Source organism: Deinococcus arcticus (assembly GCF_003028415.1).
Taxonomy (GTDB): domain Bacteria; phylum Deinococcota; class Deinococci; order Deinococcales; family Deinococcaceae; genus Deinococcus; species Deinococcus arcticus.
The window spans coordinates 1-57,671 of record NZ_PYSV01000019.1 but is presented as its reverse complement, the minus strand read 5'-3'; the positions used below and the strand labels follow the sequence as shown (position 1 = coordinate 57,671).

46 protein-coding genes are annotated in these 57,671 nt (G+C 68.7%); 21 read left to right on the top strand and 25 right to left on the bottom strand.

Going from position 1 to position 57,671, the window contains the following annotated elements:
* The first annotated feature begins 128 nt into the window (after positions 1-128).
* Together C8263_RS16010 and mobA are read left to right on the top strand one after the other, a co-directional pair.
* Positions 129-1,580, top strand: coding sequence for an aldehyde dehydrogenase family protein (locus C8263_RS16010; protein WP_107139139.1), 1,452 nt, complete (start codon positions 129-131; stop codon positions 1,578-1,580).
* Between the two features lie 3 nt (positions 1,581-1,583).
* On the top strand, positions 1,584-2,126 hold the full coding sequence (gene mobA / locus C8263_RS16005; protein ID WP_107139138.1) for a molybdenum cofactor guanylyltransferase: 543 nt from the start codon (positions 1,584-1,586) through the stop codon (positions 2,124-2,126).
* A gap of 294 nt (positions 2,127-2,420) precedes the next feature.
* On the opposite strand, the gene C8263_RS16000 is transcribed toward mobA, so the two are convergent.
* The 3 genes from C8263_RS16000 to C8263_RS15990 all read right to left on the bottom strand — a co-directional run bounded on the left by C8263_RS16000 (position 2,421) and on the right by C8263_RS15990 (position 4,623).
* A complete protein-coding gene (locus C8263_RS16000; protein WP_107139137.1) occupies positions 2,421-2,912 on the bottom strand; it encodes a DUF4385 domain-containing protein in 492 nt (163 codons plus the stop codon).
* A gap of 73 nt (positions 2,913-2,985) precedes the next feature.
* Positions 2,986-3,678 (bottom strand): Dps family protein, encoded by a 693-nt coding sequence (locus C8263_RS15995; protein WP_107139136.1) that lies wholly within the window; start codon positions 3,676-3,678, stop codon positions 2,986-2,988.
* Between the two features lie 48 nt (positions 3,679-3,726).
* The gene (locus C8263_RS15990) at positions 3,727-4,623 is read right to left on the bottom strand and encodes an MBL fold metallo-hydrolase (RefSeq protein ID WP_107139135.1); all 897 of its coding nucleotides are present in this window, start codon (positions 4,621-4,623) and stop codon (positions 3,727-3,729) included.
* A gap of 520 nt (positions 4,624-5,143) precedes the next feature.
* On the opposite strand from C8263_RS15990, the gene C8263_RS15980 reads away from it, so the two are divergent.
* Both C8263_RS15980 and C8263_RS15975 read left to right on the top strand, forming a co-directional pair.
* Positions 5,144-7,321, top strand: coding sequence for an APC family permease (locus C8263_RS15980; protein ID WP_107139133.1), 2,178 nt, complete (start codon positions 5,144-5,146; stop codon positions 7,319-7,321).
* Positions 7,322-7,580: 259 nt separating this feature from the next.
* On the top strand, positions 7,581-8,786 hold the full coding sequence (locus C8263_RS15975) for an MDR family MFS transporter (protein ID WP_503487468.1): 1,206 nt from the start codon (positions 7,581-7,583) through the stop codon (positions 8,784-8,786).
* A 518-nt stretch (positions 8,787-9,304) separates the two neighbouring features.
* On the opposite strand, the gene C8263_RS15970 is transcribed toward C8263_RS15975, so the two are convergent.
* The 3 genes from C8263_RS15970 to C8263_RS15960 all read right to left on the bottom strand — a co-directional run bounded on the left by C8263_RS15970 (position 9,305) and on the right by C8263_RS15960 (position 12,381).
* Positions 9,305-10,654, bottom strand: a complete 1,350-nt coding sequence (locus tag C8263_RS15970) for a S41 family peptidase (RefSeq protein WP_233218859.1) — start codon at positions 10,652-10,654, stop codon at positions 9,305-9,307.
* 98 nt (positions 10,655-10,752) lie between these two features.
* Complete coding sequence (locus C8263_RS15965; RefSeq protein ID WP_107139132.1) at positions 10,753-11,838, bottom strand: M20/M25/M40 family metallo-hydrolase; 1,086 nt, start codon at positions 11,836-11,838, stop codon at positions 10,753-10,755.
* Positions 11,839-11,955: 117 nt separating this feature from the next.
* Entirely contained in the window at positions 11,956-12,381 is a 426-nt protein-coding gene (locus C8263_RS15960; protein ID WP_107139131.1) for a hypothetical protein, read from the bottom strand.
* A gap of 292 nt (positions 12,382-12,673) precedes the next feature.
* On the opposite strand from C8263_RS15960, the gene C8263_RS15955 reads away from it, so the two are divergent.
* The gene (locus C8263_RS15955; RefSeq protein WP_107139130.1) at positions 12,674-14,089 is read left to right on the top strand and encodes a CbiX/SirB N-terminal domain-containing protein; all 1,416 of its coding nucleotides are present in this window, start codon (positions 12,674-12,676) and stop codon (positions 14,087-14,089) included.
* 319 nt (positions 14,090-14,408) lie between these two features.
* On the opposite strand, the gene aceF is transcribed toward C8263_RS15955, so the two are convergent.
* Together aceF and aceE are read right to left on the bottom strand one after the other, a co-directional pair.
* On the bottom strand, positions 14,409-16,193 hold the full coding sequence (gene aceF, locus C8263_RS15950) for a dihydrolipoyllysine-residue acetyltransferase (protein ID WP_107139129.1): 1,785 nt from the start codon (positions 16,191-16,193) through the stop codon (positions 14,409-14,411).
* An 85-nt stretch (positions 16,194-16,278) separates the two neighbouring features.
* Positions 16,279-19,008 carry a pyruvate dehydrogenase (acetyl-transferring), homodimeric type gene (aceE, locus tag C8263_RS15945; protein ID WP_107139128.1) on the bottom strand — a complete coding sequence of 910 codons (2,730 nt, stop codon included), beginning with the start codon at positions 19,006-19,008 and terminating at the stop codon, positions 16,279-16,281.
* Between the two features lie 134 nt (positions 19,009-19,142).
* On the opposite strand from aceE, the gene C8263_RS15940 reads away from it, so the two are divergent.
* Positions 19,143-19,691 carry a hypothetical protein gene (locus tag C8263_RS15940; RefSeq protein ID WP_146160726.1) on the top strand — a complete coding sequence of 183 codons (549 nt, stop codon included), beginning with the start codon at positions 19,143-19,145 and terminating at the stop codon, positions 19,689-19,691.
* Between the two features lie 112 nt (positions 19,692-19,803).
* On the opposite strand, the gene C8263_RS15935 is transcribed toward C8263_RS15940, so the two are convergent.
* Positions 19,804-20,973, bottom strand: a complete 1,170-nt coding sequence (locus tag C8263_RS15935; protein WP_107139126.1) for an ATP-grasp domain-containing protein — start codon at positions 20,971-20,973, stop codon at positions 19,804-19,806.
* 58 nt (positions 20,974-21,031) lie between these two features.
* Between C8263_RS15935 and C8263_RS15930 the strand changes: the two genes are divergently transcribed.
* A complete protein-coding gene (locus C8263_RS15930) occupies positions 21,032-21,964 on the top strand; it encodes a LysR substrate-binding domain-containing protein (RefSeq protein ID WP_107139150.1) in 933 nt (310 codons plus the stop codon).
* Complete coding sequence (locus C8263_RS15925) at positions 21,957-22,259, top strand: hypothetical protein (RefSeq protein ID WP_146160725.1); 303 nt, start codon at positions 21,957-21,959, stop codon at positions 22,257-22,259. Before C8263_RS15930 ends, C8263_RS15925 begins: the two co-directional genes overlap by 8 nt.
* A gap of 25 nt (positions 22,260-22,284) precedes the next feature.
* On the opposite strand, the gene C8263_RS15920 is transcribed toward C8263_RS15925, so the two are convergent.
* The 3 genes from C8263_RS15920 to C8263_RS15910 form a co-directional block, all read right to left on the bottom strand.
* A complete protein-coding gene (locus C8263_RS15920) occupies positions 22,285-23,511 on the bottom strand; it encodes a TCR/Tet family MFS transporter (protein ID WP_107139124.1) in 1,227 nt (408 codons plus the stop codon).
* A 129-nt stretch (positions 23,512-23,640) separates the two neighbouring features.
* Entirely contained in the window at positions 23,641-25,032 is a 1,392-nt protein-coding gene (locus tag C8263_RS15915) for a 3' terminal RNA ribose 2'-O-methyltransferase Hen1 (RefSeq protein WP_107139123.1), read from the bottom strand.
* Positions 25,033-25,157: 125 nt separating this feature from the next.
* Positions 25,158-27,668 (bottom strand): polynucleotide kinase-phosphatase, encoded by a 2,511-nt coding sequence (locus C8263_RS15910; RefSeq protein ID WP_107139122.1) that lies wholly within the window; start codon positions 27,666-27,668, stop codon positions 25,158-25,160.
* Positions 27,669-27,864: 196 nt separating this feature from the next.
* Between C8263_RS15910 and uvrB the strand changes: the two genes are divergently transcribed.
* The gene (gene uvrB / locus C8263_RS19900) at positions 27,865-31,446 is read left to right on the top strand and encodes an excinuclease ABC subunit UvrB (RefSeq protein ID WP_408608070.1); all 3,582 of its coding nucleotides are present in this window, start codon (positions 27,865-27,867) and stop codon (positions 31,444-31,446) included.
* Between the two features lie 68 nt (positions 31,447-31,514).
* On the opposite strand, the gene C8263_RS15900 is transcribed toward uvrB, so the two are convergent.
* The 4 genes from C8263_RS15900 to ald all read right to left on the bottom strand — a co-directional run bounded on the left by C8263_RS15900 (position 31,515) and on the right by ald (position 36,877).
* Positions 31,515-32,048 (bottom strand): hypothetical protein, encoded by a 534-nt coding sequence (locus C8263_RS15900; RefSeq protein ID WP_107139121.1) that lies wholly within the window; start codon positions 32,046-32,048, stop codon positions 31,515-31,517.
* Between the two features lie 329 nt (positions 32,049-32,377).
* On the bottom strand, positions 32,378-33,271 hold the full coding sequence (locus C8263_RS15895; RefSeq protein WP_107139120.1) for an aldo/keto reductase: 894 nt from the start codon (positions 33,269-33,271) through the stop codon (positions 32,378-32,380).
* Between the two features lie 81 nt (positions 33,272-33,352).
* Positions 33,353-35,182 (bottom strand): ABC transporter ATP-binding protein, encoded by a 1,830-nt coding sequence (locus C8263_RS15890; protein WP_199188428.1) that lies wholly within the window; start codon positions 35,180-35,182, stop codon positions 33,353-33,355.
* A 588-nt stretch (positions 35,183-35,770) separates the two neighbouring features.
* Positions 35,771-36,877: an alanine dehydrogenase gene (gene ald / locus C8263_RS15885; RefSeq protein WP_107139118.1), complete on the bottom strand. Its 1,107-nt coding sequence runs from the start codon at positions 36,875-36,877 to the stop codon at positions 35,771-35,773.
* A 168-nt stretch (positions 36,878-37,045) separates the two neighbouring features.
* On the opposite strand from ald, the gene C8263_RS15880 reads away from it, so the two are divergent.
* From C8263_RS15880 to C8263_RS15865, 4 genes are all read left to right on the top strand, one after another.
* Positions 37,046-37,516: an Lrp/AsnC family transcriptional regulator gene (locus C8263_RS15880; protein ID WP_199188427.1), complete on the top strand. Its 471-nt coding sequence runs from the start codon at positions 37,046-37,048 to the stop codon at positions 37,514-37,516.
* Positions 37,517-38,180: 664 nt separating this feature from the next.
* Positions 38,181-38,903, top strand: a complete 723-nt coding sequence (locus tag C8263_RS15875; RefSeq protein WP_233218858.1) for a peptidylprolyl isomerase — start codon at positions 38,181-38,183, stop codon at positions 38,901-38,903.
* A 37-nt stretch (positions 38,904-38,940) separates the two neighbouring features.
* Entirely contained in the window at positions 38,941-39,618 is a 678-nt protein-coding gene (locus C8263_RS15870) for a phosphatidylserine decarboxylase (protein ID WP_107139116.1), read from the top strand.
* A 94-nt stretch (positions 39,619-39,712) separates the two neighbouring features.
* Positions 39,713-40,582, top strand: coding sequence for a hypothetical protein (locus C8263_RS15865; RefSeq protein ID WP_233218860.1), 870 nt, complete (start codon positions 39,713-39,715; stop codon positions 40,580-40,582).
* A 140-nt stretch (positions 40,583-40,722) separates the two neighbouring features.
* Here the strand turns inward: C8263_RS15865 and C8263_RS15860 are convergent, their stop codons facing one another.
* On the bottom strand, positions 40,723-41,169 hold the full coding sequence (locus C8263_RS15860) for an Hsp20/alpha crystallin family protein (RefSeq protein ID WP_107139114.1): 447 nt from the start codon (positions 41,167-41,169) through the stop codon (positions 40,723-40,725).
* A gap of 360 nt (positions 41,170-41,529) precedes the next feature.
* On the opposite strand from C8263_RS15860, the gene pyrR reads away from it, so the two are divergent.
* The 6 genes from pyrR (at position 41,530) to C8263_RS15830 (ending at position 46,230) form a co-directional block, all read left to right on the top strand.
* Positions 41,530-42,078: a bifunctional pyr operon transcriptional regulator/uracil phosphoribosyltransferase PyrR gene (gene pyrR / locus C8263_RS15855; protein WP_107139113.1), complete on the top strand. Its 549-nt coding sequence runs from the start codon at positions 41,530-41,532 to the stop codon at positions 42,076-42,078.
* Positions 42,075-43,019: an aspartate carbamoyltransferase catalytic subunit gene (locus C8263_RS15850; RefSeq protein WP_107139112.1), complete on the top strand. Its 945-nt coding sequence runs from the start codon at positions 42,075-42,077 to the stop codon at positions 43,017-43,019. Before pyrR ends, C8263_RS15850 begins: the two co-directional genes overlap by 4 nt.
* A gap of 2 nt (positions 43,020-43,021) precedes the next feature.
* The gene (locus C8263_RS15845; protein WP_107139111.1) at positions 43,022-43,657 is read left to right on the top strand and encodes a hypothetical protein; all 636 of its coding nucleotides are present in this window, start codon (positions 43,022-43,024) and stop codon (positions 43,655-43,657) included.
* Between the two features lie 11 nt (positions 43,658-43,668).
* Positions 43,669-44,298, top strand: a complete 630-nt coding sequence (locus C8263_RS15840) for a hypothetical protein (RefSeq protein ID WP_107139110.1) — start codon at positions 43,669-43,671, stop codon at positions 44,296-44,298.
* 229 nt (positions 44,299-44,527) lie between these two features.
* Positions 44,528-44,968 (top strand): hypothetical protein, encoded by a 441-nt coding sequence (locus tag C8263_RS15835; RefSeq protein WP_107139109.1) that lies wholly within the window; start codon positions 44,528-44,530, stop codon positions 44,966-44,968.
* Positions 44,965-46,230 (top strand): dihydroorotase, encoded by a 1,266-nt coding sequence (locus tag C8263_RS15830; RefSeq protein ID WP_107139108.1) that lies wholly within the window; start codon positions 44,965-44,967, stop codon positions 46,228-46,230. Before C8263_RS15835 ends, C8263_RS15830 begins: the two co-directional genes overlap by 4 nt.
* A gap of 69 nt (positions 46,231-46,299) precedes the next feature.
* Here C8263_RS15830 and C8263_RS15825 read toward each other — a convergent pair whose 3' ends face one another.
* The 3 genes from C8263_RS15825 to C8263_RS15810 form a co-directional block, all read right to left on the bottom strand.
* Positions 46,300-47,508, bottom strand: a complete 1,209-nt coding sequence (locus tag C8263_RS15825) for an NAD(P)/FAD-dependent oxidoreductase (RefSeq protein WP_107139107.1) — start codon at positions 47,506-47,508, stop codon at positions 46,300-46,302.
* Between the two features lie 160 nt (positions 47,509-47,668).
* Positions 47,669-47,860, bottom strand: coding sequence for a hypothetical protein (locus C8263_RS15820; protein ID WP_107139106.1), 192 nt, complete (start codon positions 47,858-47,860; stop codon positions 47,669-47,671).
* A 383-nt stretch (positions 47,861-48,243) separates the two neighbouring features.
* On the bottom strand, positions 48,244-48,447 hold the full coding sequence (locus C8263_RS15810) for a hypothetical protein (protein ID WP_107139147.1): 204 nt from the start codon (positions 48,445-48,447) through the stop codon (positions 48,244-48,246).
* Between the two features lie 202 nt (positions 48,448-48,649).
* Here C8263_RS15810 and C8263_RS15805 point away from each other — a divergent pair, with 202 nt between their 5' ends.
* A complete protein-coding gene (locus C8263_RS15805; RefSeq protein ID WP_107139104.1) occupies positions 48,650-49,828 on the top strand; it encodes an amidohydrolase in 1,179 nt (392 codons plus the stop codon).
* Between the two features lie 19 nt (positions 49,829-49,847).
* Here the strand turns inward: C8263_RS15805 and C8263_RS15800 are convergent, their stop codons facing one another.
* From C8263_RS15800 to C8263_RS15780, 5 genes are all read right to left on the bottom strand, one after another.
* Positions 49,848-52,574: an HD domain-containing phosphohydrolase gene (locus C8263_RS15800; RefSeq protein ID WP_107139103.1), complete on the bottom strand. Its 2,727-nt coding sequence runs from the start codon at positions 52,572-52,574 to the stop codon at positions 49,848-49,850.
* Positions 52,575-52,799: 225 nt separating this feature from the next.
* Positions 52,800-53,411: a GTP cyclohydrolase I FolE gene (folE, locus tag C8263_RS15795; protein WP_199188426.1), complete on the bottom strand. Its 612-nt coding sequence runs from the start codon at positions 53,409-53,411 to the stop codon at positions 52,800-52,802.
* Positions 53,412-53,548: 137 nt separating this feature from the next.
* Positions 53,549-54,766: an adenylosuccinate synthase gene (locus C8263_RS15790; protein WP_107139101.1), complete on the bottom strand. Its 1,218-nt coding sequence runs from the start codon at positions 54,764-54,766 to the stop codon at positions 53,549-53,551.
* A 265-nt stretch (positions 54,767-55,031) separates the two neighbouring features.
* Positions 55,032-55,457 (bottom strand): secondary thiamine-phosphate synthase enzyme YjbQ, encoded by a 426-nt coding sequence (locus tag C8263_RS15785; protein WP_107139100.1) that lies wholly within the window; start codon positions 55,455-55,457, stop codon positions 55,032-55,034.
* Positions 55,458-55,466: 9 nt separating this feature from the next.
* Positions 55,467-55,976 (bottom strand): P-loop nucleotide/nucleoside kinase family protein, encoded by a 510-nt coding sequence (locus tag C8263_RS15780; RefSeq protein ID WP_158263830.1) that lies wholly within the window; start codon positions 55,974-55,976, stop codon positions 55,467-55,469.
* 238 nt (positions 55,977-56,214) lie between these two features.
* On the opposite strand from C8263_RS15780, the gene C8263_RS15775 reads away from it, so the two are divergent.
* Entirely contained in the window at positions 56,215-57,540 is a 1,326-nt protein-coding gene (locus tag C8263_RS15775) for a DUF4403 family protein (RefSeq protein WP_233218857.1), read from the top strand.
* Positions 57,541-57,671: the final 131 nt, after the last annotated feature.

Below are 57,671 nucleotides of genomic sequence, written 5' to 3'. Positions count from 1 at the left end.
TGGCCCATGTGCCACGCCCTGCCCCGTCCTTTCACCATCACCCTTCCATCATCACCTTTCCCCCCAACTGGTCAGACCAGTCCTCATGCGTTATACTCGGTTCAATTCCCGCTTTCCCAGAGGTGCCCATGACGCAGTCCGCCCCACCGGCCACCACCTCCGACCTGCAGGCGCTGTTTGAGCGTCAGCGGGCCCACCGCTGGACGGCGGCGCAGACCACCCCGGCGCAGCGGCAGGCGGTATTGCGCCGCCTGCACGACGCCATTCGCCGCCGCCGGACCGAGCTGGCCGACGCCCTGCGGCTGGACCTGGGCAAGAGCCGCGCCGAGGCCGAAATTACCGAGCTGCACCCGGTGCTCGAAGAGATTCAGCACGCCATTCGCCGCCTGCCGCGCTGGATGGCCACCCGGCGGGTAGACACCCCGGCGGTGCTGATTGGCGCGCGCAGTGAGATTCAGCCGCAGGCGCGTGGGGTGACCCTGGTGCTGAGCCCCTGGAACTACCCGGTGAATCTGGCGCTGGCGCCGCTGGTGGCCAGCCTCGCGGCGGGCAACACCGCAGTGCTCAAGCCCAGCGAAAAGGCCCCGAACGTGGCCCGCGCGCTGGCCGCGCTGCTCTCAGAGGTGTTCGAGACGCAGCTGGTGGCTGTGGTGCAGGGGGACGCCGACGTGGCCCGCGCCCTGACCGAACTGCCCTTCGACCACATCTTCTTTACTGGCAGCACCGCCGTAGGGCGCCACGTGATGCGCGCGGCGGCCCAGCACCTGACCAGCGTGACCCTGGAACTGGGCGGCAAGAGCCCGGCCCTGATGGACGCCAGCGCCGACCTGTATACCAGCGCCGAGCGGCTGGCCTGGGGCAAACTGCTGAACGCCGGGCAAACCTGCGTGGCCCCCGATTACGTGCTGGTGCCCGAGGCGCAGCGGGACGCGCTGCTGCTGGCGCTGGACGAGGTAATTGCCCGGCGCTACGGCGACCGCGCGTGGCTGCGCGCCGGCCCCGATTACGGCCGCATGGTGGACGCCGCCAGTGTGGAGCGCCTGGAACGCCTGACCCGCCAGAGTGTGCAGGCCGGCGCGCGGGTGGTGCGCGGCGGCGAATTCAGCCCGGCCGAGCGCTTTATTGCCCCCACCATCGTGACTGATGTGACGCCCGACATGCCGCTGATGCAAGAAGAACTGTTTGGCCCCGTACTGCCGGTGCTGACCTACCGCACCCTGGACGAGGCGCTGGCGCTGATTCGCCGCCTGGACCCCCCGCTGGCCCTGTACCTGTTCACGGGCGACGACGCGGTGACCCGCCGCGTGCAGCGCGAAACCACCAGCGGCGGCATGGTTGTGAACGGCACGGTGGTGCACCTCAGCAACCCGCACCTGCCCTTTGGCGGCGTGGGCGCCAGCGGCATGGGCTCGTACCACGGCGAACACGGCTTTCTGGCCTTCAGTCACCAGCGCGCGGTGCTGACCGAGCCCCGGCGCAGCCCGGTGCGCTTCACCTACCCCCCATACGGCCGCCCCGGGCCGCGCTTTGTGGCCTGGGCCCTGCGCCTGCTGGAACGCCAGAGTGGCCCCCGCGACTAGGCCGTGCAGGACCTGACGGCCGCCGTGACGGCCGGGGGCCGTTCCAGCCGCTTTGGTTCGGATAAAGCGCTGGCCCAGGTGGACGGACAAACTCTGCTCCAGCGGGTGTGTGCCAGCCTGCAGGGGTGCGCCGTTCGGTTGATTGTGGCTCCGGAAGGCCGGTACGCGGTGCCGGGCTGGCAGGTGGTCCCCGACACCCGCCCCGGCCAGGGCCCGCTGGCTGGCCTGGAAGCCGCCCTGCGCGCCGCCCCGCCCGGCTGGGTGGCCTTTGCCGGCGTGGACCTGCCCGATCTGACAGAGGCCCACTGGCAGGCCCTGTGGCTGGCCTGCACCGCAGAGGCCCGGAGCGTGCAGGCGCAGGACGCACAGGGACGCCCGCAACCGCTGGCGGCGCTGTACCACACGGGCCTCCTGCCCCGGGTGACCGCGCTGCTGGACAGCGGCGAGCGTCGGTTACGGCTGGCTGCCCCTCCAGAGAACACCGTCCTGATGCCAGGGCTGCCGCCCCTGCGCAATGTCAACACGCCTGCCGACCTGGGGCCGTAGAGAACTGACAATAAAAAAGCCGCCTCTCTGGGCGGTGATGTCCAGAACTATAGCGCCGTATGCGGGGGGCGTCAAGGCCATGCAGTGGGGCTGCGACTGTCCTTGATGGTCTCCGTGACCCGACCCGGCGTCTGTGCTGGCCCCTCATACGGACTGCCGTCCATTTCCGTACCATCCGGGAAGGAGCCGGATGTTCCCCGCCTTCGGCGCTGTTCCAGCCCAATTCCTGGACATCCGCATTTGTTCCTTCTTCCTCCGGGCGGAAAAATTCCGTAACATATTCCGGAATCCGTATCAGCCGTACTTGGCCTTGTGCTCCTTTTTCAGCCGGGCGTACTCCTCATTGGCCTCGGCCTCGTCCCACTTGGCCTTGAAGATGCGGGCGGATTCGGCCTTGACCGGGTCTTCGGGGGTGCGGGGCAGTTCGGGGCGGCCGTGGGCGCCGCTCCGGCCCTTTTTATCGGCGGGCACCGGGCCGTCGTACTTTTTGCCGCCCTTGTGGTTGGCATAGCGCCGCGAGCGGGTAAAACCCATCTGCAGGAATTTACGCGCCATGTCGGCGCCCACGAAGTCCCCGGCCTTCAGGTAGGCCAGGAACAGGGTGTAGATGGTCTCGCTGCTCTCGCGGGCCAGTTCTGGCGTGGCAAAGCGCCAGTGCGGCAGCAGTTCGCCCTTGTACGGTTGCACCAGCAGCACGCCCTGTTCCCCCACGCCCACCCGGTACAGCTCGGGGTGGGCGCGCAGGTCCAGCGTGCGGTAATCAAGGGAGTAATCGAATTTCGGCATAAAGGAGTGATGGTGGATGGTGGGCAGGTGATGAAGGACCGCCTTCGTCCATCCACCATCACCTACCATCCGCTCAATTCATCCGCTCGTCGTCCATCATGGCCTGCAGCATCCAGCGGATCTTGTCCACGGTGGCGGCGTAGCCGTTGTACAGGTCGGCCGTGGCGGGGTCGTTGGCGTCGTCCACGGTTTGCGAGTCGTCGCGGTAGCCCCGGCCCACGCGCGTCAGGTCCGCCACCAGATCGCTCACCTGGGTGCGGGCGTCGCGGACCGTCTCAGTGGGCACGGTCACGGTGCTGTAGCGCTCGATGTCGGCGGGCGCCGCGATAGGACTGCCACCCAGGGCCACGAGGCGCTCGGCCTGCTCGTCAATGGCGGGGAAGATCATGGCAATGAACTCGTCGTAGGCCAGATGCAGGTCGCGGAAGAAGCGCCCTCGAATGTCCCAGTGGTACTTCTTGAACTTCAGGTACAGGCTGATGGTGGTGGCGAGGTTGCGCTGCAGGGTCTCGGCCACCGTGCCGAATTCATCCTCGGTGAGGTAGGCGTGATCCACCAGGGCGTTGTTCGTGGCGTTCAGATGTGCGGCGTCGGCATTGGCGCGGCCGGTGGGCTGCCCCGCTGCCGGCTTACCGTCGCTGGGGGCCGCGCTCCGGCTCCCGCTCTCAGCCAGGGCGCCAGCACCCCGGTTGGCCCCCCGGGCGCCGCGCTCGCCCGCCTTCTGGCCGCTCTGGGCTTTCTTGCCGTCTGCACTCTTCTTGGTCATGGGGCCACCGTACCCCCACCCTCCGCCTCCGGCCTATACGGCGTTTCTTCACGCAAGCGTGAACAGCAGGCGCTGGCCGTCCACGCTCAGGGCCACCCGGCCCCCCTCCAGCCCCTCGGTCAGGTGCGCGCTGACCACCGCGCGGTTCAGGACCACCGCGCCCGGGCCAGTCATGGTGAGCCCCAGCGCGACGCACACGCGGGCCAGCAACTCGTCCACGGTGCCGGGCGCCGCCGCGACCGCCGCCTGCACGGCCGCAGTGGTCCGGTCATAGGCGGCGAGGTTGGCCGCCGCCAGCCCCGGCAGATCAGCGGTGGGTGCGCCGTGCCCGGGCAGGGTCACCTGCACGCCCGCCAGCGCCCCCAGCGCCGCCGCACTGGCCTTCTGGGCGGCCGAATCCGCGCAGAAGGTCAGGGGATGCTTGGCCAGCGCCTCCGGGCCAAACAGGGCGTCGGCGGCGTACAGCAGCTCCCCACAGCGAACCGCCACCATCTGCAGGGCGTGGCCCGGCACATCCAGCAGCTCCAGGGGCACGCCGCCCAGAATCAGGGGCCCGGTGCCCGGCAGGGGGCGCGCCGGACTGGCCGGGGCCAGCAGGAACTTGGTCTGCAGTTCCCGGGGGGGCCGGGCCCCGAACAGCCCCAGCGGTTCCAGCATCGGGTGGGCGATGATGGCCGCTTCCAGCGGCGGCGCCCAGACCTCCAGGTCAGGCCAGCGCCGCAGGACAGTGGTGTTGCCGCCGTGGTGGTCGGCGTGGCTGTGGGTGTTCAGCACGGCGGTGGGCCGCAGCCCCGCGCCGTCCAGCGCCCGCAGCAGCTTGCGGGCGTGGCCCTCGTCCAGGCCGGTGTCCACCAGCAGGGCGCCGCCCTGGCCGTCTTCAAGCACCACACTGTTCACCGCGCCCGGCAGATACCACGCACCAGGCACCAGAGGCTGCAGGGTCATGCCTGCAGGGTAGCGCCCGGCCGCGCTGGGGGCCTCAACCTCAGCACCAGCCGGCCGGCCGCTGGGCTACGGTGAAACCTATGGCCGTTTTGCTCGTTCCTCTTCTGGCCGCACACGCCTTGGCCACCGCTGGGCTGTGGGTGTGCGGCGCGTGGCTGTGCCTGGCCCCGTGGGTGGAATGGCGCTCCCGGGCTGCCTGGCGGCCCCGTTTTCCTGGCCTGGTGCCGCTCATCTCTCCGCTGTTGCCAGCTGCGCTTCTCTGCTGCTGTGCAGGTCTGCGTCAGATCACCAGCAGTGTCTTGGCACTGCTGTCTCATCCAGGGGCTGCGGCGGCCTCGCCCACTGTCTTCTTCCTGGGCTGCGCCCTGCTTGTGGCCAGCGTGGCGCTGCACTGGTGGCAGTACCGTGAACCCTCTGTGGGCCATTGGCTGGGTCTGCGGTCCTGACTGTACAGGCAATCCCCTTCCCGGCCCCGGAGACTTGATCCACGCGCCCCCGGTCCAGGTGTAGGCTGCCGGTCATGGCCTCCGGCGAACGCAGCCCGTTCATGACATGGTTTCTGGAAACCAATCAACCTGAACCCCAGGGCTTTTACGAAGAAGAGCAGCAGGTGGCCGCCCAGCACCACACCCAGCCGTGGTGGAAGGTGATGTGCCTGACCGGCGTGGACTACTTTTCCACCCTGGGCTATCAGCCCGGAATTGCCGCGCTGGCGGCCGGGGCCCTGTCGCCCATTGCCACGCTGGTGCTGGTGCTGGTCACCCTGTTTGGCGCGCTGCCCATGTACCGCCGAGTGGCGGAGGAAAGCCCGCACGGCGACGGCAGTCTGTCCATGCTGGAGCGGCTGCTGAGCTACTGGCCCAGCAAGATTCTGGTTCTGATCCTGATTGGCTTTGTGGCCACCGGGTTCGTGATCACCATCACCCTGTCGGCTGCCGACGCCACCGCCCACCTGATTGAAAACCCGCTGCTGCACGAGGCGCTTGAAGGCCGGCAGGTGGGCGTGACGCTGGTGCTGCTGGCACTGCTGGGGGCCGTGTTCCTGAAAGGCTTCAAGGAAGCGGTGGGCATTGCCGTGGGCATCGTGGTGCTGTACCTGGGCCTGAGCGTGGTGGTGGCGGGCAGCGGCCTGCTGGAGATTCTGCGCCAGCCAGAGCTGCTGAGCGGCTGGTGGGGCGCGCTGGGGCAGGCGTACGTATCGCCGCTGGCCATCATCGGCGCGGCGCTGCTGGTCTTTCCGGCGCTGGCGCTGGGTCTGTCGGGTTTTGAAACCGGCGTGGTGGTGATGCCGCTGGTCAAGGGCGACCCGGACGACAAACCGGCCAAGCCCCTGGGCCGCATCCGCAATGCCAAGAAACTGCTGACCAGCGCCGCCCTGATCATGTCGGTGATGCTGCTGGCGTCCTCGGTGGTGACCACGCTGCTCATCCCCCGGCACGAGTTCTGGGCCGCCACCAGCGTCACCAAGGCGGTCAGCAGCGCCGATCTGGAGCGCGGGCGCGCCGTGGTGAACGTGCCGCTGGACCACCCCACCCGCCCACGCGACATCTACAGCCTGCAGGTACCCCCGGGGCGCACCGGCACCTTTACCCTGCAGGCGAACACGGTGGGCGGCCCCGTGCCCCTGACCGTGACTGTGACCCCGGCTGGCCCCACCGCCACCGTGAAGGTGGACACCCCGCCCGGCAAGGCCAACGGGCGCGCGCTGGCGTTCCTGGCCCACGACCGCTTCGGTGAGGGCTTTGGCACCCTGTACGACGTCTCGACCATCCTGATTCTGTGGTTTGCCGGGGCCTCGGCCATGGCGGGGCTGCTGAACATCGTGCCGCGCTACCTGCCCCGCTACGGCATGGCCCCGGACTGGGCGCGCGCCACCCGGCCCCTGGTGCTGCTGTTTATTGGCATCAGCGCGCTGGTGACCATTCTGTTCAGGGCCAACGTGGACGCCCAGGCTGGGGCCTACGCCACGGGCGTGCTGGCCCTGATGACCTCGGCGGCCGTGGCAGTGTTCCTGACCGAACTGCGCCGGGGCCACCGCGCCGCTGCGGCGGCCTTTGCGCTGGTGAGCGCCGTGTTCATCTACACCAGTGTGGTCACGGTGCGCGAGCGCCCAGAAGGCCTGTACATCGCCCTGCTGTTTATCGGGGCCATTCTGGCCGTCAGCGTGGCCTCGCGCATCGGGCGCAGCACCGAGCTGCGGGTGCAGCGCGTGAAGCTGGACGACACTGCCCTGGCCATGCTGCAGGAGGTGGGCGCCCGGGGCCTGCCGGTGCGCTTTATCGCCAACCATCTGGACGAGGGCAACGATCTGGAGTACCGCGAAAAGGCCCTGGACGTTCGTCTGGGCAATCACCTGAGCCCCGGCGAGGCCGCGCTGTTTCTGGAGGTGGCCATCCGGGACGCCAGCGACTTCAGCACGGCCGTAAACGTCACGGGCGTGCGGGTGGGCAGCCACCTGATTCTGCGCGCCACCGGCTCCAGCGTGCCCAATACCCTGGCCGCCGTGCTGCTGCATGTGCGCGACCTGACCGGCGTGCCGCCCCACGTGTATTTCGAATGGAGCACCAAGGGCCCGGCCGTCAACGCCCTGCGCTTCCTGCTGGCGGGCGAGGGCGACATTCCGCCCCTCACCCACGAGATTCTGCGGGTGGCCGAGCGCGAAGAGGCCCGCCGCCCCCGCGTGCATGTGGGAGAGTAAGACGGCTTCCGAACAATGCCGCCACGTGTTCCGGCATTGTTCCGGCCGGAGGGACTCGCAGAGCTGCGCAGCAGAGCAGGAAAGAATCCGGATGTCCGGGAACTGGACTGGAACAGCGCCGGAGGCGGGGAACATCCCCCTTCTCCCCGGATGTGACGCACATGGACGGCCGTCCGTCTAAGTCCCGGCTGCTCCGCGCCGTCCCGTCAGGGGAAACGGTGCGGGGTCTGCGGCCCCCCCAGGGTGTAGCCTGCCCGGCGTGAGCGCCGCTCCTGTTCCCTTTCGCCCCTCCAGTGCCCAGCTGGGCCTGATTGGGGCGAATTTTCTGATGTGGGGCGGCTTCTTTGCGGTGATTCCCCTGGTCACGGTGCACTTCAGCGGGCCCGGGGGGCTGGGCTGGTCGGCGGCCAGCGTGGGGCTGGTGCTGGGCCTGCGCCAGCTGACCCAGCAGGGCCTGACCGTGTTTGGCGGCGCGTGGTCTGACCGCCTGGGGCCCAGGCCCCTGATTCTGTGGGGCTGCGCGCTGCGCACGCTGGGCTTTGCCTGGATGGGCTTTGCTGAGACGCTGCCCGAACTGCTGGCCGCCGCGCTGCTGGCCGGCGTGGGCGGCGGGCTGTTCGACGCCCCCAAGAGCGCCGCCATCACCCAGGTCACCCGGCCCGAGCACCACACCCGCATGTTCAGCCTGACCAGCCTCTCGGGCAACGCGGGCATGGTCACCGGGCCCCTGCTGGGCGCGCTGCTGCTGGGGCTGGGCTTCCGCACCGCCGCCCTGGTGGCGGCCAGCGTGTATGTGCTGGCCGGGGCCGTGCTGGCCCTCACCCTGCCCGGGCTGCGGCCTGCCGCGCAACCCGGCAGCCGCCTGGGGGGGCTGCGGGAAGCCGCCCAGGACGTGCCCTTCCGGCGCTTTACCCTGGTCCTGATCGGCTATTTCATCCTCAGCACGCAGATCAACGTGGCCGTGACCCTCAAGGCGGTCTCGCTGGCCGGGCCCGGGGCCACCGGCCCGCTGTATGGCCTGTCGGCGGGGCTGGCCGTGCTGCTGCAGTACCCGCTGCTGCGCCTGACCGAACGCCACCTGTCCACCCGCACCGCCCTGGTGGGCGCCGTGAGCCTGGTGGGCCTGAGCCTGGGCCTGATGAGCCTGGCCCACACCTTCGGGGCCCTGCTGGCCTGCGTGGCCCTGTACAGCCTGGGCACCATGATCGTGTATCCCACCCAGCAGACCCTGACCGCACGCTTTGCGCCGCCCGAGCGGGTGGGCAGTTACTTTGGGTTTGCGGCCATTTCCCTGGGCGCCGGCGGCGCCGTGGGCAGCGTGCTGGGCGGCGCCCTGGTGGACGCGGGCGCCGCTGCTGGCCTGCCGGCCCTGCCCTGGCTGGTGCTGGCCGCCATCGGCGCGCTGAGTGCCCTGGGCCTGCGCTGGGCGCTGCGCGGCCTGGAGACGCTGCCGGAGCGGGGCTGAAGACAGACGCCAGCCCCACGCGGTGCGAAAGCGGTTCTATGCGGGCTGGCACAGCGGCGCAAATATATAGGGGAGCAAAGAAGTGGACGGCCCGGCGTGAAGTTGATCAGCCGGACCACCCGCAGTGCGTCATACGGACTGCCGTCCATTTCCGTAACATCCAGGAAAGAGCCGGATGTTCCCCGCCTTCGGCGCTGTTCCAGCCCAATTCCCGGAAATCCGCACCTTTCCTGCTCTGCTGCGCAGCTCTTCGAGTCCCTCCGGTCGAAAAAATTCCGTAACACATTACGGAATTTTTCGGAAGCCGTATCATACGGTCTGCCGTCTGTTCCGCCGACCCATCGGAACAGAGCCGATGTGCCGACGCCCCGCCCGGAGAGACGGGTTTCTCCTGCTCGCCCTGCGAAGCCGCTCTCCGAGGCCACTCGGATGGAATCGCTGACAAAAGCGATGGAGTCGGAGTTTGTGTCACACGCCAAACCGCCCCCGCTGAGGTGCGGGGGCGGCCAGAAAGCGGCTCAGGGCCTGGAACGGAAGGGGTCCAGGCTCAGGGTGGGCGCGCGTTGCAGGGCCTGCACCCCGGCCTGCAGCAGGGCGTCGGTGCCCTGGGTCAGCAGGCGCAGTTCGGCCTCGCCCTGCGCCCGCGCCTCATCTGGCTGGATGCTCTGGGGGTAAGGCGTGCCGTCGGGCTTGGCGTAGTTCAGGATGGTCAGCTGCACGGCGCCCTCGCCGGCCTGCCACACGCGGGTGGCGGTGTTGCCCACCCCGGCCGTTTCCTCACCGATCACCGGGCCACGCCGGGCGTACTGCATCTCGAAGGCAAAGAATTCGCTGCACGAGGCGCTGCCGCTGTCCACCAGCACCGCCACCGGGCCGGCCCACAGGTTGGGGTTGCGCACGCTGCCCAGCAGCTGCCCGCCCTCCACGCGCGTGCCCCGGCTGACCACGGTGCGCGCGTTGCCGTCCGGGCTGCGCGCCACCCGGGTCAGGCTGGGCACAAAGGCGCTCACGGCGCTGTCGCACTCGCTCAGGCTGCCCCCACCGTTGCCGCGCAGGTCCACGATCAGGCCACTGGCGCCCCGGGCCTGGGCCTGCCCCACCAGATCGTGCACGCCCTGGGCCACGCCCCCGCCCGACAGAAAGGTGGGAATGCGCAGCACTGCCACCTCGCTGCTGCCGGCCCCCGGCACAAAGCTCAGGCGCGGCAGGTCACGGGTGCTGCTCTCGCGGGCGGTGACCGTCACCGTCAGCGGCTGGCCCTGACGCTCGGCGCCCAGGGTGATGGTGCGGCCTTCTTCACGGGCGCGGCGCAGGTCCTCATACACATACGGCTGGCCGTTGAGGGTCAGCAGCACGTCGCCCCGGCGCAGCCCCGCCTCGGCGGCCACGCTGCCGGGCACCACCTCGGTCACCACCCGGTTCTGGCCGTCCAGGCGCGCCAGTTTCACGCCAAACTGCAGGCGGTTGCCCCCTGTGACGCTGGCCACGAATTCCTGGTAATCCTCGGGGGTCTGGAAAAAGGAGTGGTCGTCGCCCAGGGCCGTCAGCTCGGCTTCCAGGACCGGGTAGGCCTTGGCTTCGTCGCAGGTGGTGGGACTGGGCGCACACACGGCGTCCAGTCGCGCCTGATACTCGCGCGTCAGGGCCTCGCGGTCCACGGTGGACAGGCCGCCGTATTCGGTCTGAATCAGCAGGTTCACCCGGTTAAAAACGGCCTGCGCGGGCGACACCACGCCCTGCGCCGCTGCCCCAGGCAACAGAGACGCCCCCAGCAGCAGCGCGGCCAGACCCGGCGCACGCGCGGCGCGAAGGAGCAGGGAAGCAGGCCGGACCGGGCGGGGCGGCATCTGGGAGGCAGGGGCACTCATTGGTCCCCCTATTCTGCGCCGGGCAGATGGGAATTTGGTGGGGCACAATTGCAACGTTCATCACAGGAAGCGCGCACCCACACGCGCTTTTTCCAGGCCTAGCCCAGGGGCGAGCGCTGGTACAGCTCTACCAGGCGCCGCAGAAACTGCAGGCCCGGTTTCAGGCTGCTGGCCTGCACCCATTCGTCGGTGCGGTGGGCGTTGCCGCCCCGGTACACGCCCACGGCCACGGCGGGCAGGCCGTGGGGCACCGCCGCGTTGGCATCGGTGCTGCTGGAAGCCACGCGGATGTCCAGGCGGCCTTCGCGGGCGGCCTCGCGCACCAGGGGCAGCAGGGGCTCGCTGCGCAGGTCGCCGCCGGGGCGGTCGCCCACCCGTTCCAGGTGCACCCGCACGCCAGCTTCCCGCGCCGCCGCGTGCAGCGCCGAGACGGCCCGGCTGTCCAGGTCCGAGAGCACCCCGGCGTCCAGCGAGCGCAGGTCCAGCAGCAGTTCGGCCGTGCCCGCAATGGAGTTGACGCTGGTGCCGCCCCCGGCCACCCCCACATTCAGCGTGGTGCGCGGGCTGAGCGGCAGGTGCAGGGCGTACAGCGCGCTGATAGCGCGGCCCAGGGCATGCAGCGCGCTGGGGCCCTGGTCGCCCCAGGAGTGTCCGCCGGGGCCGGTGAACACCGCGCGGTAGCGCCGCACCCCCACCGCGCGGGTGACCGCAATGCCCAGGTAACCGTCCACCGCCACAAACGCCCCCAGCGCCGCGCGGTGCCCGGCCAGCAGGTGCTTGGCGCCGCGCAGGTCGCCCAGCCCTTCCTCGCCCACGTTGGCGGCCACCCACAGCGGGCGGCGCAGCACCCCTGCGCCCCCGCGCAGATCGCGCAGCAAGGCAGTCACCACCGCGAGGCTGGCGCTGTTGTCGCCCACCCCGGGGCCAATCAGGCGCCCGCCTTCCTCGCGCACCGTCACGTCGGTGCCGGCCTCGAACACCGTGTCCAGGTGCGCGGCCAGCAGCAGGGCCGGGCGGCCCTCGGTGCCCGCAGGGGTCAGGCGGGTGAGCACGTTGCCGGCCTCGTCACGCTCGGTGGCGTACCCCAGCTCGGCCCACAACCCCGAGATCAGGTCCGCCCGCGTTCCTTCGGCAAAGGTGGGCGCGGGCGTCTGGGCAATGCGGGTGAGGTACGACAGAGGCATTGCGGGCCATTGTAGTGGGCTGTGCGGGGCGGTGCGCGCAGGCCACCGGGGTGCATGGGCAGCACAACAAGGGGCGGCGCGCGGCTTTCTCACCGCGCACCGCCTCCCGGGCCCTGCTTACCGTCTGAGCATGCGGCTGCCAATCATGCCGGCCAGCCCCACCAATCCGGCCTTGACCAGCGGGCTGCTGAGCATGCCACCCGAGGCAAAGGCCGCTTCCAGGGGGCTTTTGCCGTTCTGCGCCGGGGCCTGGGCGGTGCGGGTGTAGGCGTCAATCAGGTCGTTGTCGTCGTCATAGCGCACGTTCTGCACCGGGTTGGCGGGGCTGCGCACAATGGCGTCGCCCATCTGCTGGCGCTCCTGCGGGCTCATCTGCCCGAAGTACTCGCGCATGATCTGGTCGCGCTCCTGCGGCGAGGCGTTGTCCAGGTAGTCGCGGATGTACGCGGCGGCTTCCTGGGGGCTCACCTGCCCGTCGGCGTTGGTGTCGCGGGGGTCCAGGCGGGCCATCTGTTCGTGCCGGTCACGTTGCTGAAAAAACATGGAAAACCTCCTGTCAATAAGGGGGACGCGGCGCGCCCAGGCCCAGTGCCCGGGGCCGCCACAGTCCTGTCAAGGAACGGCCCCACCCTACGAAGCCCGGCACCCGCGCGCGTGAGGGGGGCCTTCAGCAGAGTTGAGGAAGGGAGCCGGGTGGCCGGGTGGCTGCCTCATGCGGCCCAGTGGCCCTGTCAAGCCCCGCCCTTCCCGCGCACCGCCTCCTGCGCCCCGCTTTCCCCACTTCCAAGCTTTTGGGACAATCCCCCGCCCCGCGCTCCGCTACAGTCGGCGCCATATGCGCTCACTGGTGCTGATTGGTCACGGCTCTCACCTGAACGGGGAATCGGCAGTGGCGGTCTACCGCTACGCGGAACTGCTGCGGGCCCGGGGCCTGTTTGACGAGGTGATCGAGGGCTACTGGAAAGAGGAACCGTCCTTGCGGCAGGTGCTGAAAACCACAGCCAGCACGGATGTCACGGTAATTCCCATGTTCATCTCGGAGGGGTATTTCACCGAAACGGTGATTCCGCGCGAGATGGGGCTGGGCCACCAGGGGCCGGTGCCCCAGGGCGGCATTGCCCGCGTGATCGGCGGGCGCACGGTGCGCTACACGCTGCCCTACGGCGTGCACCCCGGCATGCGCGAGGTGATTCTGGCCCGCGCCCGCGAGGTCCTGCCCGACGCCAGCCCCCAGGACACCGCGCTGATTGTGCTGGGCCACGGCACCACGCGCAACGAGAACAGCAACAAGGTGATCTACCAGAATGCCGAGGTGCTGCGCGCCAGCGGCCACTTTGCCGAGGTCCACGCCCTGTTTCTGGACGAGGACCCCAAGGTGGGCACGTGGCCGGACGTGGTGCGCGCCCCGCGCGTGGTGGTGGTGCCCTTTTTTGCCAGTGAAGGCTGGCACACCCTGGAAACCATTCCCGAGGACATGGGCCTGAGCGGCACCGTGACCGAGTTCCCGGACAATCCCCACGGCGCGCAGCAGGTCTATTACGCGAGGCCCGTGGGTACCCACGCGGCGGTGGCCGACGTGATTGTGCAGCTGGCCGAGGAAGCCCACGGCGCCGGGGATCAGGGCGACCATGAGCGGGGCCACGAAGCCGCGTGGCAGGCGTTCATGGACCGCGCCCGCCGGGGCCTGCGGGTGGGCGAAGCCGTGATTACCCCGGAACTGGGCGTGTTCGAGCTGCGCCACATGCTGGACGAGGGCCTGCCGGGCGGCGAACTGACCACCCTGGTCACGCCCGAGGGGGTGCGCGACCGCGTGCGCTTTACCGACGGCGGCGAGCACCGCCCGGTCCACACCCTGCGCAACCTGCCGCGCGGCTGGCGCGCCGTGCTGAACGAGGCTGATCTGCGCCGCGCCGTGCATTACCTGTACCCGGCGGTGGTGGAAGAAACGTACGCCCATTCCTGTCACGCCCTGCGCCATACCCCCTGGCCCACCACCGCGCGGCGCCAGACTGGTATTTACGCCAAGGTGCAGCGCGCCACGCCCGCACAGGTGGAACACGTGGCCCAGGAGATCTGCAGCGGCTGCCTGCGCACTCGCCTGTGGGCCGGCGAGCGCCTGACCCATTCCTTCCTGGACGGCGTGCCCGGCGGCCTGCCCTGCGCCGAAGCCTGCACCTACGTGGTGGCCGAGGTGCGCGAGGAAGTGAGCGGCAAACGCGGCGCGGGCAGCGGCCACAGCCACGACCACTGATACGGATTCCGAACCATTCCGTAAGCGCATGACGGAGTGTTTCCGACTGGAGAGATTCGCAGAACTACGCCGCAGAGCAGGAACAAATGCGGATCTCTGGGCATTGGGCTGGAACAGTGCCGAGGCGGGGACCATCTCCCTTCTTCCCCGATGTTTCAGAAATGGACCGCCGTCCGTGTGAGGGTGATCAGCGCACGCCACCGGCACCCCTTGCACAGAAGTGACGGCGCCGTGCTTGCGGTTCAGTTCTCCCCAGCCGGCCATCCCAGAACCAGTGCGGCCCCTGCCAGATGGTCAGGGGCCGCACTCTTTATTCAAATTACAGCGAGATCAAGAAGGGGTCTTCCAGGCTCTCGGCAATGAAGCGCACGAAGCGCGCGGCGTCGGCACCGTCAATCAGGCGGTGGTCGTAGGTGAGCGAGAGGGGCAGCATGTTGCGCGGCTCGAAGGTGCCCGTTTCCTTGTTCCACACGGGCTCCATGCCCCCGCGCGAGACACCCAGGATGGCCACCTCGGGGCTGTTCACAATGGGCGTGAAGGCGTGCCCGCCAATGCCGCCCAGGTTGGAGATGGTGAAGGTGGCACCCTGCATCTCGTCGGGCTTGAGCTTGCGCTCGCGGGCGCGGCCGGCCAGCTCTGAGAGTTCCAGCACCAGGTCGGTGATGCTCTTGCGGTCGGCGTCCTTGACCACCGGCACCAGCAGGCCCACGGGGGTATCCACCGCCACGCCGATATTCACGTAGTCCTTGAAGATGACCTGATTGTTCTCCAGGTCCAGGCTGGCGCCGAACTTGGGGAACTTGCGCAGGGCATTCGCCACCACCTTCATCAGGATGTGGGTCATGGTGAGCTTGCCGCCCGCCTTTTCCACCCGGGCGCCGTAGCGCTTGCGCACCTCTTCCATCACGGTCACATCGGCCTTGTCAAAGTGCGTGACCATGGGAATCTGCGTGCTGGCCGTCATGGAGCGCACGGTGGCCTTGCGGATGCCGCTCATGTCCTCGCGGGTCACGGGGCCCCACTTGGCAAAGTCGGGCAGGGGTGCGGCGGCCGTGACCGGTGCAGCGGCGGCAACAGCAGCCGGCGCAGCGCCAGTCGCATCCACCGGGGCCGGCGCGGCCCCGGTGGGTGCACCGCCGGTGCGGCGCACGTCTTCCTCGCTGATGCGGCCGGCGATGCCACTGCCCTGCACCCCGCGCAGGTCCACGCCCAGTTCACGGGCCAGTCGGCGCACGCTGGGCGCCGCCGGAATGATGGGGCGGCCATCGTAACTCTGGGTGTTATAGGGCCGCTCGGCGCCGGGGGCCTGGGTGGGCGGGTGGGCGCGTTCCGGGGACACGCTGGCCGCGCCCGGGGGCCGGGGGACCTGGGTGCTGAGGCTGGACACGTCCGGCGCGGCGGCAGACGCCGGGGCCGGGGTGCCGGGGGCCGCCGCTGACGCCGCCGTACTGGCCCCGCCGCCCAGGGTGGCGATCACACCGCCCACCTTCACCGTATCGCCCACCTTCACGTTCACGCTCTGCACGGTGCCCCCTGCACTCGCGGGCACCTCCACCACGGCCTTGTCGGTCTCGATCTCGATGACAGGCTGGCCCTCTTTCACGCTGTCGCCGGGCTTGACCAGCACCGTGACCACCGTGCCCTGCTCAATGTTGTCGCCCACATCCGGCAGGGTGATGGCGGTGGATGATGGCTGGTTGCCCGTTGATGGAGCAGGGGCCGCCTGCGCCTTCTGGCTTTCCAGCTGGGCCGCTGCCACGCGGTTGGCGGTGGCAGGATCGCTGGCAGTGGCCGGGGCATCCGGCTCGGCGGAGGGGGTGCCGGGGGCCGGGGTCTGCCCGGCGCTGGCCTCGGTGCCTGTGCTGGCCGCAGCGCCCAGGGTGGCAATCACGCCGCCCACCTTCACGGTGTCGCCCACCTGCACGTTCACAGCCGCCACGGTCCCGCCGCTCTCGGCCGGCACCTCCACAACCGCCTTGTCCGTTTCAATCTCAATGATGGGCTGCCCGGCCGTGACCGTATCGCCCGCTTTCACCAGCACAGTCACCACGGTGCCCTGCTCGATATTGTCGCCCACATCGGGGAGTTTCAGTTCTGTGGTCATATGTTCTCCTTCGGAGAATGTAGAAAGTTGATGGTTGAATGTTGATGGTTGACAGTTCTTTCTATCAACCGTCAACCATTCACCATCACCGCAAGACCGGCGCTTCGCGTTCGGGGTCAATGCCGAAGTCGGCAATGGCGCTGGCCACCACCTCGCCCTTCACCTTGCCGTCGCGCTGCAGCGCGTACAGGGTGGCCAGCACAATGTGGCGGGCGTCCACCTCGAAGAAGTCGCGTAGTTCCTCGCGGGCCTCGCTGCGGCCAAAGCCGTCGGTGCCCAGGGTCCACAGCTTGCGGTCCAAGTGGCCGTTCAGACCGTCGGCGCCCAGCTTCACGTAGTCACTGACGGAGATCAGGACGCCAGGGGCGTTCTCCTTGGTCAATTGCGAGGCCACGTAGGACACGCGGGGTTCCTGGGTGGGGTGCAGCATGTTGTGGCGCTGCGCCAGCAGGGCGTCCTGATGCAGTTCCTTGTAGCTGGTCACGGACCACAGGTCGGCCGCCACGCCGTACTTCTCCAGCGTGGTCACAGCCGCCTGCGCGGCGCCCATGGCCGGGCCGCCCGCCAGCAGCTGCGCGCGCAGCTTGGCCTTGGTGTTGCCCGACTTCTGGTAGCGGTACAGGCCGCGGATGATGCCCTCGCGGATCTCCTCGTGACTGCGGCCGTCGGCGGGCATGGCGGGCTGCAGTTCGTTCTCGTTGTCAATGGTGACGTAGTAGAACTCGTCCATACCGTCCACGTACATCCGCTGAATACCGTGCTCGATGATCACCGCCAGCTCGTAGGCAAACGCGGGGTCGTAGGTTCTGAGGTTGGGCACCACATACGCCTGCAGGTGGCTGTTGCCGTCCTGGTGCTGCAACCCTTCCCCGGCCAGAGTGGTGCGCCCGGCGGTGGCGCCCAGAATGAAGCCACGCGCGCGCTGGTCGGCGGCGGCCCACACGAGGTCACCCACGCGCTGCATGCCGAACATGGAGTACAGCACGAAGAAGGGAATGGTGGGCACGCCGTGGTTGGCGTAGGCCGTGCCCGCGGCAATCCAGGACGCCATGGCGCCGTCTTCGGTGATGCCCTCTTCCAGCATCTGGCCGTCCACGCTTTCCTTGTAGGCCATCAGGCTGCCGGAGTCCACGGGGGTGTAGGTCTGACCGCGCGGGCTGTAGATGCCGATGCGGGGCACGAGGGCGTCCATGCCGAAGGTGCGGGCCTCGTCGGGCACGATGGGCACGATCAGCTTGCCAATTTCCTTGTCGCGCAGCAGCTTGGAGATGATCTGCACGGCGGCCATGGTGGTGCTGACCTGCCGGTCGCCGCTGCCCTTGGCAAATTCCTCGTAGAACTCGCCGTTGGGAATCGTGGGGTGCGGGTACTCCACCTTGCGGGCCGGAACGGGGCCGCCCAGCGCGGCGCGGCGTTCCAGGGCGTACTTCACTTCCGGGCTGTCAGGGCCCGGGTGGTAGTACGCCATGTGCTCCACCTGCTCGTCGGTCAGGGGCAGTTCCAGCAGGTCACGCAGGTTCTTCAGGGTCGAGAAATCCAGCTTCTTGACCTGGTGGGCCACGTTGCGGGCCTGCGCACTCTCGCCCAGGCCGTAGCCCTTGATGGTGCGCGGAATGATGATGGTGGGGCTGCCCTGATGCTCGGTGGCGGCCTTGTACGCGGCGTAGATCTTGTGCACGTCGTGCCCGCCGCGGTTCAGCAATTCCAGGTCGGCGTCGCTCCAGTCTTCAATCAGGGCCTTGAGTTCCGGTGTGTTAAAGAACTTCTCGCGCAGCTCCTTACCGCCAAACGCGGCGTAGCGCTGAGACTCACCGTCCACCAGCAACTCGAAGCGCTTGACGATGTGGCCGTTGTAGTCCTTGGCCAGCAGCTCGTCCCACTTGCCGTCCCAGATGACCTTGATGACGTTCCAGCCCGCGCCGCGGAAGAGCGCCTCGAACTCCTGAATAACCTTGGAGTTGGCGCGCACCGGGCCGTCGAGACGCTGCAGGTTGGCGTTCAGCACGAAAATCAGGTTGTCCAGGTTCTCGTAGGAGGCAAAGCGGATCGCGCCGATACTTTGCGGCTCGTCCATCTCGCCGTCACCCAGGAAGGCCCAGACCTTGGCGTCGCCCTTGGGCTTCAGACCGCGGTTTTCCAGGTACTTGATGAAGCGCGCCTGGTAGATGGCCTGAATGGGCCCCAGGCCCATGCTGACGGTGGGGAATTCCCAGTAGTCCGGCATCAGCCAGGGGTGGGGGTAGCTGGACAGGCCCTCGCCGTCGGCCTGCAGCTCGCGCCGGAAACGGTTCATGCGGCCCTCGTCCCAGCGGCCTTCCAGGAACGAGCGGGCGTACACGCCGGGCGAGGCGTGGCCCTGGTAGAACACGAGGTCGCGGTCCTGCCCGGCGCCGTGGCCCCGGAAGAAGTGGTTGAAACCCACCTCCAGCAGCTCGGCCGCACTGGCGTAGGTGCTGAGGTGGCCGCCAATGCCGTCACTCTTCTTGTTGGCCTTGATGACCATGACCACCGCGTTCCAGCGGATGATGTTGCGGATCTTGCGCTCCAACTCCACATCGCCGGGGTACTCAGGCTGGGCCTCGACATCAATGGTGTTGATGTAGGGGGTGTTCTGCTTAAAGGTGATGGGCGCGCCGTGAAAGTAGGCGTAGTGGTCAAGCTCTTCCAGCAGCTCGGCGGCGCGGTTGTCCCCGGCATCAGCAAACACGTACGCCAGCGAGTCCAGCCACTCCTGGGTTTCCACGCTGTTGAGCTGTTGCCGCTCCTGCGCGTTCATGGCCGCGCGGGGCGGCCGGTTCGGGGGCGTTTTGGTCATAGGACTTCAGCATAGGCCGCGCATTTGCCCACTTCCAACAGCGCCAGGGCGGGGGATTCACCACTGGCGCGCGTGAATGTCTCGCAGCGGCGCGGCCCGCCGCCTCAGCGTGGCTGCCCCTTGGGCCTTTCTTCATGCTGGAGAGCAGCCGGGGCGGGATGCTGGGCCGCATGGTTACCCTCTACCATTCCGTCCGCACCCGGCAGCCCTCGGTGATGATGACGGCTGGCCCCATCCTGCAGTACTGCCCAGCCTGCGGGTTTCTCCCTCACACGCCGTTTCTGTATCACGGCAGCCGCTACGGGCACGTGGGCGGCTTTGGATGCGGGGGCTGCGGCGCCCGGGTGAATATGGTGGACCGCGACTGCTACCCCCCGGTGCAGTATTTCGCCCGCCAGCGTGAAGGTGGTCCCGCCGCCACCCAGACCATCCTGTACGAGGACCTGTACCGCATCAATGAACCGGACTTCCGGCGGGTGGAGCGCTGGACCGGCCTGAGCCTGCTAAACCCCGAAGGCGACAGACAAATGGACTTTGAGGGGGTGGTGGCCCGCGTGGCCGGGGAAGTGGCCCGGCGCGGGCTGCTCCTTCAGACGGCGACCCCTCTGCTGCCGTTCGTGACCTGGGTGCCCCAACCCTTTGAGACGTGGTTAGGGCTGTACGCCACGCTGGAAAGAACCTGATGGCGACTGGGCCCCCCTGGCCCGGAACAAGGGGGCACCCGGGAACGGCAGTCCGCACCGCGAAAAGACCAGCGAGGCAGTGGCGTGCACATGCACCAGAGCCCGGGGCCGCTTACGGCATGGCCTCGCCGTTCCATTCAATGTCGGCGGTGGACTGGGCGACGGCGCTCCGGCCGGCCAGCGCGCCGCTCAGGGCAAAGCGCGCCGCGTCCAGCAGGGCGCCCGCCACCGGGGCACGGTTGCCCGGGCAGCCCACAGCATCCTGCCCGGCCCGCCAGGTGTGCAGCAGTGGCCGTATGGCCCCGGTCTGCACCGCGCCCACCGGACCCAGCACCGCCAGGGCCGGCGCCAGATACCGCAGGGTGCCCGGGGTAGGCGCCGGGACCGGCCCGGCCCCCAGCACCGCGCGGCCCAGCGCGGCCCTGTCCAGCAGATGCAGGCCACTGGTGGCGCGCGGATTGCACTCCAGGGGCGCCACCCGGCCCTCCGGCGTCACGATCAGGTCGAACGACAGCTGACCCGTGGCCCCAGTGGCCCGGACCAGGGCGCGCGTGGCCGCCTCCACGGCCGGACGATCCACCGCCTCGAAAGCGTATGAGGCCCCGCCTCCGTGGCGCAGCGTGGGCCGGTACACCACGCAGGCGCCCAGCTCGCCGCCGTGGGCCACCGACCACACGCACAGTTCCTCGCCTACCAGCCGTTCCTGGGCCACCCAGCGGCGGGCGGGAGTGGGCGCGGCCCCGGGCCCGCCCAGCCGCACGGCACCAAACCGTGAGAACTCGGGCTTGAAGATCAGGCCCTCCGGGTGCAGCGCCTGCACCTGTGCGGGGCTGGCCAGCACCCAGGTCTGCGGCGCGTCTACCCCAGCGGCGCGGGCCAGTTCGGGAAACAGGGCCTTGGAATGCAGCGCGCGCAGGGTGGCCGGGTCCGGGGCCAGCAGCCGGTCGGCCCAGCCGTCACGCCGGGCGGCTTCGGCCAGCCAGAAGACCTCCTCGCAGGTGGGCACCACCAGATCAAAGGCTTCGGTGCTCAGCAGGCGCAGCAGCGCCGCCCGGAACGCCGCAAAGGCCCGCCGGGGTGGGGGCAGGCGGTGAACTGGCACCCGGGGCCGCAACAGGTGGGCTGCAAAGGGCGTGACCGAATCGGCCAGGGCCACCTCAGCGCCCACGGCCCGCAGCGCGCGGGCGAGGTCCAGGGCCACCGGCGCCCGCGCACCCGTGATCAGCACGCGCGTTCCTGCCTTCATGTGCGCGGCGCCCAGCAGGATGAGGCGGGGAACCACAGGCGGCGCGTCATCACGGGCAGTGTACGCAGGTGTTAGCGTACGGCGCAGCATGACCATTGAACTGCGCCACCTGCGGCATTTTGTGGCCCTGGCCGAGGAAGAGCACTTTGGCCGGGCCGCCGAACGCGTGTTCGTGGTGCAGCAGGCCCTGAGCAATTCCATTCGCAACCTGGAAGAGGAGGTGGGCGTCCCCCTGGTGCTGCGCACCACCCGCCGCGTGCAGCTAACCCCGGCCGGGCAGGAATTCCTGGTGGGCGCCCGGGCCACGCTGGCGCTGGCCGCCCAGACCATCGAGCGCGCCCGCCGCGCCGCCCGGGGCGAGGTGGGGCGCCTGAGCGTGGGCTTTGTGGGGGGGCTGGCCTTTGGCGGCCTGCCGGAAATCGTGCGGCGGTTTCGCGAGCTGTACCCGAATGTCAGCGTGGACCTGCGCGAACTGACCGCCCAGGAGCAGGAAGCGGCGCTGCGCGGCGGCCAGATTGACGTGGGGCTGATGCTGCTGCCCGTGCGCGACCCGGGGCTGGAATCGCGCGCCCTGTGGCGCCAGCCGCTGGTGGCCGCGCTGCCCGCCGCGCACCCGCTGGCCCGCAAGCGGCGCCTGAAAATCAGCGATCTGGCGCCCGAACCGTTTGTTTTTTTTCCGCGCCAGATCCGGGCCACCTACTTTGACCAGGTGATGCGCTGGTGCGCCGGGGCGGGCTTCACGCCGCATGTGGTGCAGGAGGCCATTGAGGTGCCCACGCTGCTGTCGCTGGTGGCGGCGGGCGTGGGGGTCTTTTTGCCCATCGAATTTTTCAGTCGCCTGAGCCTGCCCGGCGTGGTGTACCGGCCTGTCGAGGACGCCCCCATCGTGGAGATCGTGGCGGTGTGGCGCCGGGGCGAGGGAAAAAGCCCGGTGGTGCGCGGCTTTCTGGGGGTGGCGCAGGAAGTGCTGGCGGGCAACGAGACCACAGATGCCCCGGCGCCAAAGGAGACGTTCAGCCGTGAATAAGCTGGAGAAGACCACCTCTTGCGACGGTGTTCCAGAGGCGAAGGTCACTGGACAACCTCCGACCAGCAAGGAGATGTCACCCCTCGAAACAGCCCAGCAGGCACATGCTCAGGGGCTAGGGGTGATCGAGATTATTCGGCTTCTCCGCTCTTTGTTTGACCTCAGCCTGATCGAGGCCAAAGACCTGGCTCACCAGGGGGTGTACAGCCTGACCCTGAATGACTATCAGGAGCATTATCTCGTCCCCATGTTGCTTGAGGCGCTGAAGGAGGATGACGCCTGGGAAGAGGACTAGAAGCCCGCCATCAAGTTCCAGTCTCTCAAGCGTTCTGCATTCCCGGCTTTCCCGTTTCCGGCAGGCCACGCAGCACGCCTAGAATCAGGAACGTGCCCGCCACCGAGAGCGCCGCGCCCATCAGGAACGCCGCACCGGGAAAGCCGTGGCCCGCGCCGTACGCGTAGACCGCTGTGGCCACAATGGGCCCCACCACGCCCACCAGACTGTTCAGGCTGGTGACCGCCCCCTGCACCCGCCCCTGTTCGGTTTCGCTGACCTGCCGCGAGATCAGGCCCTGAATGGCCGGGTTCGCCAGCCCGCCCAGCGCCCCCACCACCAGCGAGGCGTACAGCGTGACCCCACTGCGCGCAAAGGCCAGCAGCATGAATTCCAGAATGGAGGCCACCAGCCCGGTCATGATGGTGCGCCGCTCGCCAAAGCGGGCGATAAATGGGCCAATCAGGCCGCCCTGCACCACCGCCACCAGCAGGCCGAAAAAGGCCAGTGCCACGCCGTTCTGCCCGGGGCTCCAGCGCAGCACGCGTTCGGTGTACAGCACCCAGGTGCTGAAGATGACCTGCCCGGCCAGCCCCAGCAGCACGAAGGTCAGGGCGAGGCTACGCAGAATGGGGTACTCGGTCAGGGCCTTCAGGGGCAGCAGGGGGTTGAGGTCGCGGCCCTCAAAGCCCTTGGCCCGCGCACTGGCAGGCAGCGACTCGGGCAGCACGAACAGGCCGTACAACAGGTTCAGGGCGGTCAGACCCGCCGCCACCAGAAACGGCACCCGCAGGCCGTACTCGCCCAGGAAGCCGCCCAGGGCCGGCCCCAGAATGAAGCCCACGCCGAAGGTGGCCCCCAGCAGGCCGAAATTCTTGGCCCGCTGTTCAGGCGGCGTGACATCGGCAATGTAGGCGTTGGCCACAGTCAGGCTGGCGCCGGTAATGCCCGCCAGCACGCGGCCCAGAAAGAGCCACCACAGGCTGGGCGCGAAGTACAGCAGCACATAGTCCAGCGCCATGCCCGCCAGCGACAGCAGCAGCACCGGGCGGCGGCCGAAGCGATCACTCAGGCGGCCCAGGATGGGCGCGAATACAAACTGCATGACCGCGTAGGCGGCCGTGAGCCAGCCGATGCTCTGGGCGCCCGCCGCCTCCGAGCCGGCCAGTTCCTTGACCAGCCCCGGCAGCACCGGAATGATCAGCCCGATGCCGATGATGTCAATCAGAGCGGTGAGGAGAATAAAAATCAGGGCGGCAGGCCGGGCACGCATAGGGGGCAGTGTAGGGCCAAGCCTGGGCCAGCGGCGCTGCCCACGCCGGAACGCCCTCCTGAACCGGCAGTTCAGTCACTCGCTGCCAAGCCCCCGATCAACAGCGAACGACTTAAGACGCAAAGGGCTTCAGCGGGGGCTGGCCCGGCCTTCCTGGGTGAACAGCGCCATCTGCGTTACCGGGCCGTAGTTGGGGTGAATGTCGCCCAATGGGCGGAATTCGACGGCATAGCCGTACGCCTGGGCCGCCGCCTGTGCCCAGGCCTGAAACTCGGCGCGGGTCCACTCGAAGCGGTGGTCCGGGTGGCGCAGGCCCGCCGCCTCGCCAAAGGTGGCGTTGTACTCGCGGTTGGGCGTGGTCACCACCAGCAGCCCGGGGCGCGCAAAGCCCAGCACGTTGGCCGTCAGGGCCTCCAGTCGGTGCGGCTCCAGATGCTCAATGACTTCCACCAGCGCGGCGGCGTCAAAGCCCCTTAACCGTGAATCCGGGTAGGCGAGGCTGCCGTGCAGCAGGCGCACGCGCTCACGCAGTTCGGGGCGCTCCGCCAGGCGCAGCTTGTCGGCGGCAATCTCCAGGCTGCGCGCGCTGATGTCCAGCCCCACCAGTTCGCGGAACTGCGGGGCGGCCAGCAGGCGGCGCAGCAGTTTGCCCTCGCCGCAGCCCAGGTCCAGCACCCGCGCGGCGCCGCTCTGCTGCAGCACCCCGGCCACCCCGTCCAGCCGCTCGTCGTGCAATCGGGGTTTTGCTGGGACCGCCGGTTCGTCGGCCGCAGCTGGCCCACCCCCCGCCTCGTCCGGCAGCACGAAGTGCGCGCGGGCCTGGGTGACCAGCCCCCGAAAACGTAGGTAGCGCGCGGTAATCCACTCGCGTTCCGGGTGGGTGTCCAGCCAGCCCTGCCCGTGGCGCAGCAGCTTGTCCACCTCCTCTTCGCCCACGTAGTAGTGTTTCTTGCCGTCCAGGGCAGGCAGCAGCACGTACAGGTGGCGCAGGGCGTCACTCAGGCGCACCTGGGCGCGCAGGGTCAGCGCCACGTAGGGCCGCTCGCCCCATTCGGGAAACTCGGGGTCCAGCGGCAGGGGCCGGACCTCTACCGCGTAGCCCAGCGGCGCGAACAGGCGCTCCGGTAACTCGGGGCCGCCGCGCGCCGCCACACACGGCAATGTGAGGGTTAAAGGAATGGCCTGAGCCGCCAGTTCGGGCCGGTCGCGGCTCTGGCCGGTCATGGCCGTGCCGTACGCGTCGCGCAGCGCCACGGCCAGAAAGCTCCCCGAGGCGTAAGGGCGGTCGTTCACATAGGGTTCCAGGGTGCCGGTCTCGCCGCCTGCCGGGGCGCGCGACAGCGCCACCGGGTCCACCTCGACCAGCAGCGCGGCGGTGGTCTGCTCCGGGGTGGCCTCCGGGTAGAACACCAGCGAGCGGCCAAAGGGCAGCGGGCGTTCCAGCACGCGCTCCGGGTGCTTCATGAGCAAGAAGCCCAGGTCGGTGGCAGGCTGGTGGGTGGTGGTAATGGTCAGCAGCATCTCAGTACCTCGAAGTTGATCCCCGGACCAACCGAGTGAAGCAAGTCTCGGAAAAAGTGCGTTGCGCCGGGCGCAGAGGCTTTTCGGCGCTCTCCTGAACAGTCGCAACGTGAGGGGCGACGCACTTACAGCCTCACGTCAATGGGATCGCTTTCCAGGGCCAGGACGCCCAGCACGCATTCGTGCACCCGCCCCGGCGCGGCGCGCTCGACAAAGCGGGTCAGGCCTTCCAGGCCCAGGTGAAATTCGCGCAGGGCCCGGCCCCGCTTGGCGCCCAGCGCGCGGGCCTTGAGGCGGCCCAGGTGTTCGGGCTGCGTGTACTCCGGGCCGTAGATGACGCGCAGGTATTCACGCCCGCGCACCTTCACCGCCGGCTGCAGGGACCGGGGCTCGGCCGCGAAGAAGGGCAGCGGCTTGACCACCATGCCCTCCCCACCCGCTGCGGTCAGGGCGTTCCACCACGCGGTGGCCTCGGCCTCCTCGGGCGTGCCCAGCGTCACGACCCGGGATTCGGTGCGCCCGAACAGGTCTGGTGCCGCGTCGGCCAGGGTACTCAGCGTGTTCAGGTGCCAGGGGTGGGCCCTGTCCGCATGCACCTGCCCTTCTGAAGCCAGCAGGTGGAACGGCAGAATCCGCACGTCCTCGGGCCCTGCCACCCGGCGCACGTAGGCGCGGTAGGCGGCGCGGTACCGGGTCAGGGCTTCGGCGCGCGCCCGGGTGCGTCCCGGCCAGTCCCCCAGGTCCAGGCCGCGCGCCTGGGCCGCGTGCAGCGCCCGCACCGACGCCGCCAGCGTGGCCTGTCCAGCCGCTCCCACGGCGGCGTACTGGCCCTTGATCAGCTCCTCGGCCTTCAGGCTCCAGGGCAGAATCTCGGCGTCCAGCAGCAGCCAGTCGGTGTTCAGGGTCGCCCACAGCCCGGCCTGGGTGGCTGCCTGCCGGGCGCGGGCCAGAATGACCGCTTCCCACTCGGGCTTGAAAAAGGGGCGGCCCGTGCGGGTGTAGATGCACCCCGCGCCGCCTGTCACCCCAAACCGGGCCTGCGCGGCGGCCTCATCGCGGGCCAGCACCAGCAGTGCGCGGCTGCCCATGTGCTTTTCCTCGCAGATCACCTGCGTGATCCCCTGGCCCCGGAAATACGCGAACGCCTCGTCGGGATGTTCCAGGTGGTCCGGCCGCGCGCTCGTTTCCACCGGGCTCATGGTGGGGGGCAGGTACACGCACCACTCCGGGGCCACGCCGAAGCGGCTGAAGGTTTCCACGGCCGCTGCCCGTTCCCCGGCGCGCAGCATCACGCCGCCGAAGGTGCGGGTCTCGATCCGGCCAGGCTGCAGAAACTCGGCCAGATCGAAGGCCTCGCTGGGGGTGTGGTCGGCCAGGGGCCGGGCGGGCACCGCGTACTGCGCGTGGGCCGGCACACTCACCACTTCCATCTCGGGGTACCGCAGGGCGCTCAGGGCCCCGCCAAAGGCGCAACCGGTGTCCAGGTCAATCGTGCGGTTCACCCAGCGGGGCCACGCCACGGGGGTGTGGCCATACACCACGTGCGCCGCGCCCCGGTACCCGGCGGCCCAGTCGCGCCGGACCGGCAGGCCCAGGTCGTCCGTGCTGCCGTCCACATCGCCGTACAGGGCGAAGGAACGCACCCGGCCAGAGCTGCGGCCCTGGTATTTCTCGGGCAGCCCGGCGTGGGCCACCACCACCCGGCCCCCGTCCAGCACGAGGTGGCTCACCAGCCCGTCCAGAAAGGCCCGCACCTGCGCCCGGAACTCCGGCCCCGCCGCCTCCAGCTGCGCCAGGGTGGCGTCCAGGCCGTGCAGGGCCTTGACCGCCTTGCCGTCCAGGGCACGCTTCAGTTTCTCGTCGTGGTTGCCGGGCACGCACAGGGCCGCGCCGCTGGCGACCATGTTCATGACCAGCCGCAGCACCCCGGCGCTGTCGGGGCCCCGGTCCACCAGGTCGCCCACGAAGACGGCGGTGCGGCCCGGCGGCGGCGTGGCGTGGTCGCCCTCCAGCACGTAGCCCAGCTTCTGCAGCAGCTCGCGCAGTTCGTTCAGGCAGCCGTGCACGTCGCCAATGAAGTCGAAGGGGCCGTGCAGGTGTTTCTTGTTCGTGTACAGCGGCACGCGGGTGACCCAGGCAGCCTCCACCTCCTCGGGCGAACGCAGCGTCCACACATGCCGGAAGCCTTCCTTGCCCATGCCGCGCAGGGTGCGCCGCAGTTCGGTCTGCTGACGGCCAACGACGGCCGCGCTGAAGGGCCGGTCACCGCGCGCCTCGTGGCGGGCTTCCAGCAGTCCCCGGGGCAGGTCCAGCACAATCGCCACCGGCAGCACGTCATGCGCGCGGGCCAGGTCCACGAGGCGGCGGCGGTCGTCCGGGCGCACCGAGGTCGCGTCAATCACGGTCAGCAGGCCGCGTTCCAGGCGTTTGGCCGCCACATAGAACAGGCTGTCGAAGGCGGCGGCGTTGGCGTCCAGCGTGTGCTCGCTGCCGCTCACCAGCGCGCGGAAATGGTCGCTGCTCAGGACCTCGTGGGGGCCAAAGTGCCGGGCGGCAAAGGTACTTTTGCCTGATGAAGACGCGCCCACCAGGGCGACCAGGGCAAGTTCAGGCAGGGGGATGTGGGGCTGGGTCATCGGTCATCACGTGGTCTCCGGCCCCCCACTGTAGCGGCCTGGGCCGGCGGGGGCCTGCGTCAAATGACGTGGGCGGGGGGCGGATGTCTCAAGCCCAGATGAGTCATCCGGCTTACCGTGCACTTACGTCCGGGGCGTAAAATAGGGCGTTTCGTTCGGTTGCCGCCGCACGCCTGCTCTTCTCCCCGGAGGTTTCATGCTCAAGGTCAGATCCAACTTCACGCCCTCGGGCGACCAGCCCACCGCCATTCGCTCGCTGGTGGACGGCCTGGATTCGGGGCTGCGCTTTCAGACGCTGTTGGGGGCGACGGGGACAGGTAAAAGCGTCGCCTGGCACGAGCCTGTGACCGTGCAAGTGGCCGGTCAGGTACAGCGCCTCCCTATTGGTGAACTGATAGACGGCCTGTTCGGTTCGCCGCTTCAGGCCGAGGATTCGCTGGAACTGCCGCCGCCCGACCCCATGCAGGTGCTGGCCTGGGACGCGGGCAGCGGCGAGGTGGCCTGGCGCACGGTGACGGGCCTGTCGCGCCACGGCTCGCCAGAAACGCTGCACCGCCTGACGACCGCCTGTGGCCGCGACGTGACGGTGACGGCCGACCATAGCGTGTGGGTGCTGCGCGGCGGTCAGATTCACCTGATTCACGGCGACGACGTGCGCCCCGGCGACGCGCTGCCCATTCCCCGGCAGGTACCTGAACCGCAGGGGACGCTCAACGCCCTCGACACCCTGGCTGTCCTGGACGGCACCCCGTTTCATGTGGCGGTGCCTTACACGCCCGGTCAGGACGACGCTTGGCGACATCTGGTCAGGGCACACCACGAGCAATCCAGCGGCAAGCTGCACGCGCTCCGGCATGGTAAGCGGGGCGGTGGCCTGACTGTGACTGCGGCCAGAGCCGCCGTTCGTCAGGGGCTGGCCGTGGCCGAGCACACGCGGGTGTCCGCCCGCTCCGCACATCTGGCGGGTGAGCTGCCTCTGACACCCGCACTGGCGCTGCTGTTCGGGCAGTACGTGGCCGAGGGGCATGCCGCGCCGGGCTTCGCCCTGATCTCGGTGCGTGACCCGGATGTGCAGGGCCAATTGACAGCAGCCCTGGCTGAACTGGAGGCCAGGCATTTTCGCCGCGCCGATGGTGACTTCGTGCTCTCGGGCCGGGTCTGGCGCGAGCTGCTGGCCCGGCTGATGGGTGAGCGCTCGGGTGAAAAGCATCTACCTCCGAACTTTGCGGCCTTTCCGAATGCCTTCCTGGCAGCCCTGCTGCGGGCCTACTTCGAAGGCGACGGTGGTGTGGATGGGGGGGCTGTCACCGCCGTGACCAACAGCGCGCGGCTGGCCGGGGAACTGGCCGAAGCCCTGCTGCGCTTTGGGGTATGGGCGCGGCTGCGCGAGGTGCGCAAGCGCCGCCCCGACGGCACGCTGGGCACTTACCACAAGGTCACGATTTCAGGAGCTGAGAACCTGCAAGCCTTTGCTGCCGAGGTGGGCTTCCTGAGTGCCCGCAAGCGGGAGGCGCTGGCCCGGATTGTGGCCCAGGCGGGCGAGGGCAATACGAACGTTGACCTGATTCCAGGTGTGGGGGCGCGCCTGCTGGCCGAACGTGAGCGGGCGGGGCTATCTCAGCGGGACGTGGCCCAGACAGCGAGCTGCACGCGCACGATGATTTCCGCCATTGAGTGTGGCATTCGCAACCCCAGCGCGGCGCTGTTCCGCCGTCTGTGTGCGGCCCTGAACATTCAAGACACCGCCTTCACTGGCCTGGCCGATGTGCATTGGTCCCCAGTGGATCGAATAGAACAAGTCACTCCGCAGACTCCCTACGTGTACGACTTCAGCGTTGAGGGCTTTGAGACTTTCCTGACCGGACGCGGCGGTCTGTTCGTCCACAACACCTACTCCGTTGCCAAGGTCATTGAAGAAACCGGGCGCCCCGCCCTCGTCATGGCCCCGAACAAGATTCTCACCGCGCAGCTGGCCTCGGAGTTCCGCGAGTTCTTCCCCGACGCGGCCGTGGAATTCTTCATCTCGTACTACGACTACTACCAGCCCGAAGCCTATGTGCCCGGCAAGGACCTGTTCATCGAGAAAGACGCCAGCATCAACCAGGAAATCGAGCGGCTGCGCCACTCCACCACCCGCAGCCTGCTCACCCGGCGCGACACCATTGTGGTGGCCAGCGTGTCGTGCATCTACGGTCTGGGCGATCCCAAGGAGTACACGGCGCTGAACGCGGTGCTGAAAAAGGGCGGGCAGATGCCGCGCGACGAGCTGCTGGGCCGCCTCGTGAACATGCAGTACGAGCGCAACGACATTGAGCTGATGCCCGGGCGCTTCCGGGCCAAAGGCGAGATGATTGAGGTCTGGCCCGCCTACGATGAGCAGCCCCTGCGCGTGGAACTGTGGGGCGACGACATCGAGCGCATCAGCGTGGTGCACCCCCTGACCGGCGACCGCCTGGCCGATCTGGACGCCACGGTGGTCTACCCGGCCAAGCACTACGTCTCCAGCGCCGGCAACATTGAGCGCGCCATCGTGACCATCCAGCAGGAACTCGACGAGCGGCTGGAGTACTTCAAAGCAAGCGGCAAACTGCTTGAAGCGCAGCGCCTGAAAGAGCGCACCCTGTACGACCTGGAGATGCTGAAGGTCCTGGGCTACTGCTCGGGCATCGAGAACTATTCGCGCCATATTGACGGCCGCGTGACTGGTGCCACGCCCTACACCATGCTGGACTACTTCCCGGACGACTTCGTGACCTTTATTGACGAGTCGCACGTGACGGTGCCGCAGATTGGCGGCATGGCCAACGGCGACCGCGCCCGCAAGCAGACGCTGGTGGACTACGGCTTTCGCCTGCCCAGCGCCATGGACAACCGCCCGCTGAACTTCCAGGAATTCATGGAGAAAACCGGGCAGACCGTGTTTGTCTCTGCCACACCTGGGCCCTTTGAACGTGAGCACAGCGACAGCATTGCCGACCAGATCATTCGCCCCACCGGCCTGATTGACCCGCCAGTTACGGTCCGGCCCATCAACGGGCAGATTGAGGACCTGCTGGGGCGCGTGCGGGAGCGCGCATTGAGGGGCGAGCGCACCCTGGTGACCACCCTGACCAAGCGCATGAGCGAAGACCTGACGGAATACCTGCTGGAAAAGGGAGTCAAGGCGCGCTACATGCACTCGGACATCGACAGTGTGGAGCGGCAGGTGATTATCCGCGACCTGAGGTTGGGCCACTACGACGTGCTGGTGGGCATCAACTTGCTGCGCGAGGGCCTGGACCTGCCGGAAGTCTCACTGGTGGCCATTCTGGACGCAGATAAACCCGGCTTCCTGCGCAGTGAACGCGCACTGATTCAGACCATCGGCCGCGCGGCGCGCAACGTGAACGGCGAGGTGATCCTGTACGGCGACACGGTGACGCCCGCCATGACGTTTGCGATGGAGGAGACCGCCCGGCGCCGCGAGAAACAGCTGGCGTACAACGAGGCCCACGGCATCACGCCCACCACTGTTATCAAGGGGGTGCGCGACGTGATTCGCGGCGAGGAGCAACCCGCCGAGATCAGCTCTGGCACCGTGGGCGACGACCGCGACGCGTTGAGCGCCCAGTTGACCGACCTGGAACTGGATATGTGGCAGGCCAGCGAGGACCTGGACTTCGAGCGGGCTGCGTCCCTGCGAGACCAGATTCGCGCCATTGAGGCCAAGCTACAGGGCAAGGAGTTCCAGCAGGCCACGGTGCCGGGCCAGAAGGTGAGAAGGAAAGGACGGCGGTAAGAAAGGGCTCTGGGAGACCAAGACAGAGGCTCGCGGGCAGCTTGCCGCGAGCCTTTTCCCGTTATCCCTTACTTCTTCAGCGTCAGGGTGCAGGTGCCCACTTTCATGCCCGCGCCGCGCATGGTTGCCACGGCTTCTGCGGCGGTTTTGGGATCGGGCAGGTCCTCGTCCAGTTTCTGCAGTTCGGTGTCAATCTCGTCCAGGCTGCCCGCCAGCAGGGCGCCGCTGCCCACCATGCCTTTCAGGAAGCCAAAGCAGGCCAGCACGTCGCTGTCGTTCATCATGCCCGTCATCACGTCGCCCGCGAAAATGGTGCCGTCTTCGGGGTTGTAGCTGAAGGGGCCCACATCGCCGTCAAAGTCCCAGCCGTCGTCCCAGGTGGGGGCCTTCTTGCTCAGCACAATCTGGCGGCTGACCTTCTGCCCGCTGGCGGTGATGCCGCTCAGCACCCAGGTCTGCCCGGGCTTGACCGGCGAGTTGGCCGCCAGCACCCGGGGCGCACCGAACGGCGCCACGGCGCGGGGCTGGGCATTCTGACCACTGCCCGCCACGGCAACAGAGGGAAGGAAGAGCAGGGACGCGGCCAGCAGAGAACGCAACATAGGCCAGAGGCTAACAGGTCTGGACCCGGCGCGCGGCCTCGGGTGCGGTTATCCGGATTCCGGATCATCCGTGACAGCCCCTCCGCGTCGCTTCGGTGCTTCCACGCCTCTCCGTCACCGTTTTTCCTTGTCCCTCCGGTCGGATTCATCCGTGATGGAAGAACGGATGAACCGGAATCCTTATTAAGTCGCTCGCTGCCAAGCCCCCGATCAACCGAGCGGGCTGGAACAGCTGCGCCGCAGAGCGAGTCTCGAAAAAAGGACGTTGCACCGGGCGTGGAGACTTTGCGGTGCTCTCTTGAACAGTCGCACCATGAGGGGCAACGTCCTTAGACCTCGCCGCCCCAGTCCAGGCCGTGCGCCAACCACGCCGCTTCAATGTGCGTCAGGGCGTCCAGGGGGAGGGGGCCCTCCTGGACCAGCCGCACGTTGCGTTCCAGGTTCTCCAGGTTCGCGGTGCCCACGATGGCGCTGTGGACGCCCGGCGAGTAGGCCGCAAAGCGCAGCGCAAAAGCGGTCCAGTCCAGACCCGTCGCCTCCCGCACCGCGTCCAGCTCCAGCACCCGCAGCCGCTGCCAGTAGGTTTCGGCGTAGTCGCCCACCGGCCGCTGCTCAAACCGCCACGCCGCGTTGGCGATGGGCCGCTTGGCAATCACCCCCAGACCGCGCTCGGTGGCCGCAGGCAGCAACTGGCGGCGGCTGAACTGGTCGGCCAGATTCACGCTGGTTTCCACGCTGCCAAAGCGCCCCGAGCTGATGGCCCCGGCCAGCGCCTCGTTCTCGCCGCTGTAGGCCGCCACCCGGATCAGACCCGCCGAACGTGCCTCGTCCAGTGCCAGCAGCAGGTCCTCGCGGCGCAGCACGTCGGCCGGGCAGGAGTGCAGGTGAAAAATGTCAATCCAGTCGCAGCGCAGCCGGGTCAGCGCCTGCTCGATACCCAGGCGGATGGCCTGCGGGGTCCAGTCCTCGGCGCCCCCCGCCCCGTAGCCGCCCTTGGTACTGAGAATGAAGTCGTGGCGGCGGTAGGCGAGGTGGCGGCCAATGCGTTCCTCACTCAGGCCATAGCCGCGCGCCGTGTCAATCAGGGTAATGCCCCGGTCCACCGCGCGGTTCAGAAGGGTGCCGGCCTCGTCCTCGCTGAGGCTCGCGGCCCCTACCTGCCCCGCGCCCAGCCCCAGCACACTCACTTTCAGGCCGGTGTCGCCAAATGCCCGCTGTTCCATACCGGGCATTGTGCCGCTTTGGCCGGCTGGCGGGGCCACGCCACAGGCGCCAGGCGTCCCCGGCGCCCCTGCTCTGCGCGCTTAAGCCTGGCTGTACAGTTCTGCGCGTCCCTCCTCCTGCGCGCGGAACTGCAACTCGTACAGGTCTCGGTACAGGCCGCCGCGCGCAACCAGCTCGGCGTGGGGACCGTCTTCGACCACGCGCCCGCCGTCCATCACGATGATGCGGTCGGCGTTGCGGATGGTGCTGAGGCGGTGGGCAATCACGAAGGTGGTGCGGCCCTGCATCAGCCGGTCCAGGGCCGCCTGCACCAGCGCCTCGGATTCGTTGTCCAGGGCGCTGGTGGCCTCGTCCAGAATCAGAATGCGGGGGTCTTTGAGCAGCGCGCGGGCAATGGCCACCCGCTGACGCTGCCCGCCCGAGAGCTTGACCCCGCGTTCGCCCACCACGGTGTCGTAGCCGTGTTCGAAGGCCAGAATGAAGTCGTGGGCATTGGCCGCGCGGGCGGCGGCCTCTACCTCCTCGGGGCGGGCGGCGGGGCGGCCATACAGGATGTTCTCGCGGACAGTGCCGGAAAACAGCAGCGTTTCCTGCGGTACCAGCCCCACCTGGGCGCGCAGATCGGCCAGCGCGTAGGCGCGCACGTCCTGGCCGTCCACTTTGAGGGTGCCGCCCGTTACGTCCCAGAAGCGGGGAATGAGGTTCACCAGCGTGGTTTTGCCCGCCCCACTGGGGCCCACCAGCGCCACCACCTGCCCGGCGGGCACGTCCAGGCTCAGGTCGCGCAGCACCGGGGCGTTCTCGTAGGCAAACTGCACGCGCTCAAAGGTCACGCGGCCCTCGGCGCGGGCCAGCGGTGCGGGCGCGGCCGGCTGGGGCAGGTCGCTGCGCTCGTCGAGCAGCTCGAAAATGCGCCCCGAGGCTCCCAGCGCCTCCTGAAACTGGTTGAAGATGCCGGTCAGGGCCGCCACGGTGCCGCCCACCTGCAGCGCATAGATCAGAAAGGTCACGAGGTTGCCGGGTGTCATGGCGCCGCTCATCACCTGACGCCCGCCGTACCACAGCACCACGGCCAGCGCCCCGAAGGTCAGGAAGCTCATGGTGCCGGCCATCAGGGCCTGCAGCTGGGCGCGTTTCAGGGCCGCCAGAAAGCTCAGGGTCACGCCCTGGCCGTAGCGGCCACGCTCCACGCCTTCGGCAGTGAAACTCTGCACCACGCGCACGCCGCTGATGGCTTCCTCGGCGCTGGCGTTGGCCCCGGCCACGGCGTCCTGCACCTCACGGCTGACCAGGCGAATGCGGCGCCCGATCATGAACGCGGTGCCGATCACCAGCGGAATCACCGCCAGCGTCAGCAGGCTCAGGCGCGGGCTGGTGGTGACCAGCAGGATAACGGCGCCAACGAGGCTCACGGTCTGCGCGACCAGCTGGGCCAGCGCGGAACTCGTCACGCCCTGCACGGTGCCCACGTCGGCAGTCAGGCGGCTGGTCAGGTCGCCCGTCTTGTGGTCGCCAAAGAAGCGCGGCGAGAGGGTCAGCAGGTGCGAGAACAGCGCGCGGCGCAGATCCGCCACCACCCCGGCCCCCACGCGCGCCAGCAGGTACGACTGCGCGGCGCCAAACAGCGCCGACAGCGCGAAAATGCCCAGCAACCCCACCACCGTGCGGTCCAGCGGTCCCGTGTCGGTGCTGCCCACCTTCAGGAACGAGGCGTCGATCAGCTGCCCGAACAGCGCCGGAAACGCCAGATTCAGGCCACTGGACACCAGCGTGGCCAGCACCCCCAGCACGAACAGCGCCCGGTAGGGCCGCGCGTAGGCCAGCAACCGGCGCAGTTGCCGGGGATCGCCCTTGGGGCGGCGGCCGCCGGCATTGGCCGTGACCATCATGGAACTGGGGCGGGAAAGCATGGCCGTAGGGTACGCCGGGGCCGGGGGGACGGGTGGCTTGTGGAGTGCGGGAAGCGGTACGCGGGGCGCAGGAACAGAGGGGGCGTGGGTTGTGAGGTGTAGGACAGAAGGGGTGAGGTGAGGGGGCAGGAGTAAGTGGGAGAGAGGGAGGCGAGGGCCAGCACACCCCTTGCCTCCTCCGTTTTTGTCTTTGGAAAGTAAAACCTTGTGGGCCGCACCAAGGCGGCTTGCCCCCACACCGCCCAGGTCCAGACGAGGCCGTCGTGCCCGAAGGGCGCGGGCCATTGCGGTGGGGCGGCAGGATGGCGTCGAGGCCGGACACGTCAACGAACGGAGCGAACCCGCCAACGTCAGTCGAAACTCTTGCTCAGCGCAGCGCCGCTCCCCCCGCTCCCAGGTTCCAGGCGCGCCCGTCAAACCAGCGGCAACGCGCAGGCCGCCCTGCGCGGCGAAGTCGTCTCCCCTCTGCGGCGCAGCGCTGCGAGTCTGGGGGAGGGGGCTGGGGGGGTGGGGCAAACTGGGCCGGCCAGCCCCAGAACGGCATTGCCCCCCGCCTCATCAGCAGGGGACAGTTCAAACGTCTTTCTCTTACGCCAGCGCCGCTTCCGGCGCCACATACGCCAGATCAAACGCCTCGGCCACACCCTGGTAGGTCAGCTGGCCCGCATGGGTGTTCAGCCCCAGGCCCAGCGCCTTGTTGCGCCCCAGTGCGCCCACGCCGTGGTCGGCCAGCAGCAGCGCGTAGGGCAGCGTCTGGTTGGTCAGCGCAAAGGTGCTGGTGCGCGGCACGGCGCCGGGCATATTCGCCACGCCGTAGTGAATCACGCCGTCCACGGTGTAGGTGGGGTCATCGTGGGTGGTGGCGTGAATGGTTTCCACGCAGCCGCCCTGGTCCACGGCGACGTCCACGATCACGCTGCCCTCGGGCATCAGGCCCAGCATGTCGCGCGTGACGAGGTGGGGGGCCTTGGCACCGGGAATCAGCACGCCGCCAATGAGCAGGTCCGTGTCGGGCAGCAGGGCGCGGATGTTGGCCTCGCTGCTCATCATGGTGGTCAGCTTGCCGAAGAACACGTCGTCCAGGTAAGCCAGTCGGCGCTGCGACACGTCCAGAATGGTCACCTTGGCGCCCAGGCCCATGGCCATCTTGGCCGCGTTCGTGCCCACCACGCCGCCGCCGATGATGGTCACCTGGCCCGGCTGCACGCCGGGCACGCCGCCCAGCAGCACGCCGCGCCCGCCCACAGGCTTTTGCAGGTGGTAGGCACCGGCCTGCACGCTCAGGCGGCCGGCCACCTCGCTCATGGGGGTCAGCAGGGGCAGGCTGCCGTCGTCCAGCTGCACGGTTTCGTAGGCCACGCCGGTGGTGCCGCTTTGCAGCAGGGCGTCGGTCAGCGGCCGGTCGGCGGCGAGGTGCAGGTAGGTGAACAGCAGCAGGTCCGGGCGCAGGTACCTGTACTCGCTGGCAATGGGTTCTTTGACCTTCACCACCATCTGCGCGGCCCAGGCGTCGTCGGCGCTGCCCAGGGTGGCCCCGGCATCCACGTATTCCTGGTCGGCAATGCCGCTGCCCACCCCGGCGCCCTGCTGCACCACGACGCTGTGCCCACGCCGCACCAGCGTGCCCACACCGCCGGGCGTCAGCGCCACGCGGTTTTCCTTGACCTTGATTTCCTTCGGGAGTCCGATTTGCATGACATGACCTCACTTGGCCCGCGCGGACCTGGGCCCGCCGGCACTTGCTGCTGCTAAACTTCAACGCAAGATTAACAGGGAAAGCCTGGAGCGCGATTGCCAGCACAGCCCCGAAAAACCCCCAAGGTCGCAACAATGTTGCGCCGATGTGGCACACTACGCCCCATCATGTCGCAGAGCACCCTGGACGCCATAGACCGGCAGATTCTGAGCATCCTGCAACGGGACGCCCGCATTCCCAACACGGAACTGGCCGACGAGATCGGCCTGACCCCTGCCCCCACCCTGCGCCGGGTGCGGCGGCTGGAAGAAGAGGGCGTGATTCAGCGCTACGTGGCCCTGCTGGACCCCAAACTGGTGGGCCGCGAACTGATGGTGATTGTCCGCGTCACGCTGGACAAGCAGACCAAGGCGGGCTTCGAGCAGTTTGCCAAGAAGATGCAGGAGCGCCCCGAGGTGCTGGAGTGCTTTCTGTGCCTGGGGGACATTGATTACCTGCTGAAAGTCTGCGTGCCGGATCTGGACGCCTACCAGCACTTTCTGGTGAACACGCTGGCGGCGATTCCGGGGGTGCGGAATACGGCGAGTACGATTGTGGTCAAGCAGGAAAAGGACACGACGAGTCTGCCGTTGGAGTGAGGGGGGCGAGCGGAGTTGGGCTGCGTGTGCCGGTTCCCTGAGCCCCGCTGTGGAGAGCAGCAAATAGGGCGGCAGCCCGGTGTGGCTCTTTGCTCATATCTGCCCCACCCCCCAGCCCCCTACCCCAGAGGGGCAGGGGGAGCGGCGCTGCGCTGGCAAACGTTGACTGGCGGTTTGGGGTGGCCCAGCTTCGCCCCGCGATGTCCGCCGTGGTCCGCCTCCGCCCTTCGGCTGACGCCCGCGCCCTTCGGGCACGACGGCTTCGTTTGGACCTGGGCGGTAGAGGGGCAAGCCGTCTTGATGCGCCCCAAAAAGTTCTACTTTATCAACAGATGAGGGGCGTTGCTCCCCTCTCCCCGCGTGGGAGAGGGCCTTGCGCAGCAAGGGGTGATACGGACTGCCGTCCATTTCCGTCACATCTGGGAAGAAGGGCGATGTTCCCCGCCTTCGGCGCTGTTCCAGTCCCATTTCCGGAAATCCGCATTTGTTCCTTCTCTGCTCCGCAGCTCTTCGAGTCCCTTCGATCGAAAAAATCCCGGAACACATTCCGGAATTTTCCGGAAGCTGTATCACCCGCCCACTCCCCACCCTCATCTGTTCCCACACCCCACCCCCTACACCCTTTCCTTCTCGCTCTCATCTTCCCCGTGGAACACTGGGCCCCATGCGCCCTGACGCCCCATCCCTCACCCTGGCCCTCAGTGGGTTGCTGGCAGCCTGTGCGCCGGCGGCCATCCAGTCGCAGCCGGTGACCCCAGCGCCGGTCAAGGCCGCGCCCGCCACGCCCGCGCCGGCGCCGGCGCAGAGTTTCACCGTGATGTCGCCGCTGTCGGCCACGCCAGTACGCACCTTCACTGCGCCGCCGCCCCAGGTGGTTGACCCGGCCAGGCAGTACCGCGCCGTTCTGAAAACCAGCCGGGGCGACGTGACCCTGGAACTGCTGCCCAAGGCGGCGCCCGTGGCGGTGAACAACTTCGTGTTTCTGGCCCTGAACCGCTTTTACGATGGCACGCGTTTTCACCGCGTCATCGAGGGGTTCATGGCCCAGGGCGGCGACCCCATCAGCGCCGATGAGAGCCGGCAGGCGCAGTGGGGCACCGGTGGACCCGGCTACCAGTTTGCGGCAGAGGTCAACAATGGTCTGCGCTTTGACCGCGCCGGGGTGCTGGGCATGGCGCGCGCCCAGAGCCTGAATTCACAGGGCAGCCAGTTTTTCATCACCGTGGCCCCCGCCGACTTCCTGAGCGGTGGCTATACAGTGTTTGGCCGCGTGCTGGCCGGGCAGGACGTCCTTGGCAAGCTCACGCGCACCTATAACGACGCCGGGCCCATTACCGGGGCCAGAGCAGACGAGCTGCTCAGCGTGCAGATTCTGCAGTCTCCATAAACACGCGCCGGGGGCGCCGGTGGCTACACTGGGGCCCATGCGCGCGCGTTCTGCCCTACCCCTGCTGGCCGCCGCTGCGGGGGCGTGGTACCTCCGCAGCGTGTACCGTTACCGTGATCCGGTGCGCCTGCCCCCAAGCGCCCCCGGCGAGGTGCTGAGCCCCGCCGACGGGGTGGTGTGCGCCGTGCGCCGCGTGGAGGGTGGCCAGGTGGCGGGCGAGCCGCCGCTGGACGTGTCAGCCCTGCTGGGCACGCCGCAGGTCGCGGACGGCTGGCTGATCGCCGTGTTCGTGGGCCCGCTGGACGTGCATTACGTGTACCAGCCGGTCAGCGGGCCGGTGAGGGCTGCCGGGCATGTGGGCGCCCGCACCAACGTGCCTCTGGTGGGCGCCGCCGAGGCCCTGGCGCTGCTCAGCGGTCGCCCCGCCGACCTGCTGACGCGGCGCGGGCCGCTGGAAAACGAGCGGCTGGTGAGCGTGACTCGCAGCGGGGCCGGCGAGGTCACCCTGACCCTGGTGGCCCCGGGCGCGGGCCTGCGGGGCACCTCGTTCACGCGGGCCGGCGACGAGGCGCGCGCCGGGCACAAGGCCGCGTTTCTGGAAGAAGGCGGCGTGGTGCTGCTGCGCCTGCCCGCCGACCACGAACCCACCGTGCGCGTGGGCGAGCGCGTGCAGGGTGCCCTGAGCGTGGTGGCCCGCGCCCCGGCCCGCGCATAGCACCGGCCGCACCCAGCGCGTGCAGGAGGAAATGGTCGTGACAGGCGAACCACGCACAGAACGGCAGAGCCCGGAGCGCATCGGGGAACGCCTGATGGCCGACCGCAAGGTGCGGGCCGTGGCCCAGGCGGGCAGCTACGGCACCGAGTTCGCCTGGGCCGGCAGCGTGCCCACCTTTGTCACCTTTGAGCGCGGCCTGGAAGCGCCCCAGACCGACCACCGCGCGGGCGTGAGCACCGAGCGCTTTCCTTACGAGAAACTGGAGCAGTGGCGCGACTGGGAGGTGGCCCGCCAGGAAGCCCCGCTGGCCCTGCTGGCCACCAGCCGCGTGCTGTACGACCCCACTGGCCACTACGGCCGCATTCAGCGCACCCTGTGGAACCTCAGCGACGCCCAGCGCGCCGCCCACCGCGCCGACCTGCTGCTGGCCGCTCAGGCCGCCCTCTCGGCCGCCCGCGCGGCCCACACCGGCCCCGGGCACAGTGTGCAGGACCAGCTGCTGGCCCTGGCCGACGCCCGCAGCCTGGCCCTGAACCTGCTGTACCCGGCCCTGCTGACCCGGCTGCACCTGTGGCCAGAATTCGAGATTCGCCTGCCCCATGCGTGGCGGGCCTCGGCGGGGCTGCGCTTTCCCAAGGCGGTGTACCGCTTAGAAGCCCTGTACTGCTTTGGCGGCGAGGACGAGGCCCGGCGGGTGTTACTGGCCACGCGCGGCCTGGGCCTGCTGGAGCAGGAGCGCCGGGCCCGCGCCGCGTTTCAGGCGGGGTACTACGACGGCGCCGTGCGCTACCTGCGCGACGAAACCGCCCGCACCCACCGTGAGGACCTGCGCCGCTGGCTGAACCTGACCCCCGCCCGCCGCGAGAAACTGGGCACGCTGCTGGGCGTCACGCGCGCGCCCCTGGGCCCGGCGGCCCTGCGGGTCACGCAGGAATTGCTGGAGGCGGTGCAGGAAGGAGAGTAAGGAAGCGGGAGGCAGGGCGCAGGAGGCGGGAAAGACCCTGGCGCTGCTCCTCTTGCTCTCCCCTCTTTTCACGGCCACCCGCCCCCCGCGCACCAACACAGCGAGCCTCCCGAAGGAGGCTCGCTGATACCACTTGAACTTCAGGCGTTGGCGCTGGTGTCCTGCTCCAGCACCTTGCCGGTGCGCACCTGCACCGTGCGCTTCTGGGCGGCTTCGCTGCGCGGCACGCGGATGGTCAGGGTGCCGTGCTCGAAGTTGGCTTCGACCTTGGTCAGGTCGTACTTGGCAGGCACGCTGAAGGTGCGGGCCAGGGTGCCGTACGCGCGCTCGACGCGGTGGGCGGTGCGGCCTTCCTTGCGGTCGTAGCTGCGGGTGGCCTGCACGGTCAGGGTCTGGTTCTCGGCTTCAATCTGCAGGTCGTTGGGGCGGATGCCGGGCAGGTCCAGCACCAGTTCCAGGCCCTGCTCGTCTTCATGCACGTCCACGGGGGGCGCGAAGCGGGTGGGCGCAGAGGTCGCCTGGCCGAAGGCGCGGTCCATGCGCTGGGTCAGTTCTTCAATCTCGCGGAAAGGATCAAATCGCATCATGCACGTACCTCCTGGGAATGGAAGCGCGGGTCTGGGCCGGGGCTCAGGGGGCCACGCCTAACTGCACATATAGTAAAACCTGAGTTCTATCTTGTCAAGTTTAGTGCGTCTTGAATCGGCCAAATGCCCTCTGGCCCCGGGGTGGCATGACAGTCCGCCCGGGCAGGTGTACACTTCCCCAGGTTGCCCGGCCCCCTCTGGGCCGCGCCCGCCCACAATCCCTATCTCGTCCTTTCCCGGCAGTCCCGTGAGGCTGCGCCCGCCCCGTGAGGCAGGAGAAGGAGCCCCCATGCACCACCCCATCAACAGCCGTCAGCCTGCGCTGAGCGGCGATTTTTTTGTGCCGTCCAGGACGCGCGCATGACGCCCAAGGCCATCATTCTGACGCCCGACGAGGTCCGGCGCGCCCTGACCCGCATTGCCCACGAGATCATTGAGCGCAACAAGGGCGCCGAGCAGCTGGCCCTGATCGGCGTGCACACGCGCGGCATTCCGCTGGCCGCCCGCCTGGCCCAGAAGCTGAGCGAACTGGAAGGCGTGGCCGTGCCCACCGGCATGCTGGACATCACCCTGTACCGTGACGACCTGTCCGAGGTGGCGCAGCAGCCGATTATCCGTGAAACCCAGGTGCCCTTTGACCTGCGTGACCGCCGCGTGGTGCTGGTGGACGACGTGCTGTACACCGGCCGCACTGTGCGCGCCGCGCTGGACGCCCTGATTGACCTTGGCCGCCCGGCGGGCATTCAGCTGGCCGTGCTGGTGGACCGGGGCCACCGCGAACTGCCCATCCGCGCCGATTACGTGGGCAAGAACCTGCCCACGGCCGCAGGTGAAGTCGTGAAGGTGAAAGTGCAGGAAACCGACGGCGTGGACAGCGTGGAACTGTGGGACTTGGAGGCGCTGCGATGAACGCGCCCGTCAGCATGGGCGCGCGCCCCCGCAACCTCCTGGACTTTCAGGACTGGACCCCCGAACGCCTGACGGCGATTCTCGACAACGCCGACACCATGCTTCAGGTACTGGACCGCCCGGTGAAAAAGGTGCCGGCCCTGCAGGGCCTGACGGTCTGCAACGCCTTCTTCGAGAACTCCACCCGCACCCGCACCTCCTTTGAGCTGGCCGCCCGCCGCATGAGCGCCGACGTGCTGACCTTTGCTGCCGGGGCCAGCAGCGTGAACAAGGGCGAGAGCCTGCGCGACACCCTGGAAGTGCTGACCTCGTACAAGGTGGACGCCTATATCGTGCGGCACCACGCCTCCGGGGCGGCGCATCTGGTGGCCAAGTACAGCGGCAAGCCGGTCATTAACGCCGGCGACGGCCGCCGCGCCCACCCCACCCAGGCCCTGCTGGACGCCTACACGGTGCGCCAGGAATTCGGCAGTCTGGAGGGCAAGACGGTCGCCATTCTGGGTGACGTGCGCCACAGCCGGGTGGCCCGCAGCAACGCCGAACTGCTGCCCAAGCTGGGCGCGAACGTGGTGCTGTGCGGCCCGGCCACCCTGCTGCCGGCGGGCCTGGCTTCACTGCCCGGCGTGACCCTGACCACCGACCCGCGCGAGGCCGTGCGCGGCGCCCATGCGGTCATGGCCCTGAGATTGCAACGTGAGCGCATGACAGGCGGTTTTCTGGGCAGCCTGCAGGAATACGCCGACACCTATCAGGTCAACGAGCGCCTGATGCAGGAAGCCGAGAGCGGCGCCATCGTCCTGCACCCTGGCCCCATGAACCGCGACCTGGAAATCAGCGGCGAGGCGGCGGACGGCCCCAGAAGCCGCATTCTGAAACAGGTGGAAAATGGCCAGGCCATCCGCATGAGCGTGCTGTACCACCTGCTGGTGGGCCGGGAATAACGGTGCGGCGCGCGGTTCTGCTGCTGCTGGCGGCCGTGCAGGGCGGGGGTGGGGCGTGCAGTCCGGTGCCCCCCAGCGCCGCCCAGGCGCAGGCGGCACTGGACGCCGCCCGGATGGACAGCGCCGCGTGTGCTGGGCAGCCTGGCGCGGCCTGCACGGCCTACCGGATAGCCCCGGCACAGGTGGCCGAACTGCGCCTGACGTTGGCCCGTGAAGCCAGCACGTTGTTTCCGGGGGCGCCGCTCCCGGCGGACAGTCTGCGCCAGCAGGGTGGGGTGTGGCACCTGACCGAATCGGTGCGCTACGGTCAGAACACGCAGATTCGTGCGGTGCCGGGCGGCAGCGTGGCGATCACCACGGACCGGCACACCGCTTACGAGCGCGTGACCGAACGCCTGAACCGCGCTTCGCGCTGGTCGGCCCTGTGGTGGACCTGCGGACTGGTGGGGCTGAGCGGCGAAGGGCTTGTGGTGCGCGATTGCCGCTGGACGCCCGCCACTGGCGAGTGGCCGCGCACCTTCGACTTCACAGTGGTGCAGGCCGACGCCAGCCTGCCGCCGGGCCGCTATTCGTGGTATGCCCCGGACGGCGGCAGTTGCCACGGCGGCATCCCCTTTCGCAAAGCGGATTACCGCTAGGAGGACCAGCCATGCGTCATCTGCTTACCCTGCTGCTGCTGACCCAGAGTGTGGCGCTGGCCTGTTTGCCCCCTTACCGGAGCCCCGCCATGATGAGCGCCGAGCGCGCACTGAACGCGCTCCGCACAGGCCAGGCATGCCCGAACGTGGTGGAAGACCCCTGCACACGCACCTACCGCGCCGCGCCGCAGGAGGTCGCAAGGCTCTTGGCCCAGCAAGCCAACACGGTGGCCCGCCGCAGCGGCGAGGTGTGGACGGTGGTGCTGGACGAGTACCGGGGCCAGCGGGTGGAAATTCGGGCACGGGCAGGCGGCGCAGTAGTTTCGCAGACCAACATTGAGACTGCCTATGAAACGTTGCTGAACCGACTGGCCCAGGCGATCGATGAGGTCCAAGAGAATCAAAGTCCTGCCACCTGTGCGCAGACAGGACTGACGAACGACCGCGTGCTGAGCTTTCAGAACTGTTCTGTGATCTGGGAGAGGGTGAACTTCCCTCCCCCAGGCCGGACCAAGCAGCCCAGCCTGCATTTCACCGTGACCCAGGCGGCAGACCACACCGTGGAACTGGGGCGGCCCTTCGTGTACACCCCACCAACGCTAGACACACCGCCCTGCGTGGGGCCGCTGCGCTATGAGTAGAGTCCGCCAGGGGCAGCAGGGTGGCCGAGCTTCTGACGCTCCTATCAGAACCTTCCTCATCTGGTCGGTCGTCCTAAGCCAGGGGTGGGCATTGGCTTGTAGCCCGAAGCCGTCTCTCGCTCAATCTCTGGAGTATCTGACCGCTATAGGGGAGGTTCGGACATTTCCCTGTGTCAGTCAGCCGGGGTCGCCCGCCCAGCAGCGGCTCTGCTATCTCACACCCTGGCGCTTGACCGACTTCCTGTCGGAAACTGGATTGTCTAACGACTTTGCCGAAATCAGGATACGCGCGAGCTGGATGAAAAGTAAACCTGACCTGTTCACCTATGGAGGGCAGCGAATTCATATCTTTCCTTACCAGAAGGGGCAGTTCGTTGTAATTGAGAAATCGAAATCCCTGCAGATGCAACTCATTGAGATTTTTGAACACGCGATTTTTAATAGCGACCAAAATCCGTGCCAACTCGCTTTTGCTCAAGATACGGGCGGGCTTCTGAAGACCTGTGAATTGCCTTCAGACATACTCATCAACGCTGTAGACGTTCGCCTCGTCTTCTCGCTCAACAAGAGGACTGAATTCGGTCAGCGGGGAGAGCTCCTGGCAATTATCACCGGTCCCTGCGACTGGTATATCGAGCCCCTCAAAAACCTTAAGGAGAGTCATCCATGACCATCACCATCACCAATATCAAGCGCGTCGGTTCGGACAAGACGGAATCGGTCACCATCGAACACGGCGTCATCAAAGGCTGGAACCTACCAGAAGAAGGCCAGGTGCTGGACGGACAGGGCGGCACCGTGGCCCCGGCCCTGATCGAACCCCACGCCCACCTGCGCGAACCCGGCCAGACCGAGAAAGAGGACCTGGCCTCGGGTCTCGCGGCGGCAGCGGCGGGCGGCTACGGCACCGTGGTCTCTATGCCCAACACCAGCCCGGTGGTGGACGACCCGGCCATCGTGCGCGCCCTGATCGAAAAGGCGTCGGGCCTGGGCTTTGCGCGCCTCAAACCAGCGGCGGCCCTGACCCGAGGCCAGCAGGGCGAAACTCTGGCTGAACTGGGTTACCTGAAAGGCGCCGGTGCCGCCATGTTCACCGATGACGGCCGCACCAACGAGAACGCCCGTACCCTGCGCCTGGGCCTGGAAACGGCCGGTAGCCTGGGCATGATCGTGTCCGTGCATGCTGAGGACGCCTCTCTGCGCGCCGACGGTGTGATGAACGAGGGCCCCGTGTCAGAGGCGCTGGGCCTGCCCGGCAACCCGGCGGCCGCCGAGGCGGCGCGCGTGGCCCGCGACATCGAAATTGTGGCCGAACTGCACGCCCAGGGCCGAGCGGCGAGGCTGCACATTCAGCACCTGTCCACCGCCCGCGCGCTGGACCTCGTGCGTGGGGCCAAGGCGCGCGGCCTGCCGGTCACCTGCGAGGTCTGCCCCCACCACCTCACCCTGACCGACGAGGCGCTGCGGAGCTTTGACGCCATCTACAAGGTGGCCCCACCCCTGCGCACCCAGGCCGACGCCGATCAGCTGCTGGTGGGCCTGAAGGACGGCAGCGTGGATTGCCTCGCCACCGACCACGCGCCCCACACCCGCGCCGAGAAGGAACGCGACCTGCTGGACGCCCCCAGCGGCATCGCTTATATCGAACTGGCCTTCCCGCTCATGTACACCCGTTTTGGCGATGCACTGGGCCTGGAGAAGCTGGTGGACCTGTTCACCGCCGCCCCTGCCCGGGTGATGGGCTGGCCGGCGCCGAGCCTGGACGCCGGCGCCGTGGCCGACTTGGTGGTGCTGGATCTGGCGACCGAGCGCCCCGTCAACCCTGCCGAGTTCAAGAGCAAGGCCAAGTTCACCCCCTGGGCCGGCGAGACGCTGAAGGGCTGGCCGCTGCTGACGGTGGTGGACGGCAAAGTGGCGTACCAGCGGAGCTGAAGCAAAGGGTCTAAGAGTCTGAGGGTCTAAGGAAACGCCCCCCTTAGACCTTTTAACCCTTCGACCTCCTTACCGGTTCAGCCGAAAAATCCGCAGGTCGTCCTCGGCGCGGCCCTGAATGCAGGCGGTCAGGAGGCGCGCGGCCTGCACGGAATAGGTGATGCCGTTGCCGCCGTACCCCAGGGCAAAGAGCAGCCTCTCCCCTTTCGTTTTGGGGCCAATGTAGGCCAGGCCGTCCTTGGTTTCGCCAAAGGTGCCCGCCCAGGCAAAGGCCACCTCGGGTTTCAGGTGGGGCAGCAGTTTTTCCAGGCGGCGTTCCAGGCGCTTCTGTTTGGCCACCAGCGCGCGGTCACGGCGGGCCGGGTTGTGGTGGGGGTCGTCCTCGCCGCCCACGACCACGCGGCCATCCTGGGTGGTGCGGGCGTACAGGTAGGGGCGGGCCGTTTCCCAGATCAGGCAGCCTTCGGGCCAGGGCTCGCCCTCGGTCTGGGCAATGGGCTCGGTGGCCAGGGCGTAGGAATTTTTCAGCTGGGCCAGGCGCCGGCCCAGAAAGGTTTCGGCCTCGTAGCCGGTGGCCACCACCACCCAGCGGGCCTGCACCCTGGCGCCCCGGTCCGTGTGGGCCGTCAAGAGGCGGCGGCCCTCGTCCAGCCGGGTCACGGTGGTCCGGTCATACACCCGCGCGCCCCGGCCCAGCGCCCGCTGCAACAGGTGCTGGGTCAGGCGGTACGGGTCCACCTCGGCGCCGTCCCTGCTGAACAGAGCGGCGGGCGCCGTGATGCCAAAGCGGGCCTTCACCGCGCGGGCGTCCAGATACTCCACGTTCAGCCCAGCCTGGGTGCGGGCGGCGTGTTCGTCGCGCAGCATCCGGGCGTCTTTTTTCGTGCTGGCGTAGTACAGGCTGCCGCGCGCCTTGAACCCGCAGTCGTCGGGCAGGCCCGCCGTCAGGGTGCGCACCCGGTGGGTGGCCTCCCGGCACAGGTGGTAGGCCCGCTCGGCGTCCCGCTGGCCGATCATGGCGCTCAGGTCCACCAGATTGGTGTCGATTTCGTATTGCAACAGGGCGGTGCTGGCGCTGGTGCTGCCAAACCCCGCGTCGCGGCGGTCCACGACCACCGTGTTCAGGCCCGCCTCACTCAGGGCGTCGGCCAGGAGCGCCCCGGTAATGCCCGCGCCAATGACCAGCACATCGGCCTGCTCAGGCTCGGCCAGAGGCGGGTAGGTGTACATCAGCCCATTGGTCAGGGGCCAGAAAGCCCGTCCGCTGCGCAGGTCCATCGTGGTTATCTTGGCAGCCGGGGGGGCGCGGAACTGCAGGCATTCCTGCGGTTGGGGCCAAAGGGGGGCGCCCCCCGGCCCCAGGGGCGGCCTTCAGGCGCCGCCGCTCCAGACTGGATCGGTTGAAGCCGCCCCGGGTGCGTCGGTGGTGACGCGGCGGTCAAAGTTGGAACAGGTGCTGCGCCCATCGGCGGGTGGCCACATTCTGGGCATTCAGTTTGCTGGCACAGCCGTTCAGGGGCTGGGTGAAGAGGTGCTCCACGCCCAGGCCCTGCAGGTTCAGGCCCAGGGCGCCGGCCCGCCCGCCAATCTGGGCCGCCAGGGGACTGGAGCCCCACGATGTTCCCGGCAATGGGGTCGGGGGTGCCGGTGTCCAGCAGCGGGGCCAGGGGGCGGAGCGCGCGGCCCCCCCTCTCGCTGGGCTGCGGGCAGGCAGGGCTCAACGCAACACGGAAGGCGCTTTTAGGGACGTTGCCCCTCACGTTGCGACTGTTCAAGAGAGCACCGGAAAGTCTCCACGCCCGGTGCAACGCACTTTTTTTCAAGACTCGCTCTGCGGCGCAGCTGTTCCAGCCCGCTCGGTTGATCGGGGGCTTGGCAGCGAGCGACTGAGCAAACCACGCAGGCGTCCACTGCGCCAGTTTCGGGCGGTCAGCCAGCTTCAGGGCTCTAGGCCCCGGCACAGAAAAGCGGCCCCACTGCACCGGGCAGTGGAGCCATCTGGGAGAGAGGGCCTTAAAACCAGCGGCGCTGGGTTTTGCCGCGCACCTTGCGCTGGGCCTGATTCAGCAGGAAATCCAGGGCGCGGTCGCGCTTGCGGGCCTTGGTGTATTTGCCCTTGCGCTGGGACTTGCGGGCCAGGGCCAGCAGTTCCAGGGCAATGGGCGCCATGGTCAGCAGCAGGCCAAGTTTTCCTCTGGAGCGGGTACGGGTTTTCATGCCCCTCAGTACGACACAGCCCGCAGGAAAGTTGCTGAAGGCCGTATCAAGGCTGTTCATGTGTGCTGGCGGCGCGCGGCCCTGGGCAGGGGTGCCCGCGCGTTCGGCCGGAGCAGGGCCCACACGGCCCGGCCATGTCCGGTATGCCGGAATGAAGCCCCGGCGGCGACAGAACAGCGGGCCCGGCGCGCTAGGCTGGGGCATGACGGCAACCCAGGACAGGGCTGCAGGCCTGCGCGAGCAGCTTGTGGCGTGGCGGCGACACCTGCACATGCACCCCGAAGTCGGCTTTCACGAGCATGAAACGGCCGCCTACATCGAGGCCGAGCTGCGCCAGATGCCGGGCCTGAGCGTCACGCGGCCCACCGCCACCAGTGTTCTGGCGGTGCTGAAGGGGGGGCAATCCGGGCGCACGGTGCTGCTGCGCGCCGACATTGACGCCCTGCCCATCCACGAGGAAAACGGCTTTGCGTTCGCCTCCACGCGCCCCGGGGTCATGCACGCCTGCGGGCACGACGGCCACACGGCCATTCTGCTGGGCGTGGCCCAGCTGCTCGCCGAACACCCGGAAACGGTGCCCGGCGAGGTGCGCATGATCTTCCAGCACGCCGAGGAAATCGGGCCCGGCGGCGCCGAGGAACTGGTGATGAACACCCCGCTGATGGACGGGGTGGACGTGGTGACTGGCCTGCACCTGAACAGCCAGCTGCCCGCCGGGGTGGTGGCGGTCAAGGCTGGCGCCTTCATGGCGGCCCCCGACACCATTGAACTGACCATTCGCGGCAAGGGCGGGCACGGCGCGCACCCGGAAGAGACGGTGGACCCCATCGCCGTGGGCGCGCAGGTGGTCACCAACCTGCAGCATGTGGTCAGCCGCATGGTGGCCGCCCAGGACGCGCTGGTGGTCAGCGTGACCAAGTTTGTCAGCGGCACCACCCACAACGTGATTCCCGACAGCGCCGAGCTGATGGGCACCGTGCGCACCTTCGACCCCGCCCTGCGCGAGCGCGCGCCCCACTTGATCGAGCGCGTGGTCAAGGGCGTGTGCGAGGCCCACGGCGCCACCTACGACCTGCGCTATGAATTCGGCTACCGGCCGCTCATCAACACCGACTGGGTGGCGGCGCAGCTGCGCGAGGTGGCCCTGGACACGGTGGGCGAGGCCCGATTCCGTGAAGCCCGGCCCACCATGGGGGGCGAGGACTTCAGCGCCTACCTGGAAAAGGCCCCGGGCGCGTACTTCAACGTGGGCGCGGGCAGCGACGAGGCCGACAGCCGCTGGCCGCACCACCACCCGCGCTTCACCATTGATGAGCGCAGCCTGGAAACCGGGGTGCAGATGCTGCACGCCGCCGCCCTGCGACTGGCCGCGCCGCGCTGAACTGTCCGGGGTCCGGCGGTCACGCGGCGGGCGCGTCGTGGTCGGGGCAGTCGGGCTGAGCCGGGGGGCCTGGCTGCCCCTGGGGGGGCGTGCTGGGTCCCGGAATCACCCGGCGAAACAGCTCGGTGAGCTGCGGATCGAACTGGGTCCCGGCGCCCTGCACGATGATGGCCATGGCCTGTTCGTGGCCCATGGCGCCCTTGTAGGGCCGCACGCTGGTCAGGGCGTCGTAGACGTCGCACAGGGCAAAGACGCGGGCCAGCAGCGGAATCTGCTCGCCGGCAAGGCGGTCGGGGTAGCCCTGCCCGTCCCAGCGCTCGTGGTGGTAGCGCACCACGCCGTGCGCCTGCGGGTGCAGGAAGGGAATGCGCGCCACCAGTTCAGCGCCCAGCGGCGCGTGCTGCTCCATGATCAGGCGCTCCTCGGGGGTCAGGCGGCCGGGCTTGAGCAGGATGGTGTCGGGCACGCTCAGCTTGCCAATGTCGTGCAGGGTGGCGCCGTGACGCAGGGCGGTCAGCTGCGCTTCGGGCAGGTCCAGGGCCTGCCCCATCCGGGCAGCCAGGTCGCGCACCCGCTGCGTGTGGCCCTGGGTTTCCAGGTCGCGCGCTTCAAGCGCCACGCCCAGCATGTTCAGCGCCGCGTCCAGAGTGGCGCGCAGGTCGCTGAGGTGGGCGCTGCGTTCCATCACGCGGGTGCCCACGCTGGCCAGCATGGCGGCCAGGGCTTCCTCGGTGGCCTGGAAGGGCCGCCACGGCGCGCGCAGCAGGCACAGCACACCCAGCGGCTGGCGCGTGTGCGACAGCATGGGCACCACCATCAGGGCGCTCTCGGCGGTGGCGCCCTGTGGGTGCAGGTAGACGCCCGGGGCGTCTTGCAACCGCCCCACCCGGATAATCCGGCCGCCCTCCAGGGCCTGCCACGACAGGCCCTCGCCGCGCGCCAGCCGCGCCGGCGCGGCTGGCGCGGCCCCGGTCTGGGCGGCAGCCACCAGCACGTCCTGCGCCGGGTCGTAGCGCATGAGGAGCGCCGAACTGGTGCGCAGCAGGTCGTGGGCAGCCCGGGCAAGGTGGTCGGCAATCTCCTGTTCGCCGGCACTCAGGTTCAGGTCGCCGTGCAGCCGGGCCAGCTGGTCCAGTTCGCGCCAGCGTTCCTGCAGTTGCAGCAGGGCGGCAATCTGCTGAGCAAACACCTGGGCATCCTGAATGGCGCCGGCCGAGAACACCCCCTCAGATTCGGTGGATTCCAGGTTCAGATGCGCCACGACCTCGCCTCCCACCACCACCGGCAGGCACAGGCTGGCCCGCAGCGCCGTGCGGTGGCCCAGCGCAGCGAACATCTGACGGGGGCCCGGGGCCAGTGCGGCGTCGGCCTCAGCCCACACCCGCTCGATCTCTGAGGGCCGCAGCACACGGGGCCGCCCCTGCCGCCACGCCTCCAGGCCCTGGCCGTACCAGCGAATCTGGGAGGGCTCGGTCAGCGCGGTGCCCACGAGTTGCTGCGCGTAGCCCACCGCCGCGCAGATGCGGAACAGGGCGCCTTCACGGATATTCAGGCTGCCGCAGCCCACGCCCGAAATGGTTGTGACGGCCAGTTCCAGCAGCTCCTGCCAGTCCTGATCATTCAGGGAGCGGCGCTGGGCCAGCAGTTCCACGGTGGTGCGCTGGGCCTGCCACAGTGAATAGCGCGGGCGCAGATCCGGCACCTCGGCCGGCGCGGCGCGGCGCGGCAGGTCGTCCAGGGTGACCAGGCGGTTGCCGCCGTTCGTCTTGGCCAGATACAGCGCCTCGTCGGCGCGGTGAACCAGCTCGGCCGGCTGCTCTCGGGGCTGCCGGGTGGCCAGTCCCGCCGACAGGGTCAGGCGGCCCCAGGGCGCGGCGCTGCCGGAATCAGTCAGCTGGGCCTGCACGCGCGCCGCCACCGCCCGCGCCTCTTCCACTGGCAGGGCCAGCAGCAGGGCAAAGGCCTCGTGGCCCAGCCGGAAGCCGCGCCCCGGCGCCGCGTCGTGCAGCACCTGGGCGAGGTAGCGCAGCGCCCGCTCGCCGGCCTCGGGGCCGTGCGCTTCAGTCAACTGGCGGAAGTCGTCCACATCCAGCAGCACCAGATGGTCGCCCACTTCCAGGCGGGATAGCTCTTCATCGAAGCGGCGCCGGTTGCCCAGACCGGTCAGGTCATCGGTCATGACCTGCTGGCGCAGGTCGTTGGCCAGCCGCAGCAGCCGCAGCCGCGACTGCAACACCCCCAGCACCAGCACCGTGGCCACGCTGTGCAGCGCCAGCATGCCGGGATACACCACCAGCCCCAGCGCCCGCGATTCGGGGAGGAGCAGCAAGGGCAGCCCCACGCCCAGGTAGGGCAGGGGCAGCTTCCACAGGTCACGCAGGTTGGCGTGTGTCAGGTCCAGCGTGGGCCGCAGCAGCGCCGCCGCACCCAGTACGGTGACGGTGTTGAACAGCGCCACCAGGCCCCCCAACTGGGACTCCAGCAGCCGCCACACCACCGCCGGCAGGGCCACCAGGGCGCCGGCCCCGAAGCCGTAGCGCAGCGCCACCAGGGCAATGGGCACGTAGCGCAGATCAATCTTGTAGGGCCCCACCGCCACGGCGTAATGCATCAAGACCGTGGCCGTGGCGGCCGAGAGCAGCAGGCGCAGGGCGTGGTCGGGCCAGTGGCGCCGCACCGGCCAGTCGCGGTAGGTCAGGCTGAGCAGAAACGTGCAGGTGAGCAGCAGGCACAGGTTCAGTAACACGGCACGTCCTCCCGGGGTACGGTACCTGCTGTGCCCTTACACCCGTCTCACCCAGGCCCTTCAGACTGTACTTAAAATGACAATTCTGGTCATTTGCTTTTGGGCGTGCTTGTGAGGCTGCCGGGCACCTGAAGAGAGGCCCCTGGCGCAGGCCAGCGCCGGGTGTGGCCCCCGGACAGGCGCGCCGTGCCCTGGTCTGACAGCGCCGTCACAGCACGGCTGGCTTTAGCGGCTGCGCAGGGTGCCCTGCACGGCGCTCATGAACTCGGCGCGGGTGCGCGGATCGCTGCGAAAGCGCCCGCGCATGGCCGAGGTGGTGGTGCTGGAGTTCTGTTTCTGCACCCCGCGCATGGCCATACACAGGTGCACGCCCTCCATAAATACCGCCACGCCCTTGGGCGAGAGCAGCTCCTCGGTGGCGTCGGCAATCTGGGTGGTGATGCGCTCCTGCACCTGCAGGCGGCGCGAGTACAGGTCCACGATGCGCGCAAATTTGCTGAGGCCCAGAATCTTGCCGTCCGGGATATAGGCCACGTGCGCCCGGCCGTAAAAGGGCAGCATGTGGTGCTCGCACATGGAATAGAACTCGATGTCCTTGACAATCACCATCTCGCTGCCCTCGGCGGCAAAAACCCCCTCGCCCACCGCGTCTTGCAGGGTCTTGTGGTAGCCGGCGGTCATGAAGCTCCAGGCTTTGGCCACGCGGTGCGGGGTGCGCGTCAGGCCCTCGCGCGCCGGGTCCTCGCCAATGGCGGCCAGCCAGTCGTGCGTCAGATCACGCAGGCCGGGCACCTCCAGCTTCTCGTCGGCGGCGCTGATCACGGGTTCTGTGGTCAAGATTCGGTCTCTCCTTTTCACGCCGCTGCCCCCAGGGAAGGGGGGCCGGGTGAATGCGAATGCCGCGAGTGTAGGCCAGGGGCCCTCGCGGCAACTGTCGGGCAGCTTTCAGGCCCCGGCGGGGCCCGTGGCGGGCTTCAGGTCCAGCTGACCTCACCATACGTCTGCTCGCGGGCCGGGCCGCACGAGAAGATCACCACCGGGCAGTTCACGGTTTCCTCGATCAGGTCCAGGTACGCCTGGGCTTCCCCCGCCAGGGTGGCGCGGCTGGTGGCGCCGTCGGTGGTGGTCCAGCCCGGCAGGTGCTTCATGACCGGCTCGCCGCTCTGGCCGTAGGCCACACACACCGGAATGGTGTCCAGGCCGGCCAGAATGTCCATCTTGTTGATGACCAGGCCGTCCAGGCCATTGACCTCGACGGCGTATTTCAGCAGCGGCAGGTCCAGCCAGCCCACGCGCCGGGCGCGCCCGGTGGTGGTGCCGTACTCGTCCCAGGGCTTGGAGCCGTCGCCGCGCAGGCGCAGAATCCCGGCCTCGTCGTGCACCTCGGTGACAAAGGGGCCGTGGCCCACCCGGGTGTTGAACGCCTTGGCCACGCCATAGACCTTGTGAATGGCCTTGTGGTTCACGCCCGCGCCCACCAGAATGCCGCCCACCGTGGGGTGAGAGCTGGTCACAAAGGGATAGGTGCCGTAATTCAGGTCCAGCAGGGTGGCCTGCGCGCCCTCGAACAGCACGTTGCGGCCCTGCGCAATGGCGGCGCGCAGCTGGGCGCCCGTGTCGTGAATGAAGGGGGCCAGCGCCTCGCGGATGGGGGCCAGGGCGTCCAGGGCCACCTCAAGGGTCGTCCAGCCCGCGTCGCGGGTGGAATTGGGCTTGGCTTCCAGCAGGCGTTCAATGCGCTCGGCCAGCACACCGTCGTCCAGCAGGTCACCAAAGCGGATGCCCACGCGGCGGGCGCGGTCGGCATAGGAGGGGCCAATGCCGCGCCCGGTGGTGCCCACGAAGTCCTTGCGGCCATCCACGTACTTGTGGTGCGGCAGCACCAGATGCGCCCGGTCGCTGATGCGCAGTTCTGGCTGCAGCCCGCCCGAGAGCAGGTTGCCCCGCTCTTCCAGGAATTTGTCCGGGTCAATCACCATGCCGTCGCCCAGCACGCTCACGGTGCCTTCGTGCAGCACGCCGCTGGGCAGCAGGTTCAGCTTGAAGGTCTGCCCCCCTGCGGTCACGGTGTGCCCGGCATTCGCCCCGCCCTGATAGCGCACCACGTACTCGGCTTCTGGCGCGAGAAAATCGGTGATCTTCCCCTTGCCCTCGTCGCCCCACTGGGCGCCCACAATTGCAATTCCAGGCATCTGACTCCTTGGTGCTGGGCTTTGCCCAGCCGAGCAAAGCGAGTGCCAACAAGCAGCCGTTGTCGGAGGTGGATGACCCGTTGTGCGGTGTGAACGGGTCAGGAACCGGAGACAATGGCTGCTCAGCCCTCCGGCCACGCGCACAGACTTGCCTTTGCTTGCCCGCCGGAGCAGGGCAAAAAAAACACGGCGCGCAGCACCGTACCTCAGTGTAGGGGATGGGGCCGGGCTGAGCGGGCGGGTTGTTTACGTGGGGTGGACACCTTCAGGCGCTTTCGCCGTGCAGGGTCAGCAGGAGGCGCCGCGCGCCGCCGTCGTCGCGGTGTTCGCACAGGTAGATGCCCTGCCACGTCCCCAGGGCCAGCCGCCCGCCCTGCACCGGCAGCGTCAGGCTGGGGCCCAGCAGGCTGGCCTTGATGTGCGCGGGCATGTCGTCCGGGCCTTCCAGGGTGTGTTCCCACTCGCGCCAGTCTTCGGGTACGGCGTGGTTGAAATACCGCTCGAAATCGCGCCGCACGTCGGGGCTGGCGTTTTCATTCAGGGTGAGGCTGGCGCTGGTGTGCTGAAGAAACACATGCAGCAGCCCGGCGCGGGTGCGGGCCAGTTCCGGTACCGCCTGGGCCACCTCGCGGGTAATCAGGTGAAAGCCGCGCCGCCGCGCCGGCAGGGTCAGGGTGTGCTGGGTCCACATGGGCCTACCCTAATGGCCCTCGGGCTCCACCCAGGCTTCCTCGGGGTCAAGTGGCTGGAAGTGCTGCCGGAAAGCCTGAAAGTCCCATGAATTGATCCAGACGCTTGCCCGATCCTCGCCGGCCGCGACTCCGGCGTTGCGGCTGGCCACCCGCTCCCACAACACCTCATCAGGCACGTGCAGCCGGTACAGCCGCAGTTCGAGCCCGTGGTGGGCGCACAGGCTGCGCAGTTCGTCCCGCTCGTGGCGAGTCCAGAACCCATAATCCAGCACCACGTCGCTGCCCAGCAGGGCGGCCTGCACCCAATGCCCCTGAAACATCTGCAGGAGGCCGGCCAGAGCTGGTCGGTACAGCGCCTCTGGTGGATTGGCGCCCAGGAGAGCGTGTGTCCATTCGTCGGGGGAAAACCGCAGGGCCGGCAGCGCCTGCTCTAAGCGCCGGGCCAGCGTGCTCTTGCCGCTGCCGATGAACCCATGCAGGGCATGAACCCGGCCCAGTTGCAACGCCCCTTTGTTCACGTCCTCCATTCTAAGTCGCTCGCTCCCAAGCCCCCGATCAACCGAGCGGGCTGAAACAGCTGCGCCGCAGAGCGAGCATCGAAAAAAAGTATGTTGCACCGGGCGTGGAGACTTTGCGGTGCTCTCCTGCAAAGTCGCAACGTGAGGTTCAACGTCCTTAGGGACGAGCCTCTCACCCGCTCCCGCTACCCTAACCCCCATGCGCCGCCTTCTCATGCCAGTCGTGTTGACTGCGCTCATGACCGCTCCCGCGCACGCCGTCTCCACCCTGACCCTGCCCGTCACGGTGCCGCTGAGCAGCGTGCAGGAAGCCGCCAACGCCCGCATACCCAAGGAGTTTGCCCGGGTGGACGAAACCCGCACCTTTCTGGGGGGCCTGCTGAGTGTGCAGGTGCAGGGCACCGTGACCCGCACGGGCCACGTGCAGCTCACGCCCACGGCCGACGGTTCAGGGCTGGTGATGCGGGTGCCCATCCGCGCGGCGTTCCGGGCCACCCCGGCGGGCAGCGGCACGCTGGCGCGCGATTTTGGCGGCGAGGCCACCGTCAGCCTGACGGTCACGCCGTATGTCACCCCGGCGTGGGAGGCCGGGGTGCGCGTGAAGGGCGACTACACCTGGACTGATCCCCTGAGTGTGGACCTCACCCCGGGCGTGCGGATCAGCGTGCAGTCGCTGGTGGACCCCCAGGTGCGCGCCCAGCTGGACCGGGTGGCCGCGCAGGTGGAGGCGGCGGTGCGAACCGGCGCCCGCCTGCGCCCCCGCGCCGAGGCCCTGTGGGCGCGCGCGGCCCAGCCCTGGACCCTGCCCACGCCGGAAGCGGCCTACGCCCGCGCCCGGCCCCTGAGCCTGCAGGTAACGCCGCCGCGCTTTACCCCGGACGCCCTGAAACTCACGCTGGGCGCGGGCCTGGAGCTGGCTGCCGGTCTGGGCCGTGCGCCGGCCCCAGGTCCGGTCCGGCCCCTGCCGCCACTGAACACGGCGCCCCGCCTGAGCCCGGGGCTGGACCTGCAGGTGCCGGTGCGCCTGCCCTACCCCGAACTCTCGCGCCTGGCCACCCAGGCCGCTGCCCAGAAAACCTTTCCCCTGCCGGTTCCCACCACCCCCACCCTGCGCGTGCTGGGCGTGACCCTGACCCCGGCAGGGGGGCGCCTGAATGCCGCTGTACGGGTGCAGATTACCGGGCCACTGGGCCTGCGGGTGGGCGCCACCGTGGACATTCAGGGCACCCCGGCCCTGGACCCGGCGGGCCAGACGCTGACCCTGCAGGGCGTGCGCGTGACCACCCGGCGCGAGGGCCTGACCGGCCGCGTGATCGGGTATCTGGCCGACGCCCGCGCCCAGGCGTACCTGCAGGGCGCCGCCCGCTTTGACCTGCGCCCCCAGCTGGACCGGGCCCGCGCGGCCCTGCAGGCCCGGCTGCCCTTCACGGTGGCCCCGGGCGTGACCCTGCAGGGCACGGTGGGCCCGCTGAAGGTGCGCGCGGTGCAGGTCACCCCGGACGCCCTGCTGGTGACGGGCGAGGCCACCGGCAATCTGGCCGCAGCGGTCAGTCTGCCGCGCTGAACCCCTAGTGCAGCGTTCTAGAATTTGTAATAGTTAAGGATGAGCCGACCTCTTCGGTACGTGGTGCAGTTGAGTGGTGAACAGGAACAGACCCTCAAAGCGATGGTCAGCAGAGGGAGCGGCAAGGCGCG

Excerpts from the sequence above, each read along its gene's own strand:
- C8263_RS16010 (WP_107139139.1), top strand. The coding sequence starts at position 129 with ATGACGCAGTCCGCCCCACCGGCCACCACCTCCGACCTGCAGGCGCTG.
- C8263_RS16000 (WP_107139137.1), bottom strand. The coding sequence starts at position 2,912 with ATGCCGAAATTCGATTACTCCCTTGATTACCGCACGCTGGACCTGCGC.
- C8263_RS15995 (WP_107139136.1), bottom strand. The coding sequence starts at position 3,678 with ATGACCAAGAAGAGTGCAGACGGCAAGAAAGCCCAGAGCGGCCAGAAG.
- C8263_RS15990 (WP_107139135.1), bottom strand. The coding sequence starts at position 4,623 with ATGACCCTGCAGCCTCTGGTGCCTGGTGCGTGGTATCTGCCGGGCGCG.
- C8263_RS15980 (WP_107139133.1), top strand. The coding sequence starts at position 5,144 with ATGGCCTCCGGCGAACGCAGCCCGTTCATGACATGGTTTCTGGAAACC.
- C8263_RS15970 (WP_233218859.1), bottom strand. The coding sequence starts at position 10,654 with ATGAGTGCCCCTGCCTCCCAGATGCCGCCCCGCCCGGTCCGGCCTGCT.
- C8263_RS15965 (WP_107139132.1), bottom strand. The coding sequence starts at position 11,838 with ATGCCTCTGTCGTACCTCACCCGCATTGCCCAGACGCCCGCGCCCACC.
- C8263_RS15960 (WP_107139131.1), bottom strand. The coding sequence starts at position 12,381 with ATGTTTTTTCAGCAACGTGACCGGCACGAACAGATGGCCCGCCTGGAC.
- C8263_RS15955 (WP_107139130.1), top strand. The coding sequence starts at position 12,674 with ATGCGCTCACTGGTGCTGATTGGTCACGGCTCTCACCTGAACGGGGAA.
- aceF (WP_107139129.1), bottom strand. The coding sequence starts at position 16,193 with ATGACCACAGAACTGAAACTCCCCGATGTGGGCGACAATATCGAGCAG.
- aceE (WP_107139128.1), bottom strand. The coding sequence starts at position 19,008 with ATGACCAAAACGCCCCCGAACCGGCCGCCCCGCGCGGCCATGAACGCG.
- C8263_RS15940 (WP_146160726.1), top strand. The coding sequence starts at position 19,143 with ATGCTGGAGAGCAGCCGGGGCGGGATGCTGGGCCGCATGGTTACCCTC.
- C8263_RS15920 (WP_107139124.1), bottom strand. The coding sequence starts at position 23,511 with ATGCGTGCCCGGCCTGCCGCCCTGATTTTTATTCTCCTCACCGCTCTG.
- C8263_RS15915 (WP_107139123.1), bottom strand. The coding sequence starts at position 25,032 with ATGCTGCTGACCATTACCACCACCCACCAGCCTGCCACCGACCTGGGC.
- C8263_RS15910 (WP_107139122.1), bottom strand. The coding sequence starts at position 27,668 with ATGACCCAGCCCCACATCCCCCTGCCTGAACTTGCCCTGGTCGCCCTG.
- uvrB (WP_408608070.1), top strand. The coding sequence starts at position 27,865 with ATGCTCAAGGTCAGATCCAACTTCACGCCCTCGGGCGACCAGCCCACC.
- C8263_RS15900 (WP_107139121.1), bottom strand. The coding sequence starts at position 32,048 with ATGTTGCGTTCTCTGCTGGCCGCGTCCCTGCTCTTCCTTCCCTCTGTT.
- C8263_RS15895 (WP_107139120.1), bottom strand. The coding sequence starts at position 33,271 with ATGGAACAGCGGGCATTTGGCGACACCGGCCTGAAAGTGAGTGTGCTG.
- C8263_RS15890 (WP_199188428.1), bottom strand. The coding sequence starts at position 35,182 with ATGCTTTCCCGCCCCAGTTCCATGATGGTCACGGCCAATGCCGGCGGC.
- ald (WP_107139118.1), bottom strand. The coding sequence starts at position 36,877 with ATGCAAATCGGACTCCCGAAGGAAATCAAGGTCAAGGAAAACCGCGTG.
- C8263_RS15880 (WP_199188427.1), top strand. The coding sequence starts at position 37,046 with ATGTCGCAGAGCACCCTGGACGCCATAGACCGGCAGATTCTGAGCATC.
- C8263_RS15875 (WP_233218858.1), top strand. The coding sequence starts at position 38,181 with ATGCGCCCTGACGCCCCATCCCTCACCCTGGCCCTCAGTGGGTTGCTG.
- C8263_RS15870 (WP_107139116.1), top strand. The coding sequence starts at position 38,941 with ATGCGCGCGCGTTCTGCCCTACCCCTGCTGGCCGCCGCTGCGGGGGCG.
- C8263_RS15865 (WP_233218860.1), top strand. The coding sequence starts at position 39,713 with ATGGCCGACCGCAAGGTGCGGGCCGTGGCCCAGGCGGGCAGCTACGGC.
- C8263_RS15860 (WP_107139114.1), bottom strand. The coding sequence starts at position 41,169 with ATGATGCGATTTGATCCTTTCCGCGAGATTGAAGAACTGACCCAGCGC.
- pyrR (WP_107139113.1), top strand. The coding sequence starts at position 41,530 with ATGACGCCCAAGGCCATCATTCTGACGCCCGACGAGGTCCGGCGCGCC.
- C8263_RS15850 (WP_107139112.1), top strand. The coding sequence starts at position 42,075 with ATGAACGCGCCCGTCAGCATGGGCGCGCGCCCCCGCAACCTCCTGGAC.
- C8263_RS15840 (WP_107139110.1), top strand. The coding sequence starts at position 43,669 with ATGCGTCATCTGCTTACCCTGCTGCTGCTGACCCAGAGTGTGGCGCTG.
- C8263_RS15830 (WP_107139108.1), top strand. The coding sequence starts at position 44,965 with ATGACCATCACCATCACCAATATCAAGCGCGTCGGTTCGGACAAGACG.
- C8263_RS15825 (WP_107139107.1), bottom strand. The coding sequence starts at position 47,508 with ATGGACCTGCGCAGCGGACGGGCTTTCTGGCCCCTGACCAATGGGCTG.
- C8263_RS15810 (WP_107139147.1), bottom strand. The coding sequence starts at position 48,447 with ATGAAAACCCGTACCCGCTCCAGAGGAAAACTTGGCCTGCTGCTGACC.
- C8263_RS15805 (WP_107139104.1), top strand. The coding sequence starts at position 48,650 with ATGACGGCAACCCAGGACAGGGCTGCAGGCCTGCGCGAGCAGCTTGTG.
- C8263_RS15790 (WP_107139101.1), bottom strand. The coding sequence starts at position 54,766 with ATGCCTGGAATTGCAATTGTGGGCGCCCAGTGGGGCGACGAGGGCAAG.
- C8263_RS15785 (WP_107139100.1), bottom strand. The coding sequence starts at position 55,457 with ATGTGGACCCAGCACACCCTGACCCTGCCGGCGCGGCGGCGCGGCTTT.
- C8263_RS15775 (WP_233218857.1), top strand. The coding sequence starts at position 56,215 with ATGACCGCTCCCGCGCACGCCGTCTCCACCCTGACCCTGCCCGTCACG.